Origin of the sequence: Streptomyces sp. NPDC088707 (genome assembly GCF_044752725.1) — a bacterium.
In the GTDB taxonomy this organism is placed as follows: domain Bacteria; phylum Actinomycetota; class Actinomycetes; order Streptomycetales; family Streptomycetaceae; genus Streptomyces.
The window spans coordinates 113,762-159,042 of the sequence record NZ_JBIVLV010000017.1; the positions used below are offsets into that span (position 1 = coordinate 113,762).

At 72.7% G+C, this 45,281-nt stretch carries 40 protein-coding genes and 2 pseudogenes (1 of these 42 cut by a window edge); 19 read left to right on the plus strand and 23 right to left on the minus strand.

Annotated elements, in window-relative coordinates; genetic code table 11:
- From ACIP84_RS36145 to ACIP84_RS36165, 5 genes are all read right to left on the minus strand, one after another.
- Positions 1-60, minus strand: partial view of an alpha/beta fold hydrolase gene (locus tag ACIP84_RS36145; RefSeq protein WP_401804074.1) — the start only. It extends 762 nt beyond the left edge of the window; the window shows 60 of its 822 coding nt (coding positions 1-60); the start codon lies at positions 58-60; its stop codon lies off the left edge, out of view.
- A gap of 101 nt (positions 61-161) precedes the next feature.
- Entirely contained in the window at positions 162-1,586 is a 1,425-nt protein-coding gene (locus ACIP84_RS36150) for a dihydrolipoyl dehydrogenase family protein (RefSeq protein ID WP_401804076.1), read from the minus strand.
- Positions 1,586-2,164 carry a Dps family protein gene (locus ACIP84_RS36155; protein ID WP_401804079.1) on the minus strand — a complete coding sequence of 193 codons (579 nt, stop codon included), beginning with the start codon at positions 2,162-2,164 and terminating at the stop codon, positions 1,586-1,588. The genes ACIP84_RS36150 and ACIP84_RS36155 overlap by 1 nt, the downstream gene beginning before the upstream one ends.
- Positions 2,165-2,257: 93 nt before the next feature.
- Positions 2,258-2,767 (minus strand): DoxX family protein, encoded by a 510-nt coding sequence (locus ACIP84_RS36160; RefSeq protein ID WP_401804082.1) that lies wholly within the window; start codon positions 2,765-2,767, stop codon positions 2,258-2,260.
- Between the two features lie 5 nt (positions 2,768-2,772).
- Positions 2,773-3,435: a hydrolase gene (locus tag ACIP84_RS36165; RefSeq protein WP_401804085.1), complete on the minus strand. Its 663-nt coding sequence runs from the start codon at positions 3,433-3,435 to the stop codon at positions 2,773-2,775.
- A gap of 210 nt (positions 3,436-3,645) precedes the next feature.
- Here ACIP84_RS36165 and ACIP84_RS36170 point away from each other — a divergent pair, with 210 nt between their 5' ends.
- The 4 genes from ACIP84_RS36170 to ACIP84_RS36185 all read left to right on the plus strand — a co-directional run bounded on the left by ACIP84_RS36170 (position 3,646) and on the right by ACIP84_RS36185 (position 8,459).
- Positions 3,646-4,851, plus strand: coding sequence for an IS110 family transposase (locus ACIP84_RS36170; protein WP_401804086.1), 1,206 nt, complete (start codon positions 3,646-3,648; stop codon positions 4,849-4,851).
- 424 nt (positions 4,852-5,275) lie between these two features.
- Positions 5,276-5,518, plus strand: a complete 243-nt coding sequence (locus tag ACIP84_RS36175) for a helix-turn-helix domain-containing protein (RefSeq protein WP_401804088.1) — start codon at positions 5,276-5,278, stop codon at positions 5,516-5,518.
- An 89-nt stretch (positions 5,519-5,607) separates the two neighbouring features.
- Entirely contained in the window at positions 5,608-6,438 is an 831-nt protein-coding gene (modA, locus tag ACIP84_RS36180) for a molybdate ABC transporter substrate-binding protein (protein ID WP_401804091.1), read from the plus strand.
- A gap of 83 nt (positions 6,439-6,521) precedes the next feature.
- Positions 6,522-8,459 (plus strand): ABC transporter permease, encoded by a 1,938-nt coding sequence (locus ACIP84_RS36185; RefSeq protein WP_401804093.1) that lies wholly within the window; start codon positions 6,522-6,524, stop codon positions 8,457-8,459.
- 152 nt (positions 8,460-8,611) lie between these two features.
- Here ACIP84_RS36185 and ACIP84_RS36190 read toward each other — a convergent pair.
- From ACIP84_RS36190 to ACIP84_RS36200, 3 genes and pseudogenes are all read right to left on the minus strand, one after another.
- Positions 8,612-8,782: pseudogene (locus tag ACIP84_RS36190) on the minus strand (universal stress protein); the annotation flags it as partial.
- Positions 8,783-8,939: 157 nt separating this feature from the next.
- Positions 8,940-9,275: a YnfA family protein gene (locus tag ACIP84_RS36195; protein WP_401804095.1), complete on the minus strand. Its 336-nt coding sequence runs from the start codon at positions 9,273-9,275 to the stop codon at positions 8,940-8,942.
- A gap of 11 nt (positions 9,276-9,286) precedes the next feature.
- A complete protein-coding gene (locus ACIP84_RS36200) occupies positions 9,287-10,597 on the minus strand; it encodes an NAD(P)/FAD-dependent oxidoreductase (protein ID WP_401804097.1) in 1,311 nt (436 codons plus the stop codon).
- Between the two features lie 256 nt (positions 10,598-10,853).
- Here ACIP84_RS36200 and ACIP84_RS36205 point away from each other — a divergent pair, with 256 nt between their 5' ends.
- Both ACIP84_RS36205 and ACIP84_RS36210 read left to right on the plus strand, forming a co-directional pair.
- Positions 10,854-12,434 (plus strand): carboxylesterase/lipase family protein, encoded by a 1,581-nt coding sequence (locus ACIP84_RS36205; protein WP_401804100.1) that lies wholly within the window; start codon positions 10,854-10,856, stop codon positions 12,432-12,434.
- A gap of 32 nt (positions 12,435-12,466) precedes the next feature.
- Positions 12,467-13,627: an ABC transporter substrate-binding protein gene (locus tag ACIP84_RS36210; RefSeq protein ID WP_401804102.1), complete on the plus strand. Its 1,161-nt coding sequence runs from the start codon at positions 12,467-12,469 to the stop codon at positions 13,625-13,627.
- Between the two features lie 5 nt (positions 13,628-13,632).
- On the opposite strand, the gene ACIP84_RS36215 is transcribed toward ACIP84_RS36210, so the two are convergent.
- Both ACIP84_RS36215 and ACIP84_RS36220 read right to left on the minus strand, forming a co-directional pair.
- Positions 13,633-14,418: a DUF4239 domain-containing protein gene (locus ACIP84_RS36215; protein ID WP_355960144.1), complete on the minus strand. Its 786-nt coding sequence runs from the start codon at positions 14,416-14,418 to the stop codon at positions 13,633-13,635.
- Between the two features lie 168 nt (positions 14,419-14,586).
- Positions 14,587-15,849, minus strand: coding sequence for a hypothetical protein (locus ACIP84_RS36220; protein ID WP_355960142.1), 1,263 nt, complete (start codon positions 15,847-15,849; stop codon positions 14,587-14,589).
- Between the two features lie 256 nt (positions 15,850-16,105).
- Between ACIP84_RS36220 and ACIP84_RS36225 the strand changes: the two genes are divergently transcribed.
- A complete protein-coding gene (locus ACIP84_RS36225) occupies positions 16,106-17,308 on the plus strand; it encodes a serine hydrolase domain-containing protein (protein ID WP_401804105.1) in 1,203 nt (400 codons plus the stop codon).
- On the opposite strand, the gene ACIP84_RS36230 is transcribed toward ACIP84_RS36225, so the two are convergent.
- Complete coding sequence (locus ACIP84_RS36230; protein ID WP_401804155.1) at positions 17,305-18,249, minus strand: FAD-dependent oxidoreductase; 945 nt, start codon at positions 18,247-18,249, stop codon at positions 17,305-17,307. The genes ACIP84_RS36225 and ACIP84_RS36230 overlap by 4 nt on opposite strands.
- A 274-nt stretch (positions 18,250-18,523) precedes the next feature.
- Here ACIP84_RS36230 and helR point away from each other — a divergent pair, with 274 nt between their 5' ends.
- Both helR and ACIP84_RS36240 read left to right on the plus strand, forming a co-directional pair.
- Positions 18,524-20,719, plus strand: coding sequence for an RNA polymerase recycling motor ATPase HelR (helR, locus tag ACIP84_RS36235; RefSeq protein WP_401804108.1), 2,196 nt, complete (start codon positions 18,524-18,526; stop codon positions 20,717-20,719).
- Between the two features lie 145 nt (positions 20,720-20,864).
- Positions 20,865-21,284: a hypothetical protein gene (locus ACIP84_RS36240; RefSeq protein WP_401804109.1), complete on the plus strand. Its 420-nt coding sequence runs from the start codon at positions 20,865-20,867 to the stop codon at positions 21,282-21,284.
- A gap of 21 nt (positions 21,285-21,305) precedes the next feature.
- Here the strand turns inward: ACIP84_RS36240 and ACIP84_RS36245 are convergent, their stop codons facing one another.
- On the minus strand, positions 21,306-21,797 hold the full coding sequence (locus ACIP84_RS36245) for an SRPBCC domain-containing protein (protein WP_355960128.1): 492 nt from the start codon (positions 21,795-21,797) through the stop codon (positions 21,306-21,308).
- A 538-nt stretch (positions 21,798-22,335) separates the two neighbouring features.
- On the opposite strand from ACIP84_RS36245, the gene ACIP84_RS36250 reads away from it, so the two are divergent.
- Complete coding sequence (locus tag ACIP84_RS36250; RefSeq protein WP_401804111.1) at positions 22,336-24,090, plus strand: glycoside hydrolase family 35 protein; 1,755 nt, start codon at positions 22,336-22,338, stop codon at positions 24,088-24,090.
- A 39-nt stretch (positions 24,091-24,129) separates the two neighbouring features.
- Here the strand turns inward: ACIP84_RS36250 and ACIP84_RS36255 are convergent, their stop codons facing one another.
- A complete protein-coding gene (locus ACIP84_RS36255; RefSeq protein ID WP_401804114.1) occupies positions 24,130-24,981 on the minus strand; it encodes a helix-turn-helix domain-containing protein in 852 nt (283 codons plus the stop codon).
- Between the two features lie 242 nt (positions 24,982-25,223).
- Here ACIP84_RS36255 and ACIP84_RS36260 point away from each other — a divergent pair, with 242 nt between their 5' ends.
- A complete protein-coding gene (locus tag ACIP84_RS36260; RefSeq protein WP_401804116.1) occupies positions 25,224-25,889 on the plus strand; it encodes a DUF4097 family beta strand repeat-containing protein in 666 nt (221 codons plus the stop codon).
- 82 nt (positions 25,890-25,971) lie between these two features.
- Here the strand turns inward: ACIP84_RS36260 and ACIP84_RS36265 are convergent.
- Together ACIP84_RS36265 and ACIP84_RS36270 are read right to left on the minus strand one after the other, a co-directional pair.
- Positions 25,972-26,181: pseudogene (locus ACIP84_RS36265) on the minus strand (RICIN domain-containing protein); the annotation flags it as partial.
- A 16-nt stretch (positions 26,182-26,197) separates the two neighbouring features.
- Positions 26,198-27,181: a LacI family DNA-binding transcriptional regulator gene (locus tag ACIP84_RS36270; protein WP_355960371.1), complete on the minus strand. Its 984-nt coding sequence runs from the start codon at positions 27,179-27,181 to the stop codon at positions 26,198-26,200.
- A 316-nt stretch (positions 27,182-27,497) separates the two neighbouring features.
- On the opposite strand from ACIP84_RS36270, the gene ACIP84_RS36275 reads away from it, so the two are divergent.
- From ACIP84_RS36275 to ACIP84_RS36290, 4 genes are all read left to right on the plus strand, one after another.
- Positions 27,498-28,424, plus strand: coding sequence for a sugar ABC transporter permease (locus tag ACIP84_RS36275; RefSeq protein ID WP_355960115.1), 927 nt, complete (start codon positions 27,498-27,500; stop codon positions 28,422-28,424).
- Between the two features lie 4 nt (positions 28,425-28,428).
- Positions 28,429-29,466: a carbohydrate ABC transporter permease gene (locus ACIP84_RS36280; protein ID WP_401804117.1), complete on the plus strand. Its 1,038-nt coding sequence runs from the start codon at positions 28,429-28,431 to the stop codon at positions 29,464-29,466.
- Between the two features lie 109 nt (positions 29,467-29,575).
- A complete protein-coding gene (locus tag ACIP84_RS36285) occupies positions 29,576-30,913 on the plus strand; it encodes an ABC transporter substrate-binding protein (RefSeq protein WP_401804120.1) in 1,338 nt (445 codons plus the stop codon).
- Between the two features lie 166 nt (positions 30,914-31,079).
- Positions 31,080-32,360: a radical SAM protein gene (locus ACIP84_RS36290; RefSeq protein ID WP_355960368.1), complete on the plus strand. Its 1,281-nt coding sequence runs from the start codon at positions 31,080-31,082 to the stop codon at positions 32,358-32,360.
- Between the two features lie 130 nt (positions 32,361-32,490).
- On the opposite strand, the gene ACIP84_RS36295 is transcribed toward ACIP84_RS36290, so the two are convergent.
- From ACIP84_RS36295 to ACIP84_RS36305, 3 genes are all read right to left on the minus strand, one after another.
- Positions 32,491-33,978 (minus strand): MFS transporter, encoded by a 1,488-nt coding sequence (locus ACIP84_RS36295; protein WP_401804122.1) that lies wholly within the window; start codon positions 33,976-33,978, stop codon positions 32,491-32,493.
- A 103-nt stretch (positions 33,979-34,081) separates the two neighbouring features.
- On the minus strand, positions 34,082-34,441 hold the full coding sequence (locus tag ACIP84_RS36300) for an ArsR/SmtB family transcription factor (RefSeq protein WP_401804124.1): 360 nt from the start codon (positions 34,439-34,441) through the stop codon (positions 34,082-34,084).
- A gap of 88 nt (positions 34,442-34,529) precedes the next feature.
- Positions 34,530-34,736 carry a cold-shock protein gene (locus ACIP84_RS36305; protein WP_401804127.1) on the minus strand — a complete coding sequence of 69 codons (207 nt, stop codon included), beginning with the start codon at positions 34,734-34,736 and terminating at the stop codon, positions 34,530-34,532.
- Positions 34,737-35,262: 526 nt separating this feature from the next.
- On the opposite strand from ACIP84_RS36305, the gene ACIP84_RS36310 reads away from it, so the two are divergent.
- A complete protein-coding gene (locus tag ACIP84_RS36310; RefSeq protein ID WP_401804128.1) occupies positions 35,263-36,768 on the plus strand; it encodes a right-handed parallel beta-helix repeat-containing protein in 1,506 nt (501 codons plus the stop codon).
- Between the two features lie 53 nt (positions 36,769-36,821).
- On the opposite strand, the gene ACIP84_RS36315 is transcribed toward ACIP84_RS36310, so the two are convergent.
- Together ACIP84_RS36315 and ACIP84_RS36320 are read right to left on the minus strand one after the other, a co-directional pair.
- Positions 36,822-38,126 carry an amidohydrolase gene (locus ACIP84_RS36315; protein ID WP_401804131.1) on the minus strand — a complete coding sequence of 435 codons (1,305 nt, stop codon included), beginning with the start codon at positions 38,124-38,126 and terminating at the stop codon, positions 36,822-36,824.
- Positions 38,123-39,415: an MFS transporter gene (locus ACIP84_RS36320; RefSeq protein ID WP_401804134.1), complete on the minus strand. Its 1,293-nt coding sequence runs from the start codon at positions 39,413-39,415 to the stop codon at positions 38,123-38,125. The genes ACIP84_RS36315 and ACIP84_RS36320 overlap by 4 nt, the downstream gene beginning before the upstream one ends.
- 63 nt (positions 39,416-39,478) lie before the next feature.
- On the opposite strand from ACIP84_RS36320, the gene ACIP84_RS36325 reads away from it, so the two are divergent.
- Positions 39,479-40,570: an Lrp/AsnC family transcriptional regulator gene (locus ACIP84_RS36325; RefSeq protein WP_355960094.1), complete on the plus strand. Its 1,092-nt coding sequence runs from the start codon at positions 39,479-39,481 to the stop codon at positions 40,568-40,570.
- A gap of 316 nt (positions 40,571-40,886) precedes the next feature.
- Positions 40,887-41,534, plus strand: coding sequence for a ScbR family autoregulator-binding transcription factor (locus ACIP84_RS36330; protein ID WP_401804136.1), 648 nt, complete (start codon positions 40,887-40,889; stop codon positions 41,532-41,534).
- Position 41,535: 1 nt separating this feature from the next.
- On the opposite strand, the gene ACIP84_RS36335 is transcribed toward ACIP84_RS36330, so the two are convergent.
- From ACIP84_RS36335 to ACIP84_RS36345, 3 genes are read right to left on the minus strand one after another with little or no spacing between them, the layout of a single operon-like run.
- On the minus strand, positions 41,536-42,300 hold the full coding sequence (locus ACIP84_RS36335; protein WP_401804139.1) for an SDR family oxidoreductase: 765 nt from the start codon (positions 42,298-42,300) through the stop codon (positions 41,536-41,538).
- 22 nt (positions 42,301-42,322) lie between these two features.
- A complete protein-coding gene (locus ACIP84_RS36340; protein ID WP_401804141.1) occupies positions 42,323-43,273 on the minus strand; it encodes an NAD-dependent epimerase/dehydratase family protein in 951 nt (316 codons plus the stop codon).
- 14 nt (positions 43,274-43,287) lie between these two features.
- Positions 43,288-44,286 carry a ScbA/BarX family gamma-butyrolactone biosynthesis protein gene (locus ACIP84_RS36345; protein ID WP_401804144.1) on the minus strand — a complete coding sequence of 333 codons (999 nt, stop codon included), beginning with the start codon at positions 44,284-44,286 and terminating at the stop codon, positions 43,288-43,290.
- 79 nt (positions 44,287-44,365) lie between these two features.
- On the opposite strand from ACIP84_RS36345, the gene ACIP84_RS36350 reads away from it, so the two are divergent.
- Positions 44,366-45,046: a ScbR family autoregulator-binding transcription factor gene (locus ACIP84_RS36350; RefSeq protein WP_355960083.1), complete on the plus strand. Its 681-nt coding sequence runs from the start codon at positions 44,366-44,368 to the stop codon at positions 45,044-45,046.
- Positions 45,047-45,281 lie beyond the last annotated feature (235 nt).

A 45,281-nucleotide genomic window follows, 5' to 3' on the forward strand; every position in this document is an offset into this window, starting at 1 on the left:
GATCAGAGCGGCCAGCGTCGCGGGCATGGCGAGGGCGAGGGTGCGCCTCGTGAGCTGCATGGGTGGGTGTTTCCTTGTCGGGTGGGGAAGCGTCGGGGTGTGCTCGGCCGAGCGGGAGGGGTACGCCGGTCGAGCGGGGCTCGGGAGAGGGGGACCGGGACTCAGAGGCCGTACGCCTCCAGGAGCCGGAGCCAGACCTCGCTCACCGTCGGGAAGGCGGGCACGGCGTGCCACAGGCGCTCCAGGGGGACCTCGCCCACGATGGCCACGGTGGCGGTGTGGACGAGTTCGGTCGCCATCGGGCCGGTGAGCGTGCAGCCGACGACGACTCCTCGGGTCTCGTCGACGACGAGCTTGGCGAGGCCGCGGTAGTCGTCCGCGTGGAGCGCGGCGCCGGCGACGTCGTCGATGCGGTACTCCACCGTGCGTACGGCGATGCCGGCTTCGCGTGCCGCGCGTTCGGTGAGACCGACGCTCGCGATCTCGGGACGGGTGAAGACGGCCTGGGGGACGGCAGTGTGGTCGGCCTCCGCGCTCCACGGCTGCCGGCCGCCGGTGACGGCCGGGCGCCCCGCTGCCCGCTCGGCGATCGCCGCCGCGCAGGCACGGGCCTGGTACTTGGCCATATGGGTCAGCGGCGCACGGTGATTCACGTCGCCGACGGCGTAGAGCCACGCGCCCTCGACCGCGGTGACCAGACAGGTGTCGTCGACCGGGAGCCAGTCGCCTGCCGGCAGTCCGACGGAGTCCAGGCCGAGGTCTGCGGTGCGCGGGCGACGGCCCACGGCGGCGAGAACCTCGTCGCAGACGAGGGCGGTGCCGTCGTCCGTGTCCACGGTCACCGTGCGGGTGTCGGCGTCACGGGCGACGCGGACGGCCGACACCCCGAAGCGGATCGTGACGCCCAGATCGCTCAGCCCCCGGGCGACCTCTTCACCGGCGCACGGCTCCCAATCGGTCAGAAGGGCCTGGTCGCGGACCAGCAGAGTGACGGAGGAGCCGAGCGCGCGCCACGCGGTGGCCATCTCACAGGCCACCACTCCCCCGCCGATGACGACGAGCCGCTCGGGCACCGCGTCGGCCGTGGTGGCCTGCCGGCTGGTCCACACACCGATCCGGTCGAGCCCTTCGACCGGCGGAAGGGCGGGCTCCGTGCCGGTGCAGACCACGACCGCCCGCCGGGCCCGCAGGGTACGGACCGTGCCGTCGGCCCCGGTCACCTCCACGCGGCGCTCACCGGCGAGCCGTCCGTGCCCCCGTACGAGCGCGATGCCCGCACCGTCGAGCCAGTCGGCCTGGCCGGTGTCGTCACCGCGCCCGGTGAAACGGTCACGCCGGGCCAGGACGCGGGCCGGGTCGAGTGCCGCCGTGACCGCCTGCCGGGCCCCGTCGACCGACCGGGCCGCCGCTCGGGCGGCGCCGGGTCGCAGCAGGGCCTTGCTGGGCACGCAGGCACGGTAGGAGCACTCGCCGCCGACCGCCTCGGCCTCGACGACGACGGCGGTCAGCCCCGACCCGACGGCGCGTCCGGCGGCGACTTCGCCGGCCGGACCGCCGCCGACCACGACGACGTCGTACGTGTCCATCAGCCGCGTACCAGCGGGGTGTCCACGAGGTGCTCGGCCAGGAACCACACCTGTGCCTCGCCGGTGCGGACGACGTCGGAGACGAGCAGGTCGGTGCTGCCCTCGTCGCCCTCGGCCGAGATCCGGGCGGCGGCGTCCCGCGCGTCGATCAGGATCCGCTCGTGCGCGTCGAGGAGCCGCGACAGCATGACGGGAACCGGCTCCACCCCGTCGGGCGGCCGGGGTATCGCGGTCAGCTCCGCGACGTGGCGCGGGTCCCCGACCGCGACGCCGCCGAGGCTCTGGATCCGCTCGGCCAGCGCGTCCACGATGGCCAGCTGGACCTCCGCGTGCTTGTCCAGCATCAGGTGGAGCGAGTAGAAGGTCGCACCGCGCATGAGCCAGTGGTGCTTCTTGTAGAGCGAGTACAGGATCTGCGTGTCGGCGAGGACGCGGTTCAGCCGCTGGCACGCGTACATGCGGGTGTCGTGGCCGAGGCCGATCGGCAGCTGCTTGAGCGTGCCGAACTCCTGGGTCTCGGCGCCCTTCTGGTGCAGCAGCGGCTGGCCGCCGCCGTGCGGGGTCGTGAGGGTGTCCATCGGGTGCTCCTGTTCGGGAGAGAGGGGTGGGAGGGGCCCGGCAGCCCGGTCGGGGGCGCGCGGGCTGCCGGGCCCGGTCTGCGTGGCTCGCGCTCAGCGCTGGGCGATCGCCGGGGTGGCGGGGGCCCGGTGCAGGACGAGCCGGGCGAGGAGGCCGCTGCCGAGCCCGGCCGCGAGCGCGAGGGCCGCCCACCACAGGGGGTACGGCGTGAGGCCGAGGGCCGCGTCGGCGGACCAGGCGCCGGGTCCGGTGGCGGCGAGGGCGACGGCGGTGCCGATGAGGACGAGCGGGTACTCGTAGCCGTCGTTCTGCACCCAGAGGCCGTTGTGCCGTTTCACGGTGAGCGCCACCGTCATGACCCCGACGGTCCCGGTGGCGGCGAGCGGGGTCAGCAGGCCGGCCGCGAGCAGCAGGCCCGATCCGATCTGGCCGCCGCCCGCCGCCAGCGCGGTGAGGGCTCCGCCGCGGAAACCGTCGGCGCGGAACTCCTCCGTGCCGCCTTCGAGTCCCTTGCCGCCCAGGTGCGAACTGATCTTCTGCACCCCGTGGCCGGCGACGAGCAGTCCCACCAGCAGGCGCAGGATCAGAATGCCGGTGTCCAAGGAGGTCAGCCCGCCGCGTGCGCGCCGATGACGCTCTGCGCGTACACGACACCCAGGCCGTACGCGCCCGCGTGGGCCTTGACGATCTCCATGACCGCGCCGTACGTCTCCTGACGCGCCCAGTCGCGCTGCAGCTCCAGAAGGACCTGGACCCAGGTCACGGGCACCGCGCCGGCGGCGATCATCCGCTGCAGCGCGTGCTCGTGGGCGGCCGGGCTGACGCCGCCGGAGGCGTCGGAGACCACGTACACCTCGTAGCCCTGCTCCAGCGCCGAGAGCGCGGGCAGCACGAGGCAGACCTCGGTCCACAGACCCGCCAGGATGATCTTCTTGCGACCGGTCGCCCTGACCGCCGCGACGAGCGCCTCGTCCTCCCAGGCGTTCATGGTGGTGCGGTCGATGACCTCGTGCTTGGGGAACACCTCGGCGAGCTGCGGCAGCAGGGGGCCCGAGAACGACTCGGCGGCCACCGTGGTCAGGACGACCGGTACATCGAACGCCTCGGCCGCCTTGGCCAGACCCACGGTGCTGTTGATGATCGCGGCGCGATCGCCGCTCCCGGTCCCGAAGAACATCTGCGGCTGGTGGTCCACGAAGAGCATGACGGCGTTGTCGGGCGTCAGCAGATCCGCGCTCGGCGCGGCCTGGACCTTGGCGATGTCGAACATGAGGGGTCCCTAAGAATGTGAGGCGGTCCGGGAGGACCGGGTGTGGCTGATGAGGTGTCGCCGTTGATGGCTCGAGAGGAATGGCCGCCCGGTCCTTCGGGACGCTCCGACCACTGATTGAGAACTGCGGTCATCGCTGGTTAGGGACCTGTCGGCGGGGTGTTCTTCGGACCACGGAAGTGCTGGTCACAGTGGAACGGAGCTTCGGGGTTGAGTACGCGGCAGGCGCGGATATGGGTCGGCATCGACGCCGGCAAGGGGCATCACTGGGCGGTGGCAGTCGATGCCGAGGGCGAGACGCTGTTCTCGATGAAGGTGATCAACGACGAGGCTCAGATCCTCACGCTCATCGAGACCGCCCGCGAGCGGGCTGACGAGATTCGGTGGGCGGTAGACATCTCCGGCAGGGCCTCGACGCTGTTGCTGGCCCTGTTGGTCGCCCACGGCCAGAACGTGGTCTTCGTGCCCGGCCGGACGGTCAACCGCATGTCCGGCGCCTACCAGGGGGAAGGCAAGACCGACGCCAAAGACGCCCGGGTCATCGCCGACCAGGCCCGCATGCGACCGAAGGGCTTCGCGGCCCTGGACACACCCCCGGAGCTGGTCTCCACCCTCCGGGTGCGGACGAACCACCGCGCTGACCTGATCGCCGACCGGGTGCGGCTGATCAACCGGCTCCGCGACCTGCTGGTAGGCATCTGTCCCGCGCTGGAGCGGGCCTTCGACTACTCCGCGGCCAAGGGCCCGGTCATGATGCTGACCGAGTACCAGACCCCGGCAGCCCTGCGTCGAATCGGCGTGAAGCGGTTGACCACCTGGCTGGAACGCCGCAAGGTCCGAGGTGCCGCCGATGTCGCGGCCAGGGCGGTCGAGGCGGCCCGGTCCCAGCAGATCGCGCTGCCTGGCGAGAAGCAGGCGGCGAAGCTGGTGTGCGATCTCGCCCACCAGCTGCTGGCCCTGGACGAGCGGATCAAGGACAACGACCGGGAGATCCGCGAGACCTTCCGCACCGACGACCGCTCCGAGATCATCGAGTCCATGCCTGGCATGGGCCCGATCCTCGGTGCCGAGTTCGTGGCCATCGTCGGCGATCTGTCCGGTTACCGAGACGCCGGCCGCCTGGCCTCGCATGCAGGCCTGGCGCCGGTCGCCCGGGACTCCGGCCGCCGCACCGGCAACTACCACCGGCCCAAGCGCTACAACCGGCGCCTGCGGCACATCTTCTACCTGGCCGCCCAGACCGCGATGATGCGTCCCGGGCCGTCCCGGGACTACTACCTCAAGAAGCGTGGCGAAGGGCTGCTGCATACCCAGGCCCTGCTGTCCCTGGCCCGCCGCCGGGTCGACGTGCTCTGGGCGATGCTGCGTGACAAGAGGCTGTTCACCTCCGCCCCGCCGGTCACGCAGACGCCTTGACACAGTCATTGAGATTCCTCTCGAAGCAGTCGGTGTACGTGCCCGCCGCCTCCGCGGCCCGGCACTTCTGCACGCTACGAGCGACCCCACCGGCCGCGTTGACCTCCTGCGCCCAGGGGTTGGCACGACAGCGCACAACCCGTCAGGACCGAGCCGCGCGGTGTCACAGGCACGCACGCGCAAGGCGGCGACGCCGGCGCACTCGCCCCGAGACCCACGCTGGTCTGAGATCTGAGATCTGAGGTCTGGGGCCTGAGGTCTGGGGCCTGGGGCCTGAGGCCTGAGGCCTGAGCTCTGAGATCGCCGTATCAGCCGTGACACCGGCGGCACCTCTCATCACTTCCTCCAAGTGCCCTCTCATTCGCGATGGAGAGTCCCACGAAGTTGTTGCAGATGAGATCACACACGGCCTACGGTGTCGCATATGCAGTCCTACACGATCGGCCAGGCCGCTCGTCTGCTGGGCGTCAGCCCGGACACGGCACGGCGCTGGGCGGACGCGGGCAGGGTGGCGACCCACCGCGACGAGAGCGGTCGGAGTGTCATCGACGGGAAGTCGCTCGCGGAGTTCTCCGTGGAGATCGCGCAGGAGGACCTGGGACTGGAAGTCGGCATGCAGGCCACCGCCCGCGTGAAGTCGACCAGCGTGCACATCGACCGCACCTGACCACCCCTCACGCAGCACCGGGCATCTCGTCCGTCGGCGCGGCCGCCTCCCACCGCCCCTTCCGTTCCCACCAAGGAGTCCAGACCCTCATGTCTCTCACCCTCACCCCCGCCAGACGCCGTACCGCCGCCGCCGTGCTCACCGCCGCCCTGCTCGTGCCGCTCGCGGCCTGCGGGAACGGCGACGACACCAGGAAGGACGCCGCCGGCCCCTCCGGCTCGGGCTCCGCCTCCGGCTCCGCGGGCGGAGCGCCCGCGGCGAACCTGACCGTCCTCGCCGCCGCCTCGCTCACCGACGTCTTCAAGACCGCCGGTGCGGCGTACGAGAAGTCCCACCCGGGCACGAAGCTCACCTTCTCCTTCGCCGGCTCGCAGGAGCTCGTCGCGCAGGTCTCGCAGGGCTCGCCCGCCGACGTCCTGGTCACCGCCGACACCAAGAGCATGGACAAGGTGAAGGCCGACACCGGCACCCCCGCGATCATCGCGAAGAACCGCCTCGTCATCGCCACCGGCGAGGGCAACCCGTTCAAGGTCGACGACCTCCAGGACTTGGCCGACACCAGGCTCAAGGTCGTCCTCGCCGCCCCCGAGGTCCCGGCCGGCAAGTACAGCAAGCAGATCCTGGACGCCCGGAAGGTCACGGTGAAGCCGGTCTCCCAGGAGCCCAACGTGCGCGCCGTGCTCAGCAAGGTCGAGCTCGGCGAGGCCGACGCCGGCCTCGTCTACAAGACGGACGCCGCGAGCGCCGCCGACAAGGTCGACGCCGTCGAGATCCCCGACGACCAGAACGCCATCGCGAAGTACCCGGCCGCCACGATCAAGGACTCCGAGAACGCCGAGGCGGCCGCCGCGTTCGTCGCCTGGCTTTCCTCGCCCGAAGGCCAGAAGATCCTCCAGGACGCCGGCTTCCAGAAGCCGTAGCCGACCGGGACCACCAGATCGTGAGGGCTGTCCGTCCCGGAGGAACGGACAGCCCTCCTCCTCACATGTCTTCGGGGTCAACGATGAAACGAGCAGCCGTACGCGCGGCCGGCACCCGGCCGCCCCTGACTCTCGCGCTGCCCGCGCTCCTGGCCGTGGCGTTCCTGACCCTGCCGCTGCTCGGCATCCTCGTCCGCACGGAGTGGGGCGAACTCGCCGACCACCTGCGCTCACCGGGCACGGTCGAGGCGCTGAAGCTCTCCCTCGTCGTGTCGTTCTGGGCGCTGGGGCTCTCCCTGCTGCTCGGTGTGCCGCTCGCCTGGCTGCTGGCGCGCGTGCCGTTCCCCGGCAAGGCCCTCGTCCGCTCCCTCGTGCTGCTGCCGATGGTGCTGCCGCCGACGGTCGGCGGTGTGGCGCTGCTGCTCGCCTTCGGCCGGCGCGGGCTCCTCGGCCCCTGGCTCGAGAGCACCTTCGGCGTCGTCTTCCCCTTCCACACGTCGGGGGCCGTGATCGCGGCCACGTTCGTCGCGATGCCGTTCCTCGTCATCAGCCTGGAGGGTGCGCTCGGCGGGCTGCGGCCGCGGTACGAGGAGACGGCGGCCTCGCTCGGCGCCTCACCGGTACGGGTCTTCTTCACCGTCACGCTGCCGATGGTCGCTCCGGGCCTGATCGCGGGCGCGGCCCTCACCTGGGCGCGGGCGCTGGGCGAGTTCGGCGCCACGATCACCTTCGCCGGGAACCTGCCGGGCACGACGCAGACGCTGCCGCTCCAGGTCTACCTGCTGCTCCAGGACGAGCCCGAGGCCGCCACCTCCGTCTCCCTCCTGCTCCTCGCCATCGCCATGGGCGTACTGATCGCCCTGCGCGGCCGGTGGACGGGGACGCCCTCGGACCGCCGCCCCCGCCCCGCCCCGGAGTCCGGACCCGAGGAGCCGGCGCCGGTCCCGCCGACACCTTCCGCGACCGCCACGGCGAAGGACACCGAGCGCTGGGCGCTGCACGCCGACGTCACCGGCTTCACCCGACTCACCCTGGACGCCGGCCCCGGCACCACCATCGCGGTCGTCGGCCCCAACGGCGCCGGGAAGACCACGCTGCTCCGCGCCCTCCTCGGCCTCACCCCCCGCGCCCACGCCGACCTGCGGCTCGGCGACGAGGACGTCACCCCGCTGCCCCCGCACCGACGGCACGTCGCCTGGGTTCCCCAGGACGGCGCGCTGTTCCCGCACATGAGCGCCCTCGCCAACACGGCGTACGGACTCCGTGCCCAGGGCGTCGCGCGTGCCGAGGCCCGGCGCGAGGCCCGGACCTGGCTCGACCGGCTCGGAGTCGGCCCGCTCGCCCACCGCCGGCCGGCCCAGCTCTCCGGCGGACAGGCCCAGCGCGTCGCCCTGGCGCGGGCGCTGGCCGCCCGGCCGCGCCTCCTCGTCCTCGACGAACCGCTCGCCGCACTCGACCAGACCACCCGCGCCCATGTACGCCACACCCTGCGCACCCACCTCGCCGGCTTCGGCGGCGTCTGTCTGATCGTCACCCACGACCCGGTCGAGGCGGTCTCGCTCGCCGACCGCGTCCTCGTCCTCGACGAGGGCCGGGCCCTCCAGGACGCGGCTCCCGTCGAGGTCACCCGGCACCCCCGCTCCCCCTGGGTCGCCCGGATGCTCGGCCGCAACGCCTGGCCGGGCACGGCGACCCCCGAGGGTCTCGCGCTGGACGGCGGCGGCGCCCTGGTCGCGACCGACCCGCCGCCGCCCGGCACGCCCGCGCTCGCGATCGTCGCGCCCGAGGCGGTGTCCGTCCACCGCGAGAAACCGGAGGGCAGCCCCCGTAACGTCTGGCCCGGCACCGTACGCGAGATCACGGCGAGCGGCAGCCGGCTCCGGGTCCTGATCACCTCCGACCGGGCCCCCGACCTCGTCGCCGAGATCACACCGCAGTCGGCGGCCGAACTCGGCCTCGCCGACGGGGTGCCGGTCTGGACGAGCGTGAAGGCGACGGAGGCGACGATCGTGCCGCTGTGACGGGACGCGCGGTGGACCGGCCGCATGTGAGGGATCGGGGTCGAGTCGACCGGAGTGGAACCTCGGCCACCGACGCCGGTCGCTCTCCCGCCGCCCGCGAGACGGTCCAGGCGCTCCAGGTCGGCCTGGAGCGGGCTGGGCGGCACCGCGAGAACCGGACAGGGGGCGTGCGCCAGGCAGTGGCGGGCCACCGACGGTCGCAGCACCAGGAGCAGCAGCCCGCGCGACCCGGTGCCGACGACGAGGAGGTCGCCGGGATCGCGGACCGTGTCGACCAGGGCGACACCGGGGGTGCCCCGGACCAGGCGCCCGACCGGGGGCACACCCGGCCGGCAGGCGCCGAAGCCTTCGGGGGTCTCGCGCAGCAGCGCGGCCGCCGCGTCCCGGCAGTCGGCGAGTACGGAGGGCTCGCAGGCTCTGACGCCGGGAGCCGGGTCCCTGGCGGATCCCTGACGGGCCGCCGTCGCCCGAGGGACAGGGTCAGTTGCCGCGCGGCGCGTACATGATGACGGCCATGCCCGCGAGGCAGACCAGCGCGCCGATGACGTCGTAGCGGTCGGGGCGGTAGCCGTCGGCGACCATGCCCCAGGCGATCGACCCGGCCACGAAGATGCCGCCGTACGCGGCGAGGACGCGGCCGAAGTGGTCGTCGGACTGGAACGTGGCCACCACCCCGTACAGGCCGAGGGCGATGACTCCGGCGCCGATCCAGACCCAGCCCTTGTGTTCGCGGAAGCCCTGCCAGACGAGCCAGGCGCCGCCGATCTCGAAGAGGGCGGCCACCACGAACAGGGCGAGGGAACGAGCGACAGTCATGATCGCTGAGCCTACCCGCGCCCCCTCCTCGGCACCTGTACGGCAGGTCGGCGTCCCGGGCGCGCTGCCGTTCGGCGGTGTCGGAGGTTGACGGCCGACGCCTTGGCCAGGGCCAGGGGGTTCAGGAAGCGGAGGGGACCGATCAGGCGGGAGGCGAAGAGGTGCATGTGGCGCGCGAGCGATGCGTCGCGTGCCGCCGCCGAGAACATCAGCCGCTCCACCGGGTTGAACGGGCGGGCCTTGGCGAAGTCCGCGGCGAGGAACTGGTGTCCGCGCAGCCGGCGCCCGTGCCGGCGGGCGTACCGCGCGAGTGACCGGTCGAGGTCCCCTCGACCGGTGGCGGCCGGCGCGATCTCCTCCGCCAGCCATCGCGCGGACTGCAGGGCCCATCCGCATCCCACCCCCCACAGGGGATCGCCGGTCAGGGCGGCGTCGCCGACGAGGGCGAGGCCCGGGGCGGTCGGCCTGCGGCTGTGGAGCGGGTAGTCGACCAGACCGATGACCTTCGAGACGCGCTCGGCGTCGTCGATGGCCGGCGCGTCGGGCAGGGCGCGGACGAAGGCGTGGAAGCTGCCCTCCAGGTCCTCCTTGAAGGCGGGCAGCCGCTTCTTGTCCGGCAGCACGGCGAGGACCGTCACCCCGTCGTCGTTCGGGAACGCGTACGCCATGTCGGGCTCGAGGAACCAGGTCTGGCCGATCCCGTCCGGCAGCGGAAGGCCGCGGAAGTGGGCGAGATAGCCGAACCGTGTGTTCTCGTGCCGCCGTGCGGCCACCCCGGCGAGCCTCGCCACCGCCGAGTCCTTGCCGTCGGCGCCCACGACAAGCCGGGCCCGTATCTCGCGCACGCCGTCCGGGGTCGACGCGCGCACCCCGACGGTGCGCCCGCCCACCCCGATCAGCTCGGTCACCCGGTGGCCGAGGAGGAGATCGACGCCGGGGGTGTCCGCCGCGCGGGACCTGATCAGCGGATCGAGGACGCTGCGCCGGATGTTGTAGCCGTACGGCAGTCCGGGCCCCTCCGGTGCGGCCTTCGGCTCGATCCAGCCCCAACGGGTGTGCCAGCGGGCCTCGCTGCGGACGGCTCCCGCCTTCTCCAGGGCGGGGACGAGGCCGAGTTCGTCCAGCACCGGGTGGGCGCTGGCCGCGAGGGAGTGGGTGCACAGCACCTTGTACGCCTCGGGATCCGAACGGCGCTCAAGCAGTGCGACGCGGACACCGCGTCGGGCCAGCAGGATCGCCGCGGCACTGCCGGCGAGGCCGGCTCCACTGATGACGACGTCGTACTCCGCCACGTCGTCCACCGCGCGCTCAGGCCTCGTCATGCGCCGCTCGCCCCCTTCGAGGAGTGCTGCCGTTCGTGGGAGTGGTGCGGTGCCCGCCATGTCCGTCGGACAGATTCCTGTCAGGCTCATGACCGAGTGTAGAGAGCCCGGGACTCGTTGATCCAGATCCGGGCCCGTGCCGGGGGGCCGCGGGGGCGGCACGCCGAAAACGGATGGCGTGACCTCCCGGCCCGGCGGATCATTCGAAGGGTCCGCGCTCGTCACGAGCCCGCTCACTCGTCCGGGAGAAGTCGCGATGGCCGTCACCCCGTCCGAACCCTCCGAGCCGTCCCGGCCTGCCCCGTCGCCCCGGCCGGCCCAGCCGTCCGGTTCCCGGCCCGAGGTCCGCTCAGCGGCCGGCGTGGTCCGCGGTACGCATGAGGCGGGGGTGGCGGTCTTCCGGGGCATCCCGTTCGCCGAGCCCCCGGTCGGCGCCCTGCGCTTCGCCGCGCCCCGGCCCGCTCGAAGCTGGAGCGGGGTGCGGGAGGCCGTCTCCTACGGGCCGCCGCCCCCGCAGGCCGGGCACTTCGGCATGGACGCCCTGTCGCGGGAGTCGCCGGGCGACGACTGGCTGACGGTCAACGTCTGGTCGCCCGAGCCGACCCCCGGCGCCGGGCTGCCGGTCATGGTCTGGATCCAGGGCGGCGCGTACGTCTTCGGGACGTCCGGCCTCCCCGAGTACGACGGCGGCCGACTCGCCCGGGACGGCGGCGTGGTCGTGGTGACCTTCAACTACCGCGTCGGCATCGAGGGCTTCGGGCAGATCGAGGGGGCTCCGCCCAACCGCGGACTGCTCGACCAGGTCGCCGCCCTGGAATGGGTGCGCGACTCCATCCGGGCCTTCGGCGGCGATCCCGAGCGGGTCACGGTCTTCGGCCAGTCGGCGGGCGGGGGCTCCGTCGCCGCGCTGCTCGCGATGGACCGGGCGGCCGGACTCTTCCGGCGGGCCGTCGCGCAGAGCGTGCAGGGCACGTTCTTCTCCCCCGAGCTCGCCTCGGACATCGCCGCGGCCTGCGCCGCCGAACGGGGGCTGCGGCCCACGGTGACCGACCTGTCCGACGTCCCCCCGTACGAGCTGCCGGCCGCGGGCGACGCGCTCAGCGCCACCATGGACCGGTGGGCGGACCGCTGGGGCCGGCCCGCGTACCGGACGATTCCCTTCTCGCCGGTCGTCGACGGCGACATCCTGCCCACCACCCCGTGGCAGGCCCTGTCCGACGGCGCCGGCCGTGACGTCGATCTCCTCGTCGGCCACACCCGCCACGAGCAGCGCCTGTTCACCGCGGTCACCGGCCTGCTCGGAGAGGTGAGCGAGGAGCAGGCGGCCGCCGCCCTCCGCTTCCTCGCCCCGGGCCCGGACGGCGCGCACCGGTACCGCGAGGCCTTTCCGACGGCGGACCCGGACGAGCTGTACGAACTGGTCCACTCCGACTGGCTCTTCCGCATGCCGTCCCTCCACCTCGCCGAGGCCGCGGCGGCCGCCGGCGGCCGCACCCACGTGTACGAGCTGACGTGGGCGGCCCCCGGCATGGGCGGCGCCTTCGGTGCCTGCCACGGCCTCGACGTACCCCTCGTCTTCGGCAATCTGGACCGCGGCCAGACCGCCGTGCTGATCGGTGAGGAGCCGTCCCCGGAGGCGGAGGCCCTGTCCGCCCGGATGCGCGCCGCCTGGACGTCCTTCGCCGCCCACGGCGACCCCGGCTGGCCCGCGTACGACACCGGGCGACGGCTCGTCCAGGGCTTCGACACCGACCCCGCTGTCACCGCCTACCCGGAGGAGGCCTCCCGCCTGATCTGGCAGGACCACGCCTTCCCCGTGCTCTCGGTGGGCGCATGACCGCGTGCCCGCGGGCCGCGGTGGTGGGTGCGATGGCCGGCACCAGCACCCGCGCGACGCCCGGAGCAGCGCGGAGCGACGGAGCGTCCGTCCGGATCGGTGCTCTCGTTCCGCTGACCCCGCCCGGCTGGGTCGAGGCCGGCCGGCATCTGCTCGCCGGACTCGAACTCGCCGTTCGCGAGGTCAACGAAGCCGGCGGGATCGGAGCGGCCGGGGGGATCGACGCGACCGGCGCGACCGGCGGAAGGCCGCTCGAACTCGTGGTCCGGGACACCGCGGCCGATCCGCAGCGGGCCGCGGCGGCGGTGGAGGAACTGGCCGGCCTGGGCGTGGCCGCTCTGGCCGGGGAGTACCACAGCGTCGTCGCCCGCGCCGCTGCCGCCAGGGCCGCCGCCCTCGGCCTGCCGTACCTCTGCTCCTCTGCCGTCCTCGACGCACTCACCGACGAGCCGACGGACCTGGTGGCGCGCCTCGCGCCCGCGCAGTCCCACGGCTGGCGGTTCTACGCGGACTTCCTCCTGGCAGCGGGTCACCGCCGGGTCGCCGTCGCCGCCCAGCCGAGCGTCTACTGGGAGTCCGGGACCCGCATCCTGCGGGACCATCTCGCTCCCCGCGGCGGCACCGTCGTCCCGCTCGACATGGGCGGGCTCACCCCCACGGCGGTGTGCGACGCCCTCGTCGAACAGCGCGCCACCGCACTCCTCCTGCTCGTGGGCCACCCGGATCCGGCCGTGCCGCTCGTCCGCGCCGTCCGCAGCGACCGGCGCCTCGCCGGGATCCTGATCGGCGCTCCGGCCGGGCAGCCGGAGTTCGCCACGTGGGCGGCGGAGCTCGGCGACGACGGCGCCGCGATCCCGTTCCTGCGGTACCTGCCCCAGCGTCTCGGCCCGCTGGGCGCACGCGTCCGCACGGCCCTGCGCGAGCGGCTGGGCGAAGCACCCTCGTTCGTCGCCTTCGAGGGCTACGACACCCTGACCGTCCTCGCCGACCTGCTGCGCACCCGGGGCACGGACCGCGCGGGCCTCGCGAGGTCCTGGCCGCACGTCGACGTGGAGGGCACCCGCGGGCGGATCCGCTTCTCCCGCCCGCCGGGCATCGGCGTGTGGCAGTGGGCGTGGCCGCCCGTCCAGGTCGTCGACCGGGACCCGGCGGCGCCCGAACGTTTCCGCGTCCTGCTTACGGGGCCGGCCTGAACCCGCTACCAGTAGCGCTCCAGGGCCCCCTCCTTGTACGGGGCCGGGCTGACGCTGAGTTCGCCGGCGAACGGCCGGTCGAGGACGAAGACCAGGAGCAGGCTGAAGCCGATCAGGGCGGCGACGGAGGCGACGAAGAGGAGCTGGATCCGCAGCTTGCGCATGCCGTACAGGAAGGTGAGCGGGATCAGGACGAAGGCGCCGCCGAAGGCGAGGACCTGGAGGAGCGGCGGAAGTTCCTGTTCGGCCATGGTGAGGCGGGCCCGGCGCTGCGACGCCACGCCGTTGAGGTGACTGACGGCCTCCTCGTAGAAGACCTCTTCGCGCGGGGTCTTGGGGTCGTACGCCTGGAGGACGTCGTAGACGGTCTGGAGCTTCGCGGCGGTGGCCCCGTAACTCGGCTGCCCCTCCCGCATCCGGGGCCACTGGACCTCGACGACGGAGTGGACGTAGCCGCTGAGCGCCTCGTCGACGCGGGCGCGGACCGGGGGCGGGAAGGCGGCGGCGTCGCGGGCGATCAGCGCGACGTCGGTGGCCTCGGAGGCCACGATGGTCTGCGTGCTCTCCAGCTGCGTCCAGAGGGTCACGATGACGAAGGCGAGGATGATCCCGTAGATCGCACCGAACATGCCCAGGGTCACCCCGACCATGTCGTTGTGCTCTCCGTCGGACAGCGACGGGTGCCTGCGCCGCAGGATCACGCTGCCGGCCACCGCCACGAGGACGGTTCCGCCGACGGTGACCACGGCCAGGGTGAAGGTGCTGAATTGGTTGAGCAGCCAGAGCGACATGTGCGGGAAGTCTAGGGATTCGGCCACCGTCGCCCGGCGCACGCGCGGCGCCCGTTCCTCGCCGCGATCGCCGGAGCGCGCGCCTGCGCGCGGGTGCGCGCCGCGGAGGTCCGCACCGAGGTTCACACCATCGAGTGAGCGGGCCGGGGGCGTACTCCTGAGGGCAGGTCAGTCGGGGGTGCTCTGCCGGCCCGCCTCGTCGTCGACGGCGTACGGGTGGACGTAGCGGTCGTCGTCGAACGGGGTGAACCAGGTGCCGATCGCCGGCGGGGTGACGCCCGTGCCGGCGAGGGCGGGGTCCTCGTCGACGCCGTCCTGCGCGTCGTCGTAGAGCCACTCGAAGTCCGTGTCCTCGTACACCTCGTCGGCGAGGCGGCCCAGGGCCTCCGCGACGTCGTCGCCGAGGAGCCCGTACAGGTCGAGCGTGGAGTGCGCCTGCTGCAGGAGCAGTTTCAGTACGAGCTCCTCCGCGAGGCAGCCGAGCTCGCGGAAGCTCCCGTCGGTGAACCGGGTGGTCAGGGCTATCGCGGTCACCAGGAAGCGGCGCGCGAAGAGTTCGTCGTACGCGAGGCCGTAGCGCGGCGGAAGCTCGGCGAGGTGCCAGAGCTCGGCCCGGCACTCGGCGACGTTGGTCTCCTCGTCGGCGAGGGTCTGGACGTCGTCGTACAGCTCGTCGATGAGGACCTCCGAGGCGTAGACCAGGGCGCCGGCGGCCAGTTCCTCGGCATCGGAGCCGATGCCGGCCGCCGGGCCGTCGCGCTCCGGCGGCACCTGCTGATCGTCGTGCTCCTCCCGGCCCCTCGGCTCCTCCCGGCCCCTCGGCTCCCCCTGGTCCCTCGGCTCCCCCCGCTCCCCGCTGTCCACGCCGCCGCCGAAGAAGAGGGGGACGAAGGAGATCAGGCGCGGGGCCAGGGCCCGTATCTGGGCCTCCAGGTCGGCCTGCTCCTCGTCGTCCCCGCTCCCGTCGTCCGCGCCGTCGAGGGGGTGGGCGGTGTGCGTGGCGTCGGCGGGGCCGGTCCCCGACGTGTGGTGGGCGCGGCGGGCCCGCAGGTCGCTGGGCGGCGCGTCCGGCCCGTCGGCGGCCTCCAGGCTCTCGCGGGTCAGATCGATGTGGAGTTTCACCTCGCTGCTCTCGACCACCCAGTCGTCGAGGAGCTCGGAGCGTTCGAGGACCTCCGCGGCGACGGAGCCGACGGCGTCCTCCGCGGTCTCCAGGGAGGGAGCGTGGACGAAGACCTTGACGATCGATCCGCGCGGGTGGACGGCGACGATCGTCTCGAGGACGTCGACCTCGACCCCGTCGGGCCCCTCGATCGCCTCCACCGCGTCGAAGCCGTGCTCCAGGAGTGCGGACGCGCCGACCTGTTGCAGCGCGTCCAACTCGTCGGCAGCGTCGGGCAGGCACATTTCCACTGTTACGACGTAGCTCACGTCGGCAAGCGTGCCAGGCGAGGGCCCGTCACCGGGGCGGAATCCCGAGGGAATCCGGGCCTGTGCGCGAGTTCCTTCCGCCCCGGCGGGTGCCCTCCGGTCAGCGCCGCCGAAGCGGGTGCGGCCGCCCCGGTGACCCCGATGGCGCCGAACGAGTGGACTTGGCCGGTGGTGGGGCGGGGCGGGAGGCCGGCCTGCGGGGTGGCGGTGGTGATGTGGCCGTCCCTGACCGTGACCCTGGAAGAGGTCTGTCGACATGCGACGTACCCCCTATCGCCGATTGTTCGCCGCGACGGTCCTCGTGGCCTCCGTGCTCGCGCCGATGGCGGCGACTCCCGCCACCGCCGTCCACGCCGCGGCCGTCGTCGACCGGCACGGTGACGACGACTGTCCGCCCGGGGGGCTGGGGCCCGAGCTGACCGCCCGGCTCGACAAGACGATCGCGGACGTCCGCGAGCAGGCCGGCATCCCCGGTGTCGTGGTCGGGATCTGGATGCCCGGCAAGGGGAGCTACGTCCGGGCCACCGGAGTCGCCGACAAGGCCACCCGCGAGCCGATGTTCGCCGACTCCTTCGTCCGGATCGGCAGCGAGACCAAGACCTTCACGGTCACCGCGCTCCTCAAGCTCGTCGACGAGGGCCGCGTCGGCCTCGACGACCCGATCGCCCGGTACATCCGCGGCGTCCCCAACGGCCACCGGATCACCTTGCGTCACCTCGCCGAGATGCGCAGCGGCCTCTTCCCGTACGCCGCGGACGCGGACTTCGTCCACGACCTGCTGAGCGACCCGCAGCGCTCGTTCACCCCGTGGGAATCGCTCGCGTACGGCTTCAAGCACAAGAACACCTTCAAGCCCGGCGCGCAGTTCCAGTACTCCAACAGCAACCTCGTCCTCCTCGGCCTCGTGATCGAGAAGGTCACCGGTCAGCGGCTCGAGGACTTCATCGACCGGCGGGTGCTCCGCCCGGCCCACCTGCGGCACACGCTCTTCCCCGAGGGCCCCGAGTTCCCCGAGCCGCACGCCCGCGGCTACACCGACCAGACGCTCGACGGCACGACCGCGGACGCCACCGACTGGAACCCCAGCTGGGCCTGGGCCGCCGGCGCGATGATCTCGAACCTGCACGACCTGCGCCGCTGGGCCAAGATCGTCGCCACCGGCGAACTGCTGAGCCCCGAGACGCAGGCGCAGCGCCTCAAGACGCTGCCGACCGGCTTCCCCGGCCTGAGCTACGGCCTCGGGATCTTCGACGCCAACGGCTGGATCGGGCACAACGGCTCCATCCCCGGCTACGAGACCGTGACGGTCTACCTGCCGTCCGAGAAGGCCACCATGGTCCTCATGCTCACCACCGACTCCACGGTCGGGGGCCAGGAGCCGTCCACCCTGCTCGCCCGGGCGGTCACGGCGGTCATCACCCCGGACCACGTCTACGACGGTGCCGTGTCCCCGCGTTAGGGCTGCCGCGTGAGAGACGCGTAGTACGCCTGCAGCGCCGCCTCGCTGCCCGAACCCATCGCGGTCATGATCCGCTGGAAGCGGGCGGCGCGCAGGTCACCGGCCACGAGGACGCGGGGGTGCTGGTCCGCCGGCCGGCAGTAGCCGTCCTGGTCCCGGACGAGGCGGCCGCCCGGGGCGGTGGGTGCGCTCCCGATGCTCACGTACGCGGCGTCCGCCGTGACCGTACGCCGGTCCCCGTCCCGGCACGTCAGCTCCGCCGTCGTCCCTTCCGGACCGTGCCGGGTCAGCGTCACGTGCTCGACGGGGAGGAGCGTGACCCGCGGGTCGTCGCGGACCTCCTCGATCTTGTACCCGTCCGCCTCGGGGTACGCGACGAGGAGGCGGGGCCCGGTGGCCGGGTGGGCGCGGAGGAACGTGCCGATCGGCCGGTCGCCGCCCAGGACGAGGATCGTGCGGGCTGCCACGTCGGCGGCCGCGTCCGCCTGCCAGAGCGGGGGCAGCGTCAGCCCGCGCGGGGCGGTGATCCAGGCGGCGTCGCCGGGCTGGGCGGGGGCCACGCCGGTGGCGATCACCGCGTACGGGGCCGTGAGGACCTTCCCGCTCCTGCCGGCGTCCGGCGCGACGGTGACACCGGCGGTGACGGTGACCAGGACCCGGTCGCCGTCGGCGTGAACGTCCGTGACACGGCTGCCCAGTTCGAGGCGGCAGAGCTTCGTGCTCCTGATCTCCGCCGCGATGGAGTCGGCGAGCTCCCGGCCGTCGGTCCAGCCACCGAGCACGTTGTCCAGCGCGGGGATCCGGTGGAGGGTGCGGCAGAGCGCGTCCGGCTCGATCAGGACCGTGCGCATGCCCACGCCGGCCGCCGTACGGGCGGCAGCGCAGCCTGCCGGGCCGCCGCCGACGACGATCAGGTCGGTCGCGTCGTCGGCGTCGGACACCGGGGCGGGGGGACCTGTGGGGGCGGGGGCACCTGTGCTGGACGCTGTCTCGGCCATGACGCCATTGCAGCACCGGGACGGGCAGTTCGGGGCGCCGCCGGTGGCACGGCGCCTGAAACCGGCGGCGGGGACGGCCCAAAAGGAAGGGCGAGAAGGTGTACTCACCTCTCGCCACTTACAACTTATAGCGCACAGGGGGGCTTGCGGCAAGGCCCCCGGCGTACCGCAGAATCACTCTCCTCAGCCCCGGACCTGCAGAAATGAGACTCACCCAGTGCGTGTGCTTTCGTCGGTGGACCAGTCGCGCGGCACCAGTGCCTTCGACCTTCCCGACCGCCTCTCCCCCAAGGCCGACCCGGCTCTGATCGCCGGTGACGAGCGGCACTTCGCGGCCATCGCGAAGAGCCTCGAAGAGACGATCGCCGAACTGTCCGACCGGCTCGACGCCACGCGCAAGGCCCCCGGCGGCGCCGGGCGGGAGGCGATGGACCGCGACGCGGAGATCCACCGGCTGACCGGGCGCCTGCGCACCCTGCGCCGCTTCGGCCTCGACCTGTGCCTCGGACGCATCGTCGCCGCGGAGGGTACGGAGGGGGTGGACGGCGGCGACGGCGCGGAGCCCGTGTACATCGGGCGTCTCGGCCTCACCGACAGCACCGGCCGTCGTCTTCTCGTCGACTGGCGCTCTCCCGCGGCCGAACCGTTCTTCGCGGCGACCCACGCCGACCCGATGGGGCTTTCGAGCCGCCGCAGGTACCGCTGGAGCGGCGGCCGGATCAGTGACTACTGGGACGAGGTGTTCACCGCCGACGGCCTCGACGGGCACGCGGCACTCGACGACCAGTCCGCGTTCATCGCCAGCCTGGGCGGCAGCCGTTCGCCCCGGATGCGCGATGTGCTCGCCACCATCCAGGCCGACCAGGACGCCGTCATCAGGGCGGGCTCCCGGGGCACCCTCGTCGTCGACGGCGGACCGGGTACGGGAAAGACCGTCGTCGCGCTGCACCGCTCCGCGCATCTGCTGTACGCGGACCCGCGCCTCGGGCACCGTCGGGGCGGAGTGCTGTTCGTCGGCCCGCACCAGCCGTACCTGGCGTACGTCGCCGACGTCCTCCCCAGCCTCGGCGAGGAGGGCGTACAGACCTGCACCGTGCGGGACCTCGTCGCCGAGGGCGCCAAGGCGGCGGCCGAGCGCGACCCGGAGGTGGCGCGGCTGAAGTCGTCCGCCGGCATGGTGCGGGCGATCGAGGCGGCCGTCCGGTTCTACGAGGAGCCGCCCACCCGCGGGACGACGGTCTCGACCGACTGGGCCGACGTGCGGCTGACCGCCGCCGACTGGGCCGAGGCGTTCGAGGCGCCGGAGGCGGGGACGCCCCACAACGAGGCGCGCGAGCAGATCTGGGAGGAGCTGGGCTCGATCCTCCTGGGCAAGCTCGGCGACGAGGTCCCGGAGGACGAGTTCCGCCGGGCGCTGCGGCAGGACGAGGAGGTGGCCGGGGCCCTCCACGGCGCGTGGCCGCTGCTCGAGGCGACCGACCTGGTCGGCGACCTGTGGTCGGTCCCCGCGTACCTGCGGAAGTGCGCCCCGTGGCTGGACCGCGAGGAGGTCCGGACGCTCCAGCGGGAGGACGCGCAGGCCTGGACGGTGTGCGACCTGCCGCTCCTGGACGCGGCGCGGCAGCGGCTCGGCGACCCGGAGGCGGCTCGGCGCCGGCGTCGGCAGCAGGCCACCGTCGCCGCCGAACGGGCCCGGATGGCCGACGTCATCGCCGACGTCCTCGCCGCCGACGTCGACGGCGAGGGCGCGGTGACGATGCTGCGCGGGCAGGACCTCAAGGACAGCCTGGTCGACGAGGCCGCGCTGCCCGGCGTCGAGCCCGACCTGCTGGCCGGCCCCTTCGCGCACATCGTGGTGGACGAGGCACAGGAACTGACGGACGCCGAGTGGCAGATGCTGCTGCTCCGCTGCCCGTCCCGCAGCTTCACCGTCGTCGGTGACCGCGCGCAGGCGAGGCAGGGCTTCACGGAGTCGTGGCAGGAGCGGCTTGAGCGGGTCGGGCTCGACCGGATCACCGTGGCGTCGCTGAGCATCAACTACCGGACGCCGGCGGAGGTCATGGCGGAGGCGGAGCCGGCGATCCGGGCGGCGCTGCCGGACGCGAACGTGCCGACGTCGGTCCGCAGCAGCGGTGTCCCCGTCGTCCACGACTCGGTGACGGAACTGGACGCGATCCTCGACGAGTGGCTCGACGCCCACGCCGACGGGACCGCGTGCGTCATCGGCGATCCCCGGTTCCGGCCGAGGCCTCGTGTGCAGTCGCTCACGCCGAGCCTGTCGAAGGGCCTGGAGTTCGACCTGGTCGTCCTCGTGGACCCGGAGAAGTACGGCGTGGGCATCGAGGGGGCGGTCGACCGCTATGTCGCGATGACCCGCGCGACCAGGCAGCTCGTCGTCCTCACCAGCGCCTGACGGCGAAGGAGACCGCGTCCGGAGGTCCGGCCCGGCACCTGCCCGGGTGCCGGGCCGGACCTCCCGTGCCTCCGTGGGGCGAACCGGTGTCGTGCGTGGGCGCGCCATGGACGTTCCTGCGATGACATGACGTATCGATAGGTGCATGACTCAGACACGTGCACACGCCGCCGCTCCCGTTCTCCACGACCAGGTCGTTCCCGGTGGGGAGTGCCCCGAGGTCGCGTCGCTTGTCGCGCCGTACCTGCGCATCATCCGTTCCGCTCTTCCCCCCGTAGAGGCGGAACGATTCTTCGTACGGGCGCTTGACGCGCACGAGGAGGAGCGGCGCCGGGCGGACGCCCCTCAGCTCGGGTTCAGCGCGTATCTCTCGGACGGTCTCGGGGAGACCTGGGGCGGATCCCTGGCGCACACCTCCGCCTGGGAGGCCATGCAGGCCATCCGCCAGCTCGTCCGCAAGGCCCCGCGCGCGGACCTCGGCGCGTACCTGCGACTCGGCCTCCGGCTGGTCCGCGAACTCGGCACCGCGGCCCCGGGCCGCACGCCGGTACCGGTGGGCGCCTGACCCCGCGCCCGCGTCCGGCGCTCAGCCCTCCGAAGGGTTGCGGTCGCTCTCCGGCCTGTCCCGCAGCCAGGTGTCCGGGCCGGGGTCGCCTCCCTCGGCCCGGGTCGCGAGCCGGTCCACGTAGTGCTGCCAGCTCTCCGCGTGGACCTCACAGGCCTCCGTGGAGGGCAGTCCGCTGTGGATCAGGCGTAGGAGGGTGCCGTCCGGGGTGGGCGCGAGGGTGATCTCGATCGTGCTGGATCCCGGTGGGACGGGCAGGGGGCCGGACTCCCAGCCCCAGCTGAAGACGATCCGGCGGTGCGGGTCGACGGTGATGAACCGGCCGGAGGCGATGCTCTCCCCGGTGACCCGGGTGCGGTACGAACCGCCCGGCTCGAAGGAGAACGAGCCGTCGGCGCCCATCCACGACAGCCACTTCTCCCGGTCGGCGAGGAAGCCGAAGACGGTCTCGGGGCGGGCCGCGATGCGCCGCTCCAGGGTGACGGTGTCCATGGGGGTCGGGGGGATCGTCATCAGGGCTTCTCGCTTCGTTCGACCTCTTCGGCGAGCCGGGCCCGGGTGTCGGGCCCGGGTGGCCCGGCGAGCCGGGCCCGGGGCGTCGGGCCCGGGGGTCGGGCCGGGGTGTCGGGCCCGGGTGTCGGGCCGGGGTGTCGGGCCCGGGTGTCGGGCCCGGTGGACCGCCCGGTCCCTCCTTGCGCAGCGTAACGAGACCGGCCTCCCTCAGCACGTCGAGGCGTCTTCGACTGCGCCGCCGCGGGCCCCGGCACCACGCCTTCGAGGGGAGCGCTGCTCCGCGAGGTGCCCCGTCACGTCCGGCCGGACTTCGGCAACGCCCCCCGCCTGACCTGCGAGGAATCCGCCCCGCGTGCGCTCGGCCGGCCGCCGGGGAGGCCGACCGCGCGTTCGCCGCCTCGGCTTCGTAGGTCGACGACCGGAGCCGGGCCCGAATCCCCTTCCCGGACCTCCGGTGCGTCGCGGGGTCTTGCCCTGTGAGTATGTTTACGTAAACATAGTCACAGCAGCCATCCCCGAGCACAGGAGCCGCCACCCCATGCCCGTTCTCCAGACAGACAAGGCCGGTTTCCTGCTCGACGGCCGACCCTTCCGGCTCCTGTCCGGCGCGCTGCACTACTTCCGGGTCCACCCCGGGCAGTGGGCCGACCGTCTCCGCAAGGCCCGCCTCATGGGGCTCAACACCGTCGAGACCTACGTCCCCTGGAACCTCCACCAGCCGCGACCCGACACCTTCCGCCTCGACGGCGGCCTCGACCTGCCGCGCTTCGTCGAACTCGCCGCCGCCGAGGGGCTGCACGTCCTGCTCAGGCCCGGCCCGTACATCTGCGCCGAGTGGGAGGGCGGCGGGCTTCCGTCCTGGCTGCTCGCCGAACCGGACATACGGCTCCGCTCCCGCGACCCCCGGTTCCTGGCGGCGGTCGACGACTACCTCGGCCGCCTGCTCACACCCCTCCGGCCACACCTCGCCTCACAGGGCGGTCCGATCCTCGCCGTACAGGTGGAGAACGAGTACGGGGCGTACGGCGACGACACCGCGTACCTGCAGCATCTCGCCGACTCCCTGCGCCGCTGCGGGGTCGACGTCCCCCTGTTCACCTGCGACCAGCCGGTCGACCTGGAGCGCGGCGCCCTGCCCGGTGTCCTCGCCACGGCCAACTTCGGCAGCCGCTCGGCACACCATCTGGCCGACCTGCGCGCACAGCGTCCCGAAGGGCCGCTGATGACATCGGAGTTCTGGATCGGCTGGTTCGACCGCTGGGGCGCGCACCATGTGGTCAGGGACCCGGACGCGGCGGCCCGGGAGCTGGAAGAACTGCTCGCCACCGGCGCGTCGGTCAACTTCTACATGTTCCACGGCGGCACCAACTTCGGCTTCACCAACGGCGCGAACGACAAGGGGACCTACCGCCCCACCGTCACGTCCTACGACTACGACTCCCCCCTCGACGAGGCGGGCGACCCCACGGCGAAGTACACGGCCTTCCGTGACGTCATCGCCAGGTACGCCCCCGTTCCGAGCGAGCCGGTACCCGCCGCCGGCCCCAAACTCGCGCTTCCGCCGCTGGTGTTGACGGAGAGCGCCGAGCTGTTGCGGCACGCGGCCACGCTCTCCCCTTCGACCGTGGAGTCACGCCGCCCGCTCACGATGGAGGAGCTGGAGCAGGACTTCGGTTTCGTCCTCTACGAGACGACGCTGCCCGTCAGGGGTCCTGCGCTCCTGGAGATCGAGCAGGTCCGCGACCGTGCCCAGGTGTTCGTCGACGGGCAGCCCGTGGGTGTGCTGGAGCGCGAACTGCACGAGCACGCCCTGGCGTTCACCGTGCCGAGGGCGGGCAGCACCCTCACCGTCCTCGTCGAGAACCAGGGGCGGGTGAACTACGGGCTGGGCATCCACGACCGCAAGGGCCTGCTCGGGAAGGTCCTCCTGGACGGCGTCGAGCTCGCCGGCTGGACCAACCGGCCTCTCCCCCTGGCCGACCCGGCCGACGTCCCCTTCGCACCCACCACGGCGACGCCTGTGGGACCGGCCTTCCACCGGGCCTACTTCGACCTGGACGAGACCGCCGACACCTTCCTCCACCTGGACGGCTGGACCAAGGGCAACGCCTGGATCAACGGTTTCCCGCTGGGCCGCTACTGGTCCCGGGGGCCGCAGCGTTCGCTGTACGTCCCCGCCCCGGCGCTGCACCACGGCGCGAACGAGCTCGTCGTCCTCGAACTCCACGCCGGCCACCGGGCGCGTACGGTCACCTTCCGCGCGACGCCGGACCTCGGCCCGACGGAGGAGTAGGACCCCCTCGGGCCGTGCCGCCCGGGGGCGTCGCCGACATCACGGACGCGTGACCTCCGGTGCCGTCGCCTCCGGCCCTGCCGTCGCGGGCGTGATCGTCGTCGCGGGCGTCGTCGCGGACACGGGCGCCGTGGTCGCGGGCGTCGTCGCGGACACGGGCGCCGTGGTCGCGGGCGTCGCCGTCGCGGGCTTCGCGGAGAGGATCCCGCGGGCCTGCTCCGCGGCACGGGCGGTGCTCTCGGAGACGAACTCGAGGAAGCGGGCGATGCCCTCCAGGCGGGCACCGGCCGGCGTGTCGGGGCCGAGGACGCCCACGCCCTGCCGTGCGGTCTCGACGATCTGGAGGGCGGCGCGGGCGCTGGCCATCATCGACTGGTACCAGATGTCGTCGTCGACGACATAGCGCTCACGACGGCGCTCGTCGCGCTCGCGGCGGACGAGCCCCTGACCGTCGAGGAACGCGATCGCCTTGGAGATGGACGCCGGGCTGACCTGGAGGTGCTGGACCAGCTCGGACGCGGTGAGGCTGCCCGAGTCGGTGAGGCAGAGACAGGCCATCACCCGGGCCATCATCCTGGGCGTCCCCGACTGTATGAGGACGGTCGTGAAGATCTCCTCGAACGCGCGCACCGCTTCGGCGTCGCGCCCGTCCGCCCGCACGGGCGCCTTCGCGTCCCTGGACGCGGCCTGCTTGCGGCGGGCCCGGTGCTCGGTGGCCCGGTGGGCGAGGTCGGAGCGGTAGGCCGTGGGGCCGCCGTTCCGCATGACCTCCCGTGTGATCGTCGAGGTCGGACGGTCGAGACGCCTGGCGATCTCGGCGTAGGCGAGGCCGTCCGCCAATCCCAGCGCGATCTGCTGACGTTCCTGCTGGGTGAGCCTGCCTCCCGGCATCGGGTCTCCTTCGTGGTACGCGGGACCCCACTATAGCGTTCACCGTCACTCCATTGCAACGACCCACACCCAGCGTGTTGCATTAAGCTCAGACCCATTGCAATGAAATCTCGCCTTTCACCTGCACTGATGCGATCCCTGCGCAACGAGTCTGTTGCCAGCTTTATGAACGCAACGTAGCTTTTCCCTCATCGGAAAGAGCGCGGCCCAAGAGCGGGCCCGCCCCAAGAAGGAGAAGAACCGTGCAGAAGTTCGCCACCACCGCCGCCATCGCCGCCGTCCTCGACATCCCGGCCGGCCGCATCCAGCTCATCGCCTCCGACCGCGCCGACGCCACCGTCGACATCCGCCCCGCGAACGCCGCCAAGAGCGCCGACGTGAAGGCGGCCGAGCAGGTCACGGCCGAGTTCGCCGACGGCGTCCTGCGGATCGTCGCCCCTCCCGCCAAGAACAAGATCCTCGGCGACTCCGGCTCCGTCGAGGTGACCGTCCAGCTCCCCGCCGGCTCCCGCGTCGAGGCCAAGGCCGCCGCCGCCGAACTCCGGGGCGTCGGCCGGCTCGGGGACGTCGTCTTCGAGGCCGCGCAGGGTCCGGTCAAGCTCGACGAGGCGACGAGCGCCCACCTCACCCTGCTCGCCGGTGACATCTCGGTCGGCCGGCTGGGCGGTTCCGCCGAGATCCGCACCCAGAAGGGCGACCTCCGTGTCGCCGAGGCCGTGGGCGGCACCGTCGTCCTGCACACCGAGGCGGGCGACATCGCGGTCGGCGCCGCCCGCGGCGTCTCCGCCACCCTCGACGCCGGCACCGGCTACGGCCGCGTCCACAACGCCCTCGCCAACACCGGCAACCCGGCCCTGACCCTCCACGCCACCACCTCCTACGGCGACATCACCGCCCGCAGCCTCTGATGCGGACCGCCCGAGGGCGGCGTCCTCCGACCGGATGTCGGAGGACGCCGCCCCGTCGGCGTTCGCCGGAGCGCCGTGCCCGTCAGCCGAACCGCAGCTGCTGGTTCGTGCCACCGGTACAGATGGACTGGCGCAGGGCCGCCCCGTCGGCCCTCGAAGACCCCGTCACCTCCAGGCACTTGGCGCTGTGTCGCACCACGAGCGTGACGTGGCCGGTGGCGGCCTGCCGTACCGCCCACTCCTGGTTCCGGCCGCCGTCGCACCGGTACCGGAACACCTGCGCGCCGTCGGCGGCGTCCCGCCCCGGCTCATCGCCCCGGCGCCCCCGTGCTCGCCCGCTCCGTCAGGGTCGTCGGGACGAGCCGTACCCCCGTGACCGTCTCGCCGCGCAGCTCCCGCAGCACCGCGTCCACGCACAACTCGCCCACCTGGGCGAAGTCCTGGCGCACGGTGGTCAGCGGCGGGATGAAGGAGGCCGCCTCCGCGATGTCGTCGAAGCCGACGACGCTCACGTCCTCGGGCACCCGCCTGCCCCGCTCGTGGAGGGCCCTGAGCACGCCGAGGGCCATCTGGTCGTTGGCCACGAACACCGCACCGCAGTCGGGCTCGTCGGCGAGCCGGAGCCCCGCCTCGTAACCGGACTCGGGTGTCCAGTCCCCCCGCAGGACGGGCGGCACCTTCCGGCCCTCCTCGCGCAGGACCGCCTCCCAGGCCTCCGCACGACGGCCGGCCGCGAAGGACTCCTCGGGGCCCGCGACGTGCCAGACCGTGGTGTGCCCGAGGTCGAGGAGGTGCCGCACCGCCGAGCGGGCGCCCTGCCGTTGGTCCGTGTCCACGACGGGGAAGCGGCCGGTGGCGTCGGAGTCCACGACGACCACCTTGACGTGCGGGGGAAGGGTGAGGGACGCGGTGTCGAGGAGGTGGACCTCCATGATGAGCACGACGGCGTCGACGGCCAGTTCGTCGAGCCGGGTGAAGGCGCCCCGGACGTTGTCCTGGGTGGGCGCGTCGAGGGGGATGAGGGTGACCGCGTAGCCCGCTCGGGAGGCCGATCCGGCGATGGCCTCCAGGGTGCGGACGTTGCCGGTGCTGGAGAGGCCCATCGTGATGACGCCGATGGCCCGGAAGTCGCCGCGCTTGAGGGCGCGGGCCGCGCTGTTGGGCCGGTAGCCCAGTTCCTTCATGGCGTCGAGGACCTTCGCGCGGGTGCTCTCGACGACGGCCGCGTCGCCGTTGGAGACGCGCGAGACCGTCTGCGAGGAGACCCCCGCGAGCTGGGCGACGTCCGCCATGGAGACCCGGCGCGGCCTGCCGCGGCCTCCTCGCGGGCCGTCGCCGCCGGCCGTCGCAGAGCCGCCTGCCGTGTTCTTCTCCGCCACCCGAATCCCTCTCGTTCACCGCTGCTTCACGCTTGACGCCCCCCAGTGGGAGTGTCACCATCACGCTACCGATGATTACGTAAACATTTCTCGTCGGCCAGCCCACGCGGGGCCGATTCCCGGCCGCCAGGCCCTCTCGCCTCGCCCACGCCACCGCCCCGCCGCCCCGCCGCTCCGCCCCGCTCCCCGTCTCTGGACCCGCTCGGTCACCGACGCAAGGAACCCCGCCATGACGCTCCTGTCGACGCGCGCTACGGCAGCACCACCGCCCCGCCCACGAGCCCGCTTCCGTCTCCGCAAGGAGGCCCTCGTGGGCTGGGGTTTCGCCGGCCCGTTCGTCGCGGTCTTCGGCCTCGTCTTCCTCGCACCGATCGGATACGCGCTGTACCTGAGCCTCTTCCAGGACCGGCTCATCGGCGGCACCTCCTTCGTCGGCCTCGACAACTACGGCAAAGCTCTCACCGACCCCCGCTTGTGGGAGGGGGTGACCCGGGTCGGCCTCTTCCTCCTGGTCCAGGTGCCCGTCATGCTGGGCATCGCCCTGCTCGTCGCCCTCGCGATCGACAGCGGCCGGCTCTACGGCAGGGCCTTCTTCCGCGTCTCGATCTTCCTCCCCTACGCCGTGCCCGCCGTCGTCGCCAGCCTCATCTGGGGCTTCATGTACGGCACGCGGTTCGGCCTCGTCGGGAACGTCAACGACACGTTCGGGATCTCCCTGCCGGACCCGCTCTCCCCCTCCCTGGTCCTCGCCTCCATCGGCAACATCGTGACCTGGGAGTTCGTCGGCTACAACATGCTGATCCTCTACGCCGCGCTCAAGGTCGTCCCCCGCTCGCTCTACGAGGCCGCGGCGATCGACGGCGCCGGCGAGTGGCGGGTCATCACCTCGATCAAGCTGCCCGCGATCCGCGGCGCGCTCGTCATCGCCACCATCTTCTCGATCATCGGCAGCTTCCAGCTGTTCAACGAGCCGAGCATCCTGCAGAAGCTCGCCCCCAACGCGATCACCAGCGACTTCACCCCCAACCTCTACACGTACTCGCTGTCCTTCTCGGGGCAGCAGCACAACTACGCGGCGACCGTGGCGATCGTGATGGGTGTCCTCACCGCGATCATCGCCTACGCGGTCCAGCTGCGCGGCATGCGGAAGGGCTGAGCCGATGACCACCCCCCTCACCAGCACGGCCTCCGGGTCCGGTACGCCGACCGCCCCGCGTACACCCGGCGCCACCCCGGAAGCCCGCCCCCGTACGGACGCCGGAACCCGTACGGACGCCGGGACCCGCACGGACGCCGGGGCCCGCACCGGCGCCGGCACCGCCAGGCGCCGGAAGCGCACCCCGCACACCCCGCTCAACCCCCGCCCCAGCGTGCCGCTGACCCTCGTGACCGGCCTCGTCCTCGTCTACACCCTGCTGCCGCTCGCCTGGCTGGTCGTCAACGCCACCAAGGACCAGAACGGGCTGCTCGACTCCTTCGGACTCTGGTTCGCCGACGACAGCCACTTCTGGGACAACATCGGCCGGACCCTCGCGTACGACGACGGAGTCTTCGTCCGCTGGCTGCTGAACACCCTGCTGTACGTCGTCGCCGGCGCGGGCGGCGCCACGATCCTCGCCGTCCTCGGCGGGTACGCCCTCGCCACGTACGACTTCCCGGGCCGCCGGGCGGTGTTCGCGGTGGTCCTCGGGGCCGTGGCCGTGCCCGGCACCGCCCTCGCCGTCCCCACCTTCCTGATGTTCAGCAACATGGGCCTGACGAACACCCCGTGGGCCGTGATCATCCCGTCCCTGATCTCGCCCTTCGGCCTCTATCTGATGTGGGTCTTCGCCGCCGAGTCCGTCCCCACCGAACTCCTGGAGGCCGCGCGCATCGACGGCTCCGGAGAGCTGCGCACCTTCTTCACGATCGCGCTGCCGCTGCTGATGCCCGGGACGGTCACGGTGCTGCTGTTCTCGATGGTCGCGACCTGGAACAACTACTTCCTGCCGCTGATCATGATCAAGGATCCCGACTGGTACCCGCTGACCCTCGGCCTCAACGCCTGGAACGCCCAGGCCCAGACGGCGGGCGGCGAGGCCGTGTTCGACCTCATCATCACCGGCTCCCTGCTGACGATCGTGCCGATCGTGGCCGTCTTCCTGCTGCTCCAGCGGTACTGGCAGTCCGGCCTGGCCGCGGGCAGCGTCAAGGAATAGCGCCCCCGCCCCTCCGCCCCGCCCCTCCTTCACTCGTTGACCCCTCCTCTCCTTCACTCCTCCTCGCCTCCCCTCCTCACCGCCGTACCCTCGACCAGGAGCACAGCCCATGAGAACGCACATCACCCGCCGACTCCTCGGCGCCCTCGCCGTCGTCTCCACGCTCGCGCTGACCGCCACGGCCTGCGGCTCCGACGCCACGGACGGCGGTGGCGACAGCGGACCGAAGGACGTCGCGGCCGCGCTCGCGAAGGGCGGCAAGGTGACCGTGTGGGCCTGGGAGCCCACGCTCAAGAAGGTGGCGGAGGACTTCGAGAAGAAGTACCCCGCGGTCGACGTCGAGCTGGTCAACGCGGGCACCGGCGACAAGCAGTACACCGCCCTGCAGAACGCGATGGCGGCCGGCTCCGGCGCCCCCGACGTGGCACAGGTCGAGTACTACGCCCTCGGCCAGTTCGCCATAGGGAAGTCGGTCGAGGACCTCGCCTCCTACGGCGCCCAGAAGTACGGCACGACCTTCACCTCGGGCCCGTGGAACGCCGTCACCGAGGACAAGGCGATCTACGCCCTGCCCATGGACTCGGGCCCCATGGCGTTCTTCTACAACAAGAAGGTCTTCGACAAGCACGGCGTCAAGGTGCCGACGACCTGGGACGAGTACGTGGAGGCGGCCCGCGCCCTCCACAAGGCCGACCCCAAGATCTTCATCACCAACGACACCGGTGACGCCGGTGCCACCACCAGCCTCATCTGGCAGGCCGGCGGCCGCCCGTACCGGACGGACGGCACCGCCGTCACCATCGACTTCGGCGACGAGGGCACCAGGAAGTACACCGCGACCTGGCAGAAGCTCCTCGACGAGAAGCTGGTCGCTCCGATCAGCTCGTGGAACGACGCCTGGTACAAGGGCCTGGCCGACGGTTCCCTCGCCACCCTCTCCATCGGCGCCTGGATGCCGGCCAACCTGACGTCCGGGGTCGCCTCCGCGTCGGGCGACTGGCGGGTCGCACCGCTGCCCCAGTGGACGAAGGGCGACAGGACGAGCGCGGAGAACGGCGGCAGCTCGCTCGCCGTGCCGAAGGCCGCCAGGAACAAGGAACTCGCCTACGCCTTCACGGAGTTCGCGACCACGGGCGCCGGAGCCCGTGCCCGGGTCGCCGCGGGCGCCTTCCCCGCGACCCGCGCGGACCTGGAGTCGAAGGCGTTCCTCGACACCCCCTACCCGTACTTCGGCGGCCAGCAGGCCAACCGGATCTTCGCCGAGTCCGCCCGCAACGTCGGCGAGGACTGGTCCTACCTGCCGTACCAGGTGTACGCGAACTCGATCTTCAACGACACCGTGGGCAAGGCGTACGTCTCCCCCACCACGCTCGCCGACGGCCTGAAGCGGTGGCAGGAGGCCGGCGTGACGTACGGCAACGACCAGGGCTTCACCGTCAACAAGTAGCCGGCGGGGCGCAGCGGTGTCTCTCCGGCCGCCCGGCGGGTCCCGGTCGACGAGACCGACGCACGCGCGCGTAGCGTGAGGTGTGTCGGCTCCCGTCGTCTCTCAACCTGGAGATCCGCCTGTGTCCAGCGCCGCCCCGACCCGTACCGCCGTCGTCGAATCGCTCATGGACCGCTTCCCCGGAGTCCCCGCGGAGGCCGTGTTCAAGGAGGACCTGCTGCGCGGCGGGCTCGCCTTCGACCCGTCCGCGCTGAGCGGCAACGAGGGGGGCGAGGTGAAGCCGAAGTCGTACTTCATCTTCTCCTTCGACCATCGCACGCTGCCGGAGCTCGGGGAGGCGGCGCTGAACCGCCCGCCGGAGGAGATCGTGCTCACGGGCGGGCCGTACGGGCTCCGCCGCACGGTGGTGTCGGTACGGGTCAACCCGTCGTCCCCCTACCGGGTGGCGCCGGACGGCGACGGGGCGCTGGCGCTGTTCCTCGACGGCGTCAGGATCGCCGACGTGGGTCTGCCGCCGATGCCGGAGTACTACCGGCACCCGCTGGCGAACGGCAAGTCCGTGATGGAGGTCGCGCCGACCATCCAGTGGGGCTACCTGATCTATCTGACGGTCTTCCGGGTCTGCCAGTACTTCGGCGCCAAGGAGGAGTGCCAGTACTGCGACATCAACCACAACTGGCGCCAGCACAAGGCGGCGGGCCGCCCGTACACCGGGGTGAAGCCGGTCGACGAGGTCCTGGAGGCCCTGGAGATCATCGACCGCCACGACACGGCCCGCACCTCCACCGCGTACACCCTCACGGGCGGGGCGGTCACGTCCCAGGTCGGCGGGAAGGACGAGGCGGACTTCTACGGGCAGTACGCGCGCGCGATCGAGGAGCGGTTCCCCGGCCGCTGGATCGGCAAGGTCGTCGCGCAGGCGCTGCCGAAGGAGGACGTGCAGCGGTTCCACGACTACGGCATCCGGATCTACCACCCGAACTACGAGGTGTGGGACCGTCGGCTGTTCGAGTTGTACTGCCCCGGCAAGGAGCGCTACATCGGCCGGGACGAGTGGCACCGCCGGATCCTCGACTCCGCCGAGGTCTTCGGGCCCCGCAACGTCATCCCGAACTTCGTCGCGGGCGTCGAGATGGCCAAGCCGTCCGGCTTCCTGACGGTCGACGAGGCGATCGCCTCGACCCGGGAGGGCCTGCGGTTCTTCATGTCGCGCGGGATCACGCCCCGGTTCACCACCTGGTGCCCGGAGCCGACGACTCCGCTGGGCCGGGAGAACCCGGACGGGGCGCCGCTGGAGTACCACCTGCGGCTGCTGGAGGCGTACACGGCCACGCTGGAGGAGTACGGTCTGGCGGCGCCGCCCGGGTACGGGCCGGCAGGTCCGGGGCGCGCGGTGTTCTCGGTGAGCTCCTTCATGGACGCGCTGCCGCCGGCCCCGGGCGAGTAGCCGGGCGCGGGAACGCGAAGGAGCCGGCACCCCCTGGGGGGGTGCCGGCTCCTTCGCGTGGCGGGATCTGGCTCGGTCGTGTCAGACGGCGGCCTCCGCCTTCTCCGTCCTTCCGGTGGTGCCGGTGATGTCAGCGGCTGCCCCGCCGGGCGGCGGCGGGGGCCTCCGCGGCGGGGCCTTGTGCGGCAGGGCCTGGCGCGGCGGGGACGTCGGCGACGGGGGCCTCCGCGGCGAGGCCGGTCGTCCGCCGGCCCCCGGCCGGGTCCTCGCGCGGCCACAAGGCCGCCGCGCCCGCGGCCCCCGCGAGGGCCACGGCGGTGAGCACGGCCGCCGACGCCGCCGGGCCGGCCGTTGCGGCGAGCCAGCCGGCGAGCGGGTAGGTCAGCAGCCAGCAGGCGTGTGAGAGGGAGAACCGGGCCGCGAAGGCGGCGGGCAGGTCCCCGCTCCGGACGGAGCCGCGCACCACCCGGCCGCCCGGGGTGAGCACGGCCGAGCCCGCCGCGCCCATGACCAGCCAGATCACGAGCAGGGCGGGCCAGGACCAGGCCCCGGGCGTGACCGCGAGGCCGAGGGCGAGCAGCCCGAGGGACCCGGGCAGCACGAGGGCGGCCCGCACCATGACCGCGCGGTCGCCGCCGCGTTCCAGGAGGCGCGGCAGCAGCAGGGCCGCTGCCATCGAGCCCGCGCCGTACGCGCCGAGGGCGAGGGGGACGTCCCCGGCGGGGCGGCCGAGGGTGTCGCGGACGAGGATCACGGTGTCGACGAGGACGACGGCCCCGGCGGCCGCGACGGCCAGGTCGAGGGCGAGGAGGGCGCGCAGCCGCGGGGCGGCGAGGACGAGCCGGATCCCGGCGAGCGCCCTGGCGTACGTACGGGGGCAGGGGGCCGCGCCACCGATGCGCTTCGGGCCGTCGCACCGGCCCGGCTCCCCGCACACTGCCGCGCCGGGCCCCGGATGGGAGTCCGGGTCATGGTCGGGGGCCGGGTCGAGGCGGGAGGCCGGGTCGAGGCCGGAGGCCCGGGCGGAGGCCGGGTCGAGGCCGGAGGCCGGGGCGGGCAGGGCCGTCGTGCGGACCAGGAGGGCGGAGGCGACGAACCCCGTGGCGGTGCCGGCGAAGAGCCAGGCGTACGGGACGACCGTCAGCAGCGCGGCGGCGAGCACCGGGCTCGCCAGGCTCTCCAGGTCGTAGGCGAGCCGGGCGAGCGACAGGGCGCCGGTGTAGTCGCGTTCGTCGGGCAGCACCTGCGGGATCGTCGCCTGGAAGGCCGGCGTGAAGGCGGCCGAGGCCGCCTGGAGCAGCAGGATCAGGACGTACACCTGCCAGACCCGGCTGACGAACGGCAGGGCGAGCACGACCGCCGCGCGCGCCAGGTCCATGGAGACGAGCAGCGCCCGGCGGGGGACGCGGTCGGCGAGGGCGCCGACGAGCGGGCCGAGGACGACGTACGCGGCCATCTTGACGGCGAGAGCGGTGCCGAGGACGGCGGCGGCGTTCGCGCCCGCCAGGTCGTACGCGAGGAGGCTCAGGGCCACGGTCGCCAGGCCGGTGCCGGTGAGGGCGACGACCTGGGCGCCGAACAGGCGGCGGTAGGTGGGGTTGCGCAGCACGGACAGCATGAGGACGCCCCCGGTCGGCCACGGCGGACTGCGGACGTCACCAACGTAGCGGACATGTGCACGCTTGCGCACATGTTGATGCCAGGAGGACGCGGTGCGGCCCTCAGTCGTGCCAGGGCTCGCCGCTCACCTCGTGATCGGCGCGGCTGATCGCCTCGACCACGAGCCGCTTCAGATGCCCGTCCGGCATGGCGTACACGACCCGGCGTCCGTCCTTGCGGGACTGGACGAGCCCGGCGAGACGCAGCTTGGCCAGATGCTGGCTGACGGCGGGGCGCGCGGCCCCGCAGGCCGCCGTCAGGGCCGTCACATCGGCCTCACCGCGGGTGAGCAGCCAGACCAGGTGCAGCCGGGTGGGGTCGGAGAGCAGGCCGAACACCTCCGCCGCCGCCGAGAGTTCGAGCGCCCCCGGCGTCCGCTCGTGCGGCCGGGACGCGGCCGCGGGATCTACGCGCTCAGACATGGGCCCATCGTAGGCAGGCGGGCGCGCTCCCCCCAGCCGCGGGCGAGGGTCACCGATGCCCGCCCCCGCCCAGGGGCCGGCCCGCCCCTCAGACGCGCAGTTCCCTCGCCTCGAAGCGGCCGTCGCCGAGCACCAGGACGAAGGTGACCTGCTGCCCCTCGGAGAGCGCGCGAACCTCGCCCTCGATGTCGTCGGCGCTGAAGTAGACCTGTTCCTCGGAGCCCACGGGAACGACGAACCCGTAGCCGCCGGCACGGTTGAAGGACTGCACGAACCCTTTGCTTCTGCCTCCCACGGCGGCCTCCTCGTCGTCGTCACCGGGGGCGCGGCGGAGGGGCGAGAACCCCGGTCGACCGCATCCGCGCCTCAGGGGACTTTTACCCCGTGCGGCCGCCCCCCGCCCGTCGGCGGGAAGTCGGTGCGGGTGGTGCAGACCACTCACCCAGACCTAGTAGAATCTTCAACTGAGGCCCGGTGCCGGAGATCCCCCGTGTCCGACACCGGGCCTCCTCGTACCTTCCGCCAGGCCCTGCCGCCGGGGTACGCGCGCCCCCACTGTAGCCACCGGGCAATGCCCGGAGCCGTCCCGCCGGAAGCCGCTTCCCCGCCCGGAGCCGTCCCGCCCCGGAGCTCGCCTCCCCGCCCGGAGCCGTCCCGCCGGAGCCCGCCCCCGCCCGATACGGGACTGCCACTCCGGCTCGGGAGTCGACCAATCAACCGCGCCCTGATCGATATTCGATCATTCGACACTTCTGCATTGACTCGCTCATCGGCCACACCTAGCTTCTGGCGGCACCAGACCTCGAGAAAGGTGTCGCGTCATGACCATGGAGGCATTCCCGGGGCGGGCGACGGTCGGTGGGCTCATCGCCGTCGCGCTCGCCCTCGCCGGCAGCGTCGTCCTCCCAGCCGCGCCCGCCTCGGCCGCCGGGAGCACCACGTACGTGGACTGCTCACGTCCGGCCGCCGGCGACGGCAGCCAGGCCTCGCCGCTGAACAGCATCGCCCAGGCCAACGGGAGGACGTACGCGGCCGGTGACACGCTCGCCTTCGCGTCCGGCACCACCTGCACCGGGTCCCTCGCCCCCAAGGGCAGCGGCACCGCCACCGCCCCCATCACACTGACGCGTTACGGCACCGGCGCACTGCCCGTGATCGACGGCGGCGGCGCTCCGGACGCCGTATCCCTGACCAATCAGGACCACTGGCGGATCAGCCACCTGAAGCTGACCAACCCCGCCGCCACCCTCGCCCGCCGTACCGGCCTGCGGATCTCCGCGACCGACGGACGGGCGCACCGCGGCTTCGACATCGGCGATCTCGTCGTCGAGCGGGTCGCCGGCCAGACGAGCAAGAACAGCCCGACCACCGAGGACTTCGTCCAGTCCGCCGGCATCGTCACCGGGGCGAGCGGCACCGGCTCGACCCTCCACGACGTCCACGTCCACCACAACCGGATCTCCGACACCGGCGGGGGCGGCCTCAAGATCCGGGTCGGCGCCATGGCGGTCAAGGGCTCCGGGGTCCTGATCGAGCACAACGTCGTCAAGGACGTCGGGGGCGACGGCATCATCGCGAGCTACGCCGACGCGCCCATGATCCAGTACAACAACGCCTCCGGTGTCGGCAACGGCGCCTACCCCTTCTCCGGTGGCAACTTCGCTGGCATCTGGGTGCTCGGCGACCACAACCCGACCATCCAGTACAACGCCGTGTACGGGATCACCAGGATGTCCGTGGCCGACAGCCAGGCCTTCGACTGCGACTGGGGCAACACCGGCACCTGTCTGATCCAGTACAACTTCAGCCGCGACAACATCGGCGGCTTCTTCCTCGACTGCGACGGGTGCGGCACCATCGGCGGCGCCCAGCAGGTCATCCGCTACAACATCTCCGAGAACGACTGCAGGATGAGCAGCGTCAGCGCGGGCCGGTCCGCGCTGCGCATGTACAACAACGTCCTCTACTGCACGGACAAGAAGTTCAGCATCACCCTCCCCGACGAGAGCGTCGTCGAGAACAACATCTGGGTGGGCACGACCGACTCCCGGCTGCCGACGGCCGCGGGGATCTCCTGGCTCTGGAACGTCTTCCAGGGCGTGCCGAGGCCGACCGCCAACGGCATCGCGGGCGACCCGCACTTCGTGAACCCGGGCACGGGCGGCGACTCGCTCGACTCCGCCGACGGGTACCGGCTCCGCTCCACCTCGCCGGCGCTGAACAACGGCTCCGTGATCAGCGGCAGCGGGGGCCGCGACTACTGGGGGAACCCGGTGTCCGCGACCGGCAAGCCGCACCGCGGCGCCTACAACGGCCCCGGGTTGTAGCCCGCTCGCACCCCCGGCGCGCCGGGGTCGGGCGCCGGGGGTGCGCGTCCCCGTCAGGCGCCGGACGTGCCGGTCCTCGTCAGCCACGGGGCGGCCGCCGCGAGCAGGGCGGTCACGCCGAGCGGGATCGTCGGCCCGGGTACGGGGGCGAAGTGCGGCGAGTGGTTGGCGGGGACGGTGTCGGGGAGGCCGTCCTCCAGGAGCGAGGCGGGGTCGACGCCCGCGTAGAGGGCGGGGTCGGCGCCGCCGAAGTGCCAGAAGACGGAGGGGACACCGAGCGCGGTCCCGAAGGTGCCGAAGTCCTCGCTGCCGGTGATGATCTGAGTGAGCGTGAAGACCCGTTCCCCGCCCAGGACTTCGGTGAGCGCGTGCTGCACGACGGCGGTGGCCGCCGCATCGTTGACGGTGACCGGGAAGGAGTTGAGCGGGCTGAACTCGGGCTCATTGGGGGAGCCCGATGCGACGGCCTCGGCCCGGACGATGCGGGTGACGGCGGCGAGGATCCGGTCCCGTACGGCCGGGGTCGTCGAGCGGACGTTGATCCACAGTTCGGCGGTGTCCGGGATGATGTTCTCCTTCGTCCCGGCGTGCAGCGCTCCGACGGTGACGACACCGGTCTGGGCGGGTCCGATCTCCCGGGAGACGACCGTCTGCAGCCGCAGCACGACCGCAGCCGCGAGCACCACGGGGTCGACGGCCGTCTCCGGGGAGGAGCCGTGGCCGCCCCGGCCGAAGAGGGTCACCCGGAAGTTGTCGGAGGCCGCCATCACCGGTCCCGGCCGGGTCCCGACGAAGCCGACCGGGGCGGGGGCCACGTGCTGGCCGAGGCAGACCTCGGCGCGCGGGAAGCGGTCGAGGAAGCCGTCCTCGATCATGGCGGGCGCGCCGCCGACCTCCTCGGCGGGCTGGAAGACCGCGACGACGGTGCCGTGCCAGGCCTCCCGGTGGGCGGCGAGCTGGGCGGTGGCGCCGAGCAGGCAGGCGACGTGCATGTCGTGCCCGCAGGCGTGCATGACGGGTACCTCGTTGCCGTCGGGGTCGGTGCCGGTGGCGGTGGACGCGTACGGGAGTCCGGTCTCCTCCTTGACGGGGAGGGCGTCCATGTCGGCGCGGAGCAGGACGACGGGGCCGGGGCCGTTGGCGAGGACGCCGACGACTCCGGTGCCTCCGACGCCCTCGGTGACCTCCCAGCCCTGGGCCCGCAGCTGCCCGGCGACGACACCGGCGGTGCGGAACTCCTGGAACGAGAGCTCGGGGTGGGCGTGCAGGTCCTCGTAGAGGGCGAGCAGGGCGGGCAGCCGCGCGTCGAGCCCGGAGAGGAGCGGGGCGAGGGGGGTGGCGGCGGTCTCGACGGTCATGCGGAGTCCTTTGCGGTACTGAGGGAGGGGTGGGTCGTCGGTTCGTCGGCGGCGGCGCGGAAGGCGGCCGCGTCCTGGGGAGTGAGGCAGGCCATGACGGCGGCGATCAGCGCGCCGAGGACGAGGAAGCCGAAGGCCACCTGGAAGGAGAAGGCGTCGGCGAGGGCGCCCATGACGGGCGGGGCGACCATTCCGGCGACCTGGCCGCCGAAGATGACGACGGCGCTGCCCACCCCCACGGACGCCGGGGAGAGCCCGGCGAGGGGGACGGCGAAGATCGGCATGTACGCGAGGGAGGCGGCGAAGACGGCGACGGTGCCGAAGACGACGAAGCCGAGGAGGGACGGTGCGTTCGCCATGAGGAGCAGGGCGCCGGCCGCGACGGTCATGCCGGGGACGATGATCCTGCGGTGGTGGCCGCCGAGCCGGTCGACGAGCCGTCCGCCGAGGACGGTGGCGAGCGCGGCGCCGAGCGCGGGGACCGCGATGAGGGCTCCGGCGGAGGTGAGGGAGACGCCGTGTTCCTCGCTGAGGTACGACGGGACCCAGGTGTTGAGGCCCCAGACGATGGTGTTGTAGCCGAACATCATGAGGGCGAAGCGCCACAGGACGCCCTTGCGCAGGACCGCGCGGAGGGCGGGACGGGCGGTTCCTCCCCCGGTGTCCTCGGCGGTCTCCGTACCGGGCAGCGGGGCCGGGAGCCACAGGCGTACGGCGACGAGGGCGAGGACGCCGAGGGCGGCGGTCGACCAGAAGGCCGAGCGCCAGCCGAAGACGGCGACGAGCGGGGCCACGGCCAGCGGGGTGATGACGGCGGCGAGGGCGTTGGAGCTCATGACCGTGCCGTTGGCGCTCATGCGTTCCTCGGGCCGGGTGCGCTCGACCAGGACCTTCATGGCGGCGGGCGGGAAGATCCCCTCGGCGGCGCCGAAGGCGAAGCGCAGGGCGAGCAGCACGGCGAAGGACCAGGCGAAACCGGTGAGGGCGGTGAAGACCGACCAGGTGAGCAGTGCCCAGAGGGTCACCCGCCGGCCGCCGAACCGGTCGGCGAGCAGGCCGCCGGGGATCTGGCAGAGGGCATAGGCGAGGAAGAAGGCGGAGACGACGAGGCCCTGCTGGGTGCGGTCGAGGTCGAACTCGGTGCCGAGGAAGGGCAGGACAAGGTTGATCACGAGCCGGTCGGCGTAGTCGACCAGCCAGGCCGCGAAGAGCAGGACGACCGTGACGCGGACGGTTCTGCGGTGCGCGGACGGCGCCGCCGGGGGCGCGGGAAGGGTCGGAGCAGGCACGGTACTCCTCTCGCCGGTGGCCGAATCTGGTGGTCGGCCGGAAGTGCCCCTACGATCCGGTCCGTGAGCGAGAGTCCTTCCGGATCGCCGGAAAGCATCAGCGAAGGCCCCTCTGGGCCGGATTCCGGCACGGAGGGTGCCGTCGCGGGCTTCTCCGAGCTGGATCTGGCGCTGATCGACGCGCTGCAGGCGGCCCCTCGGGCCCCGTGGACCCGGATCGGGCAGGCGCTCGGCGTGAACGCGACGACGGCCGCCCGCCGCTTCGATCGGCTCCGTGCCGAGGGGCTCGCCTGGGTCACCGCGTACGACGCGGCCAAGACGGCCACGGTCGCCTATGTGGAGGTGCGGTGCCGGCCGCGCGCCTTCGACCGGGTGAGCGCGGCGGTGACGGCGCTGCCCTGGGTGTTCAGCGTCGACGAGACGGCCGGGGACTTCGACCTGTTCCTCTCCGTCGCCGCCCCGGACCTGCCGTCCCTGGGGCGCGCGGTGCACCGGGGAATCGGCGGGCTGCGCGGGGTCCGATCGACCCGGACCCGGCTGGGCATCACGCTCTACGGAGAGGGGCGCGACTGGCGGATGCGGGCGATGAACCCCGCCGAGCGGGCGGGCCTGGGCGGGGCGCCGGCCGTCCGGCCGCGCACCTACAGCACCCATCTCCACGAGCGGCCGTCGCCGCAGGACCAGGCGCTGCTCACCGCCCTCGGCGCCGACGGGCGGCTCGGGTACGGGGAGTTGGGCGCGCTCACCGGCATGAGTGAGCACACGGCGCGGCGCCGGCTCCAGCGGATGATCCGCGACGGGGACATCACCCTGCGCTGCGACCTGGCGCACCCGATGGCCGGGCTCTCCACGATGGTGGTCTACCGGACGTCGGTGCCGCACGCACTCCTGGAGCAGACGGGAAACGCCCTCGCCCGGCTGGAGCAGGTGCGGATGTGCGTGTCGGTGAGCGGCCCGTACAACCTGCTCGTCCTGGTCTGGCTGCACGGGCTTGGTGCGGTGGACCCCTTCGAGGCGCTGCTCGCGGAGCGTTTCCCGGCCCTGGAGGTGCGGGACCGGACGGTGGCCCTGCACTCCCCGAAGCGCATGAGCTGGCTCCTCGACGCGTACGGCCGGGCCACGGGCAGGGTCCCGCTGGGGCTGCCCGAGCACTGAGGCGCCGCTCCCGTTCGGACCCGGTCGGGAGTGGCCTCCGCGTGGCCGGCAAACCTGTTGCCCGGTTTGTCAGTTGGCAGGAACCAGGGCCCGCGGAACAACGGCCGCGCCTTCGGTCGTCCTCCAACTCACCACTCCCGTACGCGTTCTCTGTCCGTCCCGGAGGGGGCCGGTCGCCCACCCGCACCGAAGCGCTCAAGAACACACGCAAAGCCCGTACAATACCAAGCAGTCGGTTTGGAGTCGTCGAACGGAACGGCGCGACGGGGCGGGCACGCCCGTGCCACCGCGACGCACGGTGCTACTGGAGCCACGGGTGACCAAACAAGAGCGGGCCGCACGGACCCGCGAGGCCCTGATCACTTCTGCGGCCAGGGAGTTCGACCAGCACGGCTACACCCTGGCCAAGTTGTCGGCGATCAGCGCGGGCGCGGGGGTGAGTCCCGGCGCGCTCCACTTCCACTTCGAGAACAAGCCCGCGGTGGCCGCCGCCGTCGAGCACGAGGCGTCCACCGCCCTGCGCAGGACGGCCCGGATCGTGTACCGGCAGGGGTCCAACGCGCTGCAGAACCTCGCCGACACCACGCACTCCCTGGCAGGGCTGCTCCGTGAGGACGTCGTGGTCCGCGCGGGATATCGGCTCAGCTGCTCCCGGGGCGGCCGTACGGATCTGAATCTGCGCCAGGAGTGGCAGAGCTGTGTCCAGCAGCGGCTCGCGGAGGCGGCCGACGAAGGCCGGCTCGCCACCGGCCACGGCGGTCAGCAGGACCTCGTCCGCACGGTGGTGGCCGCCACCGTGGGCCTGGAGGCACTGTGCCGGGAGAACGGCGAGTGGCTCTCCCCCGGCACCGTCACCGGCCTGTGGCGCACGCTCCTGCCGATGCTGGCCGCACCCGGAACACTCGCCGGCCTGGAACCGGCGGGCAGTTCGGCCGTCCCCGCCGCGCGGGCTCCGGTGGGCTGATTCAGAGCGCGGTCCCTCCCGTGGCGTCCACGTACTGGCCGGTGATCCAGCGCGCGTCGTCGGAGACGAGGAAGCCGACCACGTCCGCGACGTCGGCCGGTTCCCCGATCCGGTTGAAGACCGAGAGCGCCGCCAGGGACGCGCTCGCCTCCGGGGTCGCCCGGCGTCGCGCGTTCATGTCCGTCGCGATGTAGCCGGGGGCCACGGCGTTGACCGTGATCCCCCGGGGCCCCAGCTCCTTGGCGAGGGCGAGGGTCATGGTGTCGACGGCGCCCTTGGTCATCGCGTAGGTGACCGAGTCGGGAAAGGCGTGCCTCGTCACCGCCGACGAGATGTTGACGATCCGCCCGCCGTCCCTCAGCCGGTCGAGACCCCGCTGGACGAGGAAGAGCGGGGCCTTCACGTTGATGGTGAACAGCCGGTCGAACACCTCGGTGGTGAGCTGCTGGATACGACCCGAACCGCTGGCGGCGGCGTTGTTCACGAGGATGTCGAACCCGGGCTCCTCGTCGCGCTCCGCGAGACCGGCGTCCAGACCGGTGTAGAACGTGTCGACGGCGTCGGGCGCCTCGAGGTCCGCGCGGAACGCGAAGGCCCGGCCGCCCCGCTCCTCGATGGTCTCCACCGTCTCGCGGGCGGCCTTCTCGTTGCTGCCGTAGTGGACGGCCACCAGGGCTCCGTCCCTCGCCAGCCGCTCGGCGATGCCTCTGCCGATGCCTCGGCTCGCCCCTGTGACGATCGCGGTCCTGCCGGCCAGCGCGGACATGTCGGTGGTGCCTTCCTTCTGTTCAGGAGTGGTCGAGGAGACCGCGGTACCACGGAAGGTGGTTCGCGAACCCCACGGTGAAGCCCGGCCCCGGGTCGCAGCCGAGCTCCCGCCAGGGGCGGTCGTCCGCGAACCAGTGGTCGGTGGCGAGCATGTCCAGGTGGTGCTGCGCGAAGGGGACTCCGGCGAACAGCGCACGGGCGGTGGCGATGTCCACCACCGCGCCCCGGCCCCTCCCGGTCCGCCGTGTGAGCAGTGCCTCGCCGACCGCGAGCAGCTCCCGGACCGGAACCGGGTCGGGGTGCTGGACGTAGTACGCACCCGGCTCGGTCGCCGGCGAGAGCGCGGCGCCGAGCAGGGCGCCCGCCAGACTGTCGACATCGATCAGGGAGTGCAGCGAGGTTCCGCCGTCGAGGGGACCGGGCAGTGCGCCGAGGAGCCTGACCAGGCCGGGGATCACCCGCCGGTCGCCGGCTCCGTAGACGAGATGCGGCCGCAGGACGGTCCCGCCGGCGTCCATGACGTACCGGTCGGCCGCCGCCCGGGTGCGGCTGGTCGCCGAGACCGGCGCGGGCGGCAGGGTCCCGGGGGCGGCGGCCCGGAAGGGGCCCCGGCCGTGGACGGACGCGGTGCTCAGCGAGACGATCCGGGTCGCCCCGGCCGCCGCGGCCGCGTCGACCAGGGCGCGGGTGCCCTCGTCGTTGACCGCGCGCGCCAGCTCCGCGTCGCCGCCGATCGCCGAGGCGCAGTGGATCAGGACGTCGATCCCCTCGCAGGCGCGACGGAGCGAGTCGGGGTCCCTGAGGTCGCCGGGGACGGTCTCCGTCTCCGGTCCCCGGAGTTCCCCCGGGACGGCCGTCGGCGTACGGGCGAGCAGCCGGACGCGCGCGGGTTCCTTCGCCGACGCCGCCATCGCCGCCACCCGGGCGCCGATGAATCCGGTCACGCCGGTGATCAGAATGCGAGGGCCCATCGTTCCGCTCCGGTTCAGCCTGCCAGTCGGCCGTCGAGGCCGACTCCGGCCACCGCGAGTTCCGGTGACGGGGAGGCGAGCGTACACATGAAGACCGGCATGCCCTCCTGCCGGCCCGTGACCCGGACCACGGTCGTCGAGCGGTCGGGGGTGGGCACGACCTCGGCCTCGATCCAGCAGGGGCTGTCGAGTTCGGCGTAGCGCTCGAAGGAGACGTCCACGGCGGTGGGCAGGAACACTCCGCCGGTCGTCATCGTCGCGGCCTGGCGGGCGGCTTCGAGGAGCATCATCCCGGGCGCGTGATCGTTCTGGCGCCGGAAGAGTACGGAGTGGTTGGTGTCGACCCTCAGCCGCCACTGGCCCGCCCGGGTACCCGGGCCGAGGACGACGTCCTGCGGGCGGCGGCGGCCCACCAGGTGCGGAGCGACCCCCTGGACCAGGGGGACGGGTCTGCCGAGAGCCGCCATCCGGTCGCCCCGAAGCCGTCGGTAGGCGGCGGCCGAGGTGTATCCGGCGAGGCCGCCGCCGGTGGCGAGCGGGCGCCCGCCCCGGGTGAGCCGCACGGTGGTGGGCAGGTTCCGGGCACGGCCGCGGCGGGTGCCCAGCTCGGGGAAGTGGATGTCGACGGTGACGTTCGACGGGAGGCCGTTGACGGCGAGGGCCGCGGGGTCGGCGGCGAAATGGAGGTCCCACATGACGAACTGGTCGTCCACGGGTACCCCCAGTTCCGCATGAGCAACGAGCATGGTGGCCTGGCGTATCGTCTCGGCCACCAGAACGGGGTCGTGCCGGTCCCCGGTCACCGGAGAGAAGAAGGGATGTGAGGCGGGCCAGTGAGCAGAGACGGAGAATCGGTTCTCTCCCCGCTGCGTCCAGCCGGTGGGAAAGATGTCGGCGGGATCCGCTCGGTGGACGAACTCCCCGGGGACGTGCGTCGCCGCTCCGCGGCGGTTCTGATCCATGGTTCCCCCTCGCGCCCCCGCGCACCCCTGGGCGGCGAACCCGCCCGCCATAGAATACGTACAGCGCGGTTTTCTTTTCAATGCTTCACGTCACACGTCGAGCACAGTCAGCGATACAGCAGGAGGCGCCTTGGCACAGCAAGCGCGTGCAATCCGGACCCGGCGGGCGATCCTGGAGTCGGCCGCGGCCGTCTTCGCGGAGCGTGGCTACGAGCGCACGACCATCGGGGAGATCTTGGTGCGCGCCGGGGTGACCAAGGGGGCTCTGTACTTCCACTTTGCTTCCAAGGAAGATCTGGCCCTCGGCGTGCTCGACGCCCAGATGCTCGACGAGCCCCTCACACCGCAGCCCGTGAAGCTCCAGGAGCTGGTGGACCAGGGCTTCCTCCTCGCCCACCGGCTGCAGCGTGACGCGCTGGTGCGCGCGAGCGTCGCGCTGGCCCTCGACAGCGGCGCCACCGGGGTCGACCGGGCGGCTCCGTTCAAGGCCTGGATCGACCAGGTCTCGGAGGTCCTGACGGTGGCGAAGGCCCGCGGGGAGCTCCTCGTCCATGTCGACGTGACGGACACGGCCGAGCTGTTCTCGGGCGCCTTCGCGGGCATCCAGACGATGTCTCAGATCCTGTGTGATCGCAAAGATCTCACCCACCGCGTCCTGGTGCTGCTCCGCCACGTGCTGCCGACGATCTGCACCCCGGCCCTGCTGACCACGCTCGAGATGACCGAGGAACGCGCGCGACGACTGGCCGCCGAGTACGACCTGCAGCGCCTCAAGAGGGGGGAAGGAAACCTCGCGGACACACCTGGTTAAGAAAACCGACCGACCGGTCCCCTGAGCGCCCCGACGCAGATCAGCGTCGGGGCGCTCTGGCATCATGGCACTGAGTGTGTTTTGCTGAGGGTACTCAGTGCCAAAAGCGTCTAGGGGAGCTCCACATCATGGGCAAGGACTTCGACCTGTATCGGCCCTCCGAGGAGCACGACATGCTCCGGGAGTCGGTGCGTGCGCTCGCGGAGGCGAAGATCGCGCCGTTCGCCGCGGCGGT

Bases quoted from the DNA above. Each gene is read 5' to 3' on its own strand.
- ACIP84_RS36200 (WP_401804097.1), bottom strand. From the start codon at position 10,597: ATGACGAGGCCTGAGCGCGCGGTGGACGACGTGGCGGAGTACGACGTC.
- ACIP84_RS36255 (WP_401804114.1), bottom strand. From the start codon at position 24,981: ATGCCGGGAGGCAGGCTCACCCAGCAGGAACGTCAGCAGATCGCGCTG.
- ACIP84_RS36245 (WP_355960128.1), bottom strand. From the start codon at position 21,797: ATGACGATCCCCCCGACCCCCATGGACACCGTCACCCTGGAGCGGCGC.
- ACIP84_RS36270 (WP_355960371.1), bottom strand. From the start codon at position 27,181: ATGGCGGACGTCGCCCAGCTCGCGGGGGTCTCCTCGCAGACGGTCTCG.
- ACIP84_RS36310 (WP_401804128.1), top strand. From the start codon at position 35,263: ATGACCATGGAGGCATTCCCGGGGCGGGCGACGGTCGGTGGGCTCATC.
- ACIP84_RS36150 (WP_401804076.1), bottom strand. From the start codon at position 1,586: ATGGACACGTACGACGTCGTCGTGGTCGGCGGCGGTCCGGCCGGCGAA.
- ACIP84_RS36280 (WP_401804117.1), top strand. From the start codon at position 28,429: ATGACCACCCCCCTCACCAGCACGGCCTCCGGGTCCGGTACGCCGACC.
- ACIP84_RS36345 (WP_401804144.1), bottom strand. From the start codon at position 44,286: ATGGCGGGCGGGTTCGCCGCCCAGGGGTGCGCGGGGGCGCGAGGGGGA.
- ACIP84_RS36225 (WP_401804105.1), top strand. From the start codon at position 16,106: ATGCGACGTACCCCCTATCGCCGATTGTTCGCCGCGACGGTCCTCGTG.
- ACIP84_RS36285 (WP_401804120.1), top strand. From the start codon at position 29,576: ATGAGAACGCACATCACCCGCCGACTCCTCGGCGCCCTCGCCGTCGTC.
- ACIP84_RS36210 (WP_401804102.1), top strand. From the start codon at position 12,467: ATGGCCGGCACCAGCACCCGCGCGACGCCCGGAGCAGCGCGGAGCGAC.
- ACIP84_RS36250 (WP_401804111.1), top strand. From the start codon at position 22,336: ATGCCCGTTCTCCAGACAGACAAGGCCGGTTTCCTGCTCGACGGCCGA.
- ACIP84_RS36215 (WP_355960144.1), bottom strand. From the start codon at position 14,418: ATGTCGCTCTGGCTGCTCAACCAATTCAGCACCTTCACCCTGGCCGTG.
- ACIP84_RS36185 (WP_401804093.1), top strand. From the start codon at position 6,522: ATGAAACGAGCAGCCGTACGCGCGGCCGGCACCCGGCCGCCCCTGACT.
- ACIP84_RS36240 (WP_401804109.1), top strand. From the start codon at position 20,865: ATGACTCAGACACGTGCACACGCCGCCGCTCCCGTTCTCCACGACCAG.
- ACIP84_RS36295 (WP_401804122.1), bottom strand. From the start codon at position 33,978: ATGCTGTCCGTGCTGCGCAACCCCACCTACCGCCGCCTGTTCGGCGCC.
- modA (WP_401804091.1), top strand. From the start codon at position 5,608: ATGTCTCTCACCCTCACCCCCGCCAGACGCCGTACCGCCGCCGCCGTG.
- ACIP84_RS36335 (WP_401804139.1), bottom strand. From the start codon at position 42,300: ATGTCCGCGCTGGCCGGCAGGACCGCGATCGTCACAGGGGCGAGCCGA.
- ACIP84_RS36340 (WP_401804141.1), bottom strand. From the start codon at position 43,273: ATGGGCCCTCGCATTCTGATCACCGGCGTGACCGGATTCATCGGCGCC.
- ACIP84_RS36155 (WP_401804079.1), bottom strand. From the start codon at position 2,164: ATGGACACCCTCACGACCCCGCACGGCGGCGGCCAGCCGCTGCTGCAC.
- ACIP84_RS36290 (WP_355960368.1), top strand. From the start codon at position 31,080: ATGGACCGCTTCCCCGGAGTCCCCGCGGAGGCCGTGTTCAAGGAGGAC.
- ACIP84_RS36195 (WP_401804095.1), bottom strand. From the start codon at position 9,275: ATGACTGTCGCTCGTTCCCTCGCCCTGTTCGTGGTGGCCGCCCTCTTC.
- ACIP84_RS36315 (WP_401804131.1), bottom strand. From the start codon at position 38,126: ATGACCGTCGAGACCGCCGCCACCCCCCTCGCCCCGCTCCTCTCCGGG.
- ACIP84_RS36275 (WP_355960115.1), top strand. From the start codon at position 27,498: ATGACGCTCCTGTCGACGCGCGCTACGGCAGCACCACCGCCCCGCCCA.
- ACIP84_RS36300 (WP_401804124.1), bottom strand. From the start codon at position 34,441: ATGTCTGAGCGCGTAGATCCCGCGGCCGCGTCCCGGCCGCACGAGCGG.
- ACIP84_RS36205 (WP_401804100.1), top strand. From the start codon at position 10,854: ATGGCCGTCACCCCGTCCGAACCCTCCGAGCCGTCCCGGCCTGCCCCG.
- ACIP84_RS36175 (WP_401804088.1), top strand. From the start codon at position 5,276: ATGCAGTCCTACACGATCGGCCAGGCCGCTCGTCTGCTGGGCGTCAGC.
- ACIP84_RS36165 (WP_401804085.1), bottom strand. From the start codon at position 3,435: ATGTTCGACATCGCCAAGGTCCAGGCCGCGCCGAGCGCGGATCTGCTG.